Source organism: Nonomuraea sp. NPDC050643 (assembly GCF_040654715.1).
Lineage (GTDB): Bacteria > Actinomycetota > Actinomycetes > Streptosporangiales > Streptosporangiaceae > Nonomuraea.
Genome location: NZ_JBFAIM010000101.1, coordinates 1 through 43,306 on the forward strand (window position 1 = coordinate 1; position 43,306 = coordinate 43,306).

At 70.2% G+C, this 43,306-nt stretch carries 42 protein-coding genes and 1 riboswitch; of the genes, 16 read left to right on the top strand and 26 right to left on the bottom strand.

The features are described 5' to 3' along the window. Positions 1–657, bottom strand: a 657-nt coding sequence (locus AB0I15_RS62155; RefSeq protein WP_358118937.1) for a universal stress protein, incomplete at its 3' end; no start/stop codon positions are given. 12 nt (positions 658–669) lie between these two features. Continuing rightward, positions 670–1,017 carry a hypothetical protein gene (locus tag AB0I15_RS62160; protein ID WP_358118938.1) on the bottom strand — a complete coding sequence of 116 codons (348 nt, stop codon included), beginning with the start codon at positions 1,015–1,017 and terminating at the stop codon, positions 670–672. Between the two features lie 89 nt (positions 1,018–1,106). Then, positions 1,107–1,219, top strand: a riboswitch (TPP riboswitch). Here AB0I15_RS62160 and thiC point away from each other — a divergent pair. After that, entirely contained in the window at positions 1,212–2,756 is a 1,545-nt protein-coding gene (gene thiC / locus AB0I15_RS62165) for a phosphomethylpyrimidine synthase ThiC (protein WP_358118940.1), read from the top strand. Its footprint overlaps the riboswitch before it by 8 nt. On the opposite strand, the gene AB0I15_RS62170 is transcribed toward thiC, so the two are convergent. The 7 genes from AB0I15_RS62170 to AB0I15_RS62200 are packed head-to-tail and all read right to left on the bottom strand — an operon-like array spanning position 2,753 to position 8,851. Continuing rightward, entirely contained in the window at positions 2,753–3,592 is an 840-nt protein-coding gene (locus AB0I15_RS62170; RefSeq protein ID WP_358118942.1) for an SDR family oxidoreductase, read from the bottom strand. The two genes, thiC and AB0I15_RS62170, sit on opposite strands and share 4 nt — an antisense overlap. Before the next feature lie 54 nt (positions 3,593–3,646). Beyond that, the gene (locus AB0I15_RS62175) at positions 3,647–4,600 is read right to left on the bottom strand and encodes a glycine betaine ABC transporter substrate-binding protein (protein ID WP_358118943.1); all 954 of its coding nucleotides are present in this window, start codon (positions 4,598–4,600) and stop codon (positions 3,647–3,649) included. Next, positions 4,597–5,373 carry an ABC transporter permease gene (locus AB0I15_RS62180; protein ID WP_358118945.1) on the bottom strand — a complete coding sequence of 259 codons (777 nt, stop codon included), beginning with the start codon at positions 5,371–5,373 and terminating at the stop codon, positions 4,597–4,599. The genes AB0I15_RS62175 and AB0I15_RS62180 overlap by 4 nt, the downstream gene beginning before the upstream one ends. Next, the gene (locus AB0I15_RS62185; RefSeq protein WP_358118946.1) at positions 5,370–6,500 is read right to left on the bottom strand and encodes an ATP-binding cassette domain-containing protein; all 1,131 of its coding nucleotides are present in this window, start codon (positions 6,498–6,500) and stop codon (positions 5,370–5,372) included. The genes AB0I15_RS62180 and AB0I15_RS62185 overlap by 4 nt, the downstream gene beginning before the upstream one ends. Positions 6,501–6,537: 37 nt before the next feature. Next, positions 6,538–7,197: an ABC transporter permease gene (locus AB0I15_RS62190; RefSeq protein WP_358118948.1), complete on the bottom strand. Its 660-nt coding sequence runs from the start codon at positions 7,195–7,197 to the stop codon at positions 6,538–6,540. Positions 7,198–7,241: 44 nt separating this feature from the next. Beyond that, positions 7,242–8,066 carry a hypothetical protein gene (locus AB0I15_RS62195; protein ID WP_358118949.1) on the bottom strand — a complete coding sequence of 275 codons (825 nt, stop codon included), beginning with the start codon at positions 8,064–8,066 and terminating at the stop codon, positions 7,242–7,244. Positions 8,067–8,068: 2 nt separating this feature from the next. Continuing rightward, positions 8,069–8,851 (bottom strand): SDR family oxidoreductase, encoded by a 783-nt coding sequence (locus AB0I15_RS62200; RefSeq protein ID WP_358118950.1) that lies wholly within the window; start codon positions 8,849–8,851, stop codon positions 8,069–8,071. A 114-nt stretch (positions 8,852–8,965) separates the two neighbouring features. Between AB0I15_RS62200 and AB0I15_RS62205 the strand changes: the two genes are divergently transcribed. From AB0I15_RS62205 to AB0I15_RS62235, 7 genes are all read left to right on the top strand, one after another. Continuing rightward, the gene (locus tag AB0I15_RS62205) at positions 8,966–9,397 is read left to right on the top strand and encodes a hypothetical protein (protein WP_358118951.1); all 432 of its coding nucleotides are present in this window, start codon (positions 8,966–8,968) and stop codon (positions 9,395–9,397) included. Positions 9,398–9,409: 12 nt separating this feature from the next. Beyond that, on the top strand, positions 9,410–10,819 hold the full coding sequence (locus tag AB0I15_RS62210; protein ID WP_358118953.1) for an ATP-binding protein: 1,410 nt from the start codon (positions 9,410–9,412) through the stop codon (positions 10,817–10,819). Further along, positions 10,816–11,478, top strand: a complete 663-nt coding sequence (locus AB0I15_RS62215) for a response regulator transcription factor (protein ID WP_358118955.1) — start codon at positions 10,816–10,818, stop codon at positions 11,476–11,478. Before AB0I15_RS62210 ends, AB0I15_RS62215 begins: the two co-directional genes overlap by 4 nt. 88 nt (positions 11,479–11,566) lie before the next feature. Then, on the top strand, positions 11,567–12,106 hold the full coding sequence (locus tag AB0I15_RS62220) for a DUF4956 domain-containing protein (protein WP_358119000.1): 540 nt from the start codon (positions 11,567–11,569) through the stop codon (positions 12,104–12,106). A gap of 212 nt (positions 12,107–12,318) precedes the next feature. Further along, positions 12,319–13,140 (top strand): polyphosphate polymerase domain-containing protein, encoded by an 822-nt coding sequence (locus tag AB0I15_RS62225; protein ID WP_358118956.1) that lies wholly within the window; start codon positions 12,319–12,321, stop codon positions 13,138–13,140. Positions 13,141–13,711: 571 nt separating this feature from the next. Next, positions 13,712–14,449, top strand: a complete 738-nt coding sequence (locus AB0I15_RS62230) for a DUF6879 family protein (RefSeq protein WP_358118958.1) — start codon at positions 13,712–13,714, stop codon at positions 14,447–14,449. A gap of 194 nt (positions 14,450–14,643) precedes the next feature. Next, a complete protein-coding gene (locus AB0I15_RS62235; RefSeq protein ID WP_358118960.1) occupies positions 14,644–15,108 on the top strand; it encodes a S26 family signal peptidase in 465 nt (154 codons plus the stop codon). 172 nt (positions 15,109–15,280) lie between these two features. Here AB0I15_RS62235 and AB0I15_RS62240 read toward each other — a convergent pair whose 3' ends face one another. The 3 genes from AB0I15_RS62240 to AB0I15_RS62250 form a co-directional block, all read right to left on the bottom strand. After that, positions 15,281–17,161 carry an ABC transporter ATP-binding protein gene (locus AB0I15_RS62240; protein ID WP_358118961.1) on the bottom strand — a complete coding sequence of 627 codons (1,881 nt, stop codon included), beginning with the start codon at positions 17,159–17,161 and terminating at the stop codon, positions 15,281–15,283. Between the two features lie 5 nt (positions 17,162–17,166). Continuing rightward, positions 17,167–17,721, bottom strand: a complete 555-nt coding sequence (locus tag AB0I15_RS62245) for a redoxin domain-containing protein (protein ID WP_358118963.1) — start codon at positions 17,719–17,721, stop codon at positions 17,167–17,169. A gap of 531 nt (positions 17,722–18,252) precedes the next feature. Continuing rightward, positions 18,253–18,375 (bottom strand): hypothetical protein, encoded by a 123-nt coding sequence (locus AB0I15_RS62250; protein WP_358118965.1) that lies wholly within the window; start codon positions 18,373–18,375, stop codon positions 18,253–18,255. Positions 18,376–18,613: 238 nt separating this feature from the next. Between AB0I15_RS62250 and AB0I15_RS62255 the strand changes: the two genes are divergently transcribed. Then, positions 18,614–19,546 carry a LuxR C-terminal-related transcriptional regulator gene (locus AB0I15_RS62255; RefSeq protein WP_358118966.1) on the top strand — a complete coding sequence of 311 codons (933 nt, stop codon included), beginning with the start codon at positions 18,614–18,616 and terminating at the stop codon, positions 19,544–19,546. Positions 19,547–19,607: 61 nt separating this feature from the next. Here AB0I15_RS62255 and AB0I15_RS62260 read toward each other — a convergent pair whose 3' ends face one another. From AB0I15_RS62260 to AB0I15_RS62280, 5 genes are read right to left on the bottom strand one after another with little or no spacing between them, the layout of a single operon-like run. Continuing rightward, positions 19,608–20,831, bottom strand: coding sequence for an acyl-CoA dehydrogenase family protein (locus AB0I15_RS62260; protein WP_358118967.1), 1,224 nt, complete (start codon positions 20,829–20,831; stop codon positions 19,608–19,610). Positions 20,832–20,839: 8 nt separating this feature from the next. Continuing rightward, entirely contained in the window at positions 20,840–21,826 is a 987-nt protein-coding gene (locus AB0I15_RS62265; protein WP_358118969.1) for an oligopeptide/dipeptide ABC transporter ATP-binding protein, read from the bottom strand. A gap of 6 nt (positions 21,827–21,832) precedes the next feature. Next, positions 21,833–23,827 (bottom strand): dipeptide/oligopeptide/nickel ABC transporter permease/ATP-binding protein, encoded by a 1,995-nt coding sequence (locus tag AB0I15_RS62270; RefSeq protein WP_358118971.1) that lies wholly within the window; start codon positions 23,825–23,827, stop codon positions 21,833–21,835. After that, entirely contained in the window at positions 23,820–24,758 is a 939-nt protein-coding gene (locus AB0I15_RS62275; protein ID WP_358118973.1) for an ABC transporter permease, read from the bottom strand. The genes AB0I15_RS62270 and AB0I15_RS62275 overlap by 8 nt, the downstream gene beginning before the upstream one ends. Continuing rightward, on the bottom strand, positions 24,755–26,380 hold the full coding sequence (locus AB0I15_RS62280) for an ABC transporter substrate-binding protein (protein ID WP_358118975.1): 1,626 nt from the start codon (positions 26,378–26,380) through the stop codon (positions 24,755–24,757). Before AB0I15_RS62280 ends, AB0I15_RS62275 begins: the two co-directional genes overlap by 4 nt. A 110-nt stretch (positions 26,381–26,490) precedes the next feature. Between AB0I15_RS62280 and AB0I15_RS62285 the strand changes: the two genes are divergently transcribed. Then, complete coding sequence (locus AB0I15_RS62285; protein WP_358118976.1) at positions 26,491–27,141, top strand: TetR family transcriptional regulator; 651 nt, start codon at positions 26,491–26,493, stop codon at positions 27,139–27,141. A 34-nt stretch (positions 27,142–27,175) separates the two neighbouring features. On the opposite strand, the gene AB0I15_RS62290 is transcribed toward AB0I15_RS62285, so the two are convergent. Genes AB0I15_RS62290 through AB0I15_RS62305 form a run of 4 tightly spaced genes read right to left on the bottom strand, consistent with a single transcriptional unit; the run spans position 27,176 to position 31,912 of the window. Next, entirely contained in the window at positions 27,176–29,101 is a 1,926-nt protein-coding gene (locus tag AB0I15_RS62290; protein ID WP_358118977.1) for a DUF6807 family protein, read from the bottom strand. Next, positions 29,101–30,153 carry a mandelate racemase/muconate lactonizing enzyme family protein gene (locus AB0I15_RS62295; protein WP_358118979.1) on the bottom strand — a complete coding sequence of 351 codons (1,053 nt, stop codon included), beginning with the start codon at positions 30,151–30,153 and terminating at the stop codon, positions 29,101–29,103. Before AB0I15_RS62295 ends, AB0I15_RS62290 begins: the two co-directional genes overlap by 1 nt. Further along, the gene (locus AB0I15_RS62300) at positions 30,150–31,022 is read right to left on the bottom strand and encodes a 5-dehydro-4-deoxyglucarate dehydratase (protein WP_358118981.1); all 873 of its coding nucleotides are present in this window, start codon (positions 31,020–31,022) and stop codon (positions 30,150–30,152) included. The genes AB0I15_RS62295 and AB0I15_RS62300 overlap by 4 nt, the downstream gene beginning before the upstream one ends. Next, complete coding sequence (locus AB0I15_RS62305; protein ID WP_358118983.1) at positions 31,019–31,912, bottom strand: NAD(P)-dependent oxidoreductase; 894 nt, start codon at positions 31,910–31,912, stop codon at positions 31,019–31,021. Before AB0I15_RS62305 ends, AB0I15_RS62300 begins: the two co-directional genes overlap by 4 nt. Before the next feature lie 192 nt (positions 31,913–32,104). Here AB0I15_RS62305 and AB0I15_RS62310 point away from each other — a divergent pair, with 192 nt between their 5' ends. From AB0I15_RS62310 to AB0I15_RS62335, 6 genes are all read left to right on the top strand, one after another. Then, positions 32,105–33,058: a LacI family DNA-binding transcriptional regulator gene (locus tag AB0I15_RS62310; protein WP_358118985.1), complete on the top strand. Its 954-nt coding sequence runs from the start codon at positions 32,105–32,107 to the stop codon at positions 33,056–33,058. A gap of 194 nt (positions 33,059–33,252) precedes the next feature. Next, positions 33,253–34,215, top strand: coding sequence for a sugar ABC transporter permease (locus tag AB0I15_RS62315; RefSeq protein ID WP_358118987.1), 963 nt, complete (start codon positions 33,253–33,255; stop codon positions 34,213–34,215). Further along, positions 34,199–35,065, top strand: coding sequence for a carbohydrate ABC transporter permease (locus AB0I15_RS62320; RefSeq protein ID WP_358118988.1), 867 nt, complete (start codon positions 34,199–34,201; stop codon positions 35,063–35,065). The genes AB0I15_RS62315 and AB0I15_RS62320 overlap by 17 nt, the downstream gene beginning before the upstream one ends. A gap of 42 nt (positions 35,066–35,107) precedes the next feature. Beyond that, positions 35,108–36,397, top strand: coding sequence for an extracellular solute-binding protein (locus AB0I15_RS62325; protein WP_358118989.1), 1,290 nt, complete (start codon positions 35,108–35,110; stop codon positions 36,395–36,397). Between the two features lie 8 nt (positions 36,398–36,405). Further along, a complete protein-coding gene (locus tag AB0I15_RS62330; RefSeq protein ID WP_358118991.1) occupies positions 36,406–37,686 on the top strand; it encodes a Gfo/Idh/MocA family oxidoreductase in 1,281 nt (426 codons plus the stop codon). Further along, positions 37,676–38,755, top strand: coding sequence for an alpha/beta hydrolase (locus AB0I15_RS62335; RefSeq protein ID WP_358118992.1), 1,080 nt, complete (start codon positions 37,676–37,678; stop codon positions 38,753–38,755). The genes AB0I15_RS62330 and AB0I15_RS62335 overlap by 11 nt, the downstream gene beginning before the upstream one ends. Positions 38,756–38,822: 67 nt before the next feature. Here AB0I15_RS62335 and AB0I15_RS62340 read toward each other — a convergent pair whose 3' ends face one another. From AB0I15_RS62340 to AB0I15_RS62360, 5 genes are all read right to left on the bottom strand, one after another. Then, positions 38,823–40,607 (bottom strand): ABC transporter substrate-binding protein, encoded by a 1,785-nt coding sequence (locus AB0I15_RS62340; RefSeq protein WP_358118993.1) that lies wholly within the window; start codon positions 40,605–40,607, stop codon positions 38,823–38,825. 18 nt (positions 40,608–40,625) lie between these two features. Continuing rightward, positions 40,626–40,901, bottom strand: coding sequence for a DUF2160 family membrane protein (locus tag AB0I15_RS62345; RefSeq protein WP_358118995.1), 276 nt, complete (start codon positions 40,899–40,901; stop codon positions 40,626–40,628). A 2-nt stretch (positions 40,902–40,903) separates the two neighbouring features. Beyond that, complete coding sequence (locus tag AB0I15_RS62350; protein WP_358119002.1) at positions 40,904–41,716, bottom strand: carbohydrate ABC transporter permease; 813 nt, start codon at positions 41,714–41,716, stop codon at positions 40,904–40,906. A gap of 13 nt (positions 41,717–41,729) precedes the next feature. Beyond that, entirely contained in the window at positions 41,730–42,683 is a 954-nt protein-coding gene (locus AB0I15_RS62355) for a sugar ABC transporter permease (RefSeq protein ID WP_358118997.1), read from the bottom strand. Then, positions 42,680–43,306, bottom strand: a 627-nt coding sequence (locus tag AB0I15_RS62360) for an ABC transporter ATP-binding protein (protein WP_358118998.1), incomplete at its 5' end; no start/stop codon positions are given. The genes AB0I15_RS62360 and AB0I15_RS62355, both read right to left, overlap by 4 nt.

Sequence of the window (43,306 nt, forward strand, 5' to 3'; positions counted from 1 at the left end):
CGCGTCCACGCCGGGATGCCGCTCGCGGTGCCCGGACAGCAGCTCGTCGAGCGACCGTAGCGCCTTCTGCTCGCTCTCCCGGTCGGCCGGCTCGAAGCCGGTGGGGTGGGGCCAGGCCCACGCCTGTACGGCACGTAGCCGCGCGCCCCGCAGCTCGGCCTCGGCGAAGGCGAACTCGAGCGCCCGGGCGGATCCGGCGGAGCCGTCGGTCCCGGCGACCACCTCGCCGCGCGGCGCGGAGGGCCGTTCGTGGACCAGGGCGAGGTTCGTCCGGGCATGCGCCGCCAGGCCGTACGCCACCGACCCCACCAGCAGACCGCGCACGCCGCCGATGCCGCGGCTGCCGACGACCAGCAGCTCGGCCGTCTCCGACGCCTTGATCAGCGCCTGACGCGGGTCGCCGGGCAGCAGGACCCGCTCCACGCGGATCCCCGGCCGCTCATCGCGCGCCCGTTCCTCGGCGTCGGTGAGCACGGTGTTCGCGCCGTCGCGCATCCACTGGGCCACCTCCGCGTAGTGGGCGGGGTGCTCCTCGCACACCCATTTGGGCACGGCGTGCGCCACGGTCAGCGGCGCGTCGCGTATTGCGGCCTCGGTGGCGGCCCAGGCGACGGCCTCCAGGCCGGTCCTGGAGCCGTCGACCCCGACGATGATCACAACTTCAGCTCCTCAGGACAGCGCGTAGCACTCCACCTCGGCCCGCCGGTAGGACAGGCCCTGGTCCGTGGAGTCGCGCGTGCAGGCGCGTTCGGCCTTGCTGAGCTTGAGCGTGCCGCACACGGACACGCCGGAGTAGGTGCGGCAGTCGAGCGTTCTGTCGGTTCTGCCGACGCGGTACATCTCTCTGACCGCCGAACGGCATTTCGCCTTGCCCGTGTCGGAGTAGCGGCACTGGGCGATCAGCGTGTCGTACTGCTCCTGGCCCACTTCGTGCTGCTCGATGCCGTCCCCAGCGGCGGCGGTCGCGCCCGATATGGCCAGCACCACGAGCGCGACTAGAGCGGCGATCTTTTTCATAGTCCCCCTGAAGGGTTCCGTACCGCTCAGGGGGATCGTCAAACATCATCGCCAGGTTTCGGCGGCGGGCACGCGTGGGTACGATCAGCGCCGACCAACGCGGGAGCCCGGTGCGGACCGGGCTGAGAGGACGGCTGACAGCCGCCGACCGCCAGAACCTGCTCCGGGTAATGCCGGCGAAGGGAGTTTGCGCGATGAGCGACGCGCGCTTTTCCAAGATCTACACCGGGGACCTCCGCGTGCCGATGCGTCAGGTGCGGCTGTCCGACGGCTCGGCGGTGACGCTGTACGACACCTCGGGCCCCTACACCGACCCCGCCTTCGAGCCCGACCTCGGTCGTGGCCTGCCGCGCCCGCGCGCCGCGTGGGTGCGCGAGCGTGACGCGGCAGGTCAGCCGGTCACCCAGGTCGGCTGCGCCAGGCGCGGGCTGGTCACCAAGGAGATGGAGTTCGTGGCCGTGCGTGAGGGGGTGAGTCCGGAGTTCGTCCGCGACGAGGTGGCCGCCGGGCGGGCCATCATCCCCGCCAACGTCAACCACCCCGAGTCCGAGCCGATGATCATCGGCTCGAACTTCCTGGTCAAGATAAACGCCAACATCGGTAACTCCGCCGTCAGCTCCTCCATCGAGGAGGAGGTCGAGAAGATGACCTGGGCGACCCGGTGGGGCGCGGACACGATCATGGACCTGTCCACCGGCGCCGACATCCACGAGACCCGCGAATGGATCCTGCGCAACTCGCCCGTACCGGTCGGAACGGTGCCCATCTACCAGGCGCTGGAGAAGGTCAAGGGCCGGCCGGAGGCGCTGTCGTGGGAGGTCTACCGCGACACGCTGATCGAGCAGTGCGAGCAGGGCGTCGACTACGTGACCGTGCACGCGGGGGTACGGCTGGCGTACGTGCCGCTCACCGCCCGCCGCAGGACCGGGATCGTCTCACGCGGGGGCTCGATCATGGCCGCCTGGTGCCTGGCGCACCACCGCGAGAGCTTCCTGTACGAGAACTTCGACGAGATGTGCCGGATCCTCGCCCGCTACGACGTGTCGTTCTCGCTCGGCGACGGGCTGCGTCCCGGCTCGATCGCGGACGCCAACGACGAGGCCCAGTTCGCCGAGCTGCGCACGCTGGGCGAGCTGACCGGGATCGCCCGCCGGCACGACGTCCAGGTCATGATCGAGGGCCCGGGGCACGTGCCCATGCACAAGATCAAGGAGAACGTGGACCTGCAGCGCGAGCTCTGCGACGACGCGCCCTTCTACACGCTCGGCCCGCTCGTGACCGACGTCGCCCCGGGCTACGACCACATCACCTCGGGCATCGGCGCCGCCATGATCGGCTGGTACGGCACCGCCATGCTCTGCTACGTCACCCCCAAGGAGCACCTCGGCCTGCCGGACCGAGACGACGTCAAGACCGGCGTGATCACGTACAAGATCGCGGCCCACGCCGCCGACCTGGCCAAGGGGCACCCGGGGGCGCAGGCGTGGGACGACGCGCTGTCGGACGCGCGGTTCGAGTTCCGCTGGGAGGACCAGTTCGACCTGTCGCTCGACCCCGACACGGCCCGCTCCTTCCACGACGAGACCCTGCCCGCCGCGCCTGCCAAGACCGCGCACTTCTGCTCGATGTGCGGCCCGAAGTTCTGCTCCATGCGGATCAGCCACGACATCCGGGAGGCGGGCTTCGCGGAGAAGGCGGCCGAGTTCAAGCGGCTCGGCGGCACCCTCTACGTCGACTAGCCCGGCAGCGTCTCCCCGCCGATCGGGGCCAGGACCTCGCCCGTGTAGTACGACGACAGCCGCCCGGCGGCGAAGAACACGTACGACGGGGCGATCTCGTCCGGGTCGGCGGGGCGCCCCATGGGCACGTGCTCGCCGAACTTCTCGACCTTCTCCTCGGGCATCGTCGCCGGGATCAGCGGCGTCCACACCGGCCCCGGCGCCACGGCGTTGACCCTGATCCCGCGTTCGACCAGGTTCTGGGCCATGGAGTAGGTGAAGGCGTTGATGGCGCCCTTCGTGGCGGCGTAGTCGATGAGCGACCTGTTGCCGCGCAGACCGTTGATGGAGGAGGTGTTGATGATCGCTGAGCCCTCGTGCATGTGGGGGAGGGCGGCCTTGGTGACGCGGAAGTAGCTGTGGATGTTGACCGCGAACGTCTGCTCCCACTGCTCGTCGGACAATTCCTCCAGGCCGTTCACCGGCTGCTGGTAGGCCACGTTGTTGACCAGGACGTCCAGGCCGCCGAGCTCCGACACGGCCTGCTCGACGACCGAGTAGCAGTGGGCGCGGTCGGCGAGGTCGCCGGGCAGCAGCTCGCAGCGCCGCCCGGCGGCCTCCACCAGCTTGCGCGTGTGCGCGGCGTCCTCGTGCTCGCTCAGGTACGCGATCGCGACGTCGGCCCCCTCCTTGGCGAAGGCGACGGCGACCGCCCTGCCGATGCCCGAGTCGCCCCCGGTGATGAGGGCCTTCTTGTCCTTCAGCAGGTCCCTGCCCTGGTAGTCGCGCATCTCGTCACGCGGCTCGGGGCTCATCCGCCCGGTGTGCCCGGGGTAGGGCTGTGGTGTCTCCGACATGACCGGCGCTCTGCCCTCGATCAGGTACGGCTAACGCCACGGGCCGGCGGTGGCCTACTTGACGAAGCCCCGCGCCCTCAGCCAGTCGCGGGCGACCAGCACCGGCACGCCGCCGTCCACGTCCACCTGCGCGTTGAGCCCGCGGATCACGTCGTCGGTGAGCCTGGCGCTGATGGGGGCGAAGATCCCGGCGATCTCCGGATGGGCGTCGGCGAGCTGCCGCCGCATGGTCACCGCCGCGTTGTAGACGGGGAAGAACTTCCGGTCGTCCTCGAGCAGCACCAGGTCGAGCGCCTCGACGCGGCCGTCCGTCGTGGTCACCATGCCGAGCGTGCACTGCCCGCCGGCGATCGCGCTGTACAGGACGCCGACCGACAGCCGCCGCACGTTGCCCCTGGGGACGTCCTTGCCGTACTCCAGGCCGTAGGCCCTGAGCATGCCGAGGAAGCCGTCGTCCCGGCCGAAGGTCTCGTGGTCGACGCAGAACGTACGGTGCTCGATGGGGATCTTCCTTATGTCGTCGATCGTCTTCAGGCCCCATCTGCCGGCCGTGGCGCGGGTGACGCCGATCGAGTAGCTGTTGTTCAGCGGCGCGGGCGGGAGCCAGACGATGCCGTTCCTGCGCAGGTCGAGGTCGCGTACGGCTTCGTACTGACGTTTCGGGTCGGGGATCGGGCGCGGCTGCCCGAGGTAGGTGATCCAGCCGGTGCCGGTGTACTCCCACATCAGGTCGGCGTCGCCGCGGATCAGGGAGGCGCGGGCGTTCACGCTGCCCTGGACGTTCGTCTGGTCGGACACGTCGGCGCCCGCCGCGGTGAGGGCCAGGACGGCGATCTTGCCGAGGACGAGCTGCTCGGTGAACTCCTTCGACGTCACGCGCACCGTCGTCCCCTTGAGCGAGGGGATGGGACGGATGCTGCCCGGCCCCACGGGCGGCACGAACGACGACGCCGGCCGCAGCCCGCACCCGGCCACCGCCAGCAGCGCGACGAGCAGCACCGCCCTCACGACAGCCCCCTGGGGGCGAGGACGCGCTGCGCGAGCCCGCCCATCCAGTCGATGAGCAGCGCCAGCACCGCGATCAGCACGCACCCGGTGACCAGCACCAGGTTGCGCTGGGTGCTCACGCCCGTGGTGATCAGGTCGCCGAGCCCGCCCGCCCCGATGAACGCCGCGATGCCGGCCGTGCCCACGTTCAGCACCAGCGTGGTCCTGACGCCCGACAGGATGACCGGCGCGGCCATCGGCAGCTCGACCCTGAACAGCACCCCGGCCGCCGACATGCCGATGCCCCGCCCGGCGTCGACCAGCCGCTGGTCGACCTGTTCGAGCCCGACCATCGTGTTGCGCAGCGTGGGCAGCAGGCTGTAGGCGAACAGCGCCAGCACCGCCGTCCAGAACCCGATCTGGAGCAGCACCGCGAGCAGCACGACCATGCCGACCGCCGGGGTCGCCTGGCCCAGGTTCGCCAGGGCCAGCACGAACGGCGTGGCCCTGAGCAGCGCGCGCCGGGTGAGCAGGATGCCGAGCGGCACCGCCACCGCCAGCACCAGGACGGTGGAGAAGAACACGAGCTGGATGTGCTCCCATGTGCGTCTGAGGATGAACGTCAGGTTGAGCGAGCCGCTCTCGATGCCGTCGAGCGGCACGGACTGCGTGTAGACCACCATCGCCACGGCCACGGTCAGGTAGCACAGGGGCGGCAGCACGACGTGCCACGACCGCCCGATCCGCGGCTCCGGGTGGGTGGCCTCCTGGGCGGCGGCGCTCTCGACCGTCATCCGCTCTCGCCCCGCCTCAGCCGGCGGCGGCGCTCGCGGTCCTTGATGGCCTGGATCGCGTTCTGCACCGAGCTCAGCGACAGCGCGCCCACGTACACCTGCCGTCGGCCGATCACGGGCACGAGGTCGGTGTCGGCGTTGAGCAGCGCCTCCATGGCCTCCTGCAGCGTCTTCCGGTGCCCGATGGAGGCGGTGACCGGGTCTCCGGCGGCGCCGACCGGGCCGTGCCGCCCTTCGAGGGTCTCGGGGGTGACCCATCTGAGCGGCCGCCGCATGCCGTCGGCGATCACGGCGTACCCGTGGCCGTCGCGTTCGAGCCGGGCGAGCAGGTCCTGGGCGTCGGTGTCCTCGGACGCGTACGGGATCGGGTCGAGGTCGATGTCGCCCACCTTGGTGAGCCGCAGCAGCCGCATCGAGGAGCCGGCGCCCAGGAACTGCTCGACGTACTCGCTGGCGGGGTTCGTCAGGATCTCGGCCGGCTGGGCGTACTGCACGATGTGCCCGGGGCGCTGCATGATCGCGATGTGGTCGCCGATCTTGAGCGCCTCGTCCACGTCGTGGGTGACGAAGACGATCGTCTTGGCCAGGTCGTCCTGGAGGCGGAGCAGCTCGTCCTGGAGGCGTTCGCGGGTGATGGGGTCGAGGGCGCCGAAGGGCTCGTCCATGAGCAGCACGGGTGGGTCGGCGGCCAGCGCCCTGGCCACGCCGACGCGTTGCTGCTGCCCGCCGGAGAGCCGGCGCGGGTAGGCGCCGCGGTACGTCTCCGGCTCCAGGCCCACCAGCGTGAGCAGCTCGTCCACGCGTCCGGCGATCCGGTCGCGGTCCCAGCCGAGCATCTTGGGGACCTGGGCGATGTTCGCGGCCACCGTCATGTGGGGGAAGAGCCCGGCCTGCTGGATGACGTAGCCGATGTGGCGTCTGAGCCGGTCGGGGTCGATGTCGTGGGAGTTGCGGCCACCGATGAGAATGTCGCCGGAGGTGGGCTCGTCCAGCCGGTTGATCATGCGCATGGTGGTGGTCTTGCCGCAGCCCGAGGGCCCGAGCAGCACGACGATCTCGCCGGCGGGGATGTTCAGGTCCAGCTCCTGTACGGCCGGGTCGCCGCCGCCCGGGAACCGTTTGGTCACCTTCCGCAGCTCGATCGGTACGCCGCCGGTGGCCGGCTCAGCCACGGCCGGCCGCCGGTCGTGCGCCGGGGGTGGTGAACCTGCCGAGCAGGACGAAGAAGCCGTCGAAGACGAGCGCGAGCAGCGCCACCCCGATCGTCCCGGTGAGCGTGGCGTTGATCGCGTTCGCGCCGCCCAGCCGGGCCAGCCCGGAGAAGATCTGCTCACCCAGGCCGGGGCCGGAGACGTACGCGGCCACGGCCCCGATGCCCATGGCGAGCTGGGTGGAGACCCTGATCCCCGTGAGGATGACGGGCCAGGCCAGCGGCAGCTCGACCCTGGTCAGCGACCTGCTCCGGCTCATCCCGATGCCGCGGGCGGCGTCCACCAGCGTCGCGTCCACGCCGCGCAGGCCGACGACGGTGTTGCGGATGATGGGGAGCAGGGCGTACAGGACGATGGCGGTCACGCTCGGGGCGACCCCGAGGCCGAGCGGCGGGATCAGCAGGCCGAGCATGGCCAGCGACGGGATCGTGAACAGCACCCCGGCGGCGGACGTGGCGAGCGCGGCCGGTCGCGGGTGGCGGTAGGTGGCCATGCCGACCAGCACGCCGAGCACCGCGGCCACCAGGACACACTGGGCCACCATGCTGGCGTGCTGGACGGTCTCGAAGATGATGAGGTCCCATCGATCCTCGACGTACTCCCACAGGTTCATCACCTGTGGGCATAACCATGCTCGCCAAAAGCAAAACGCCCTGGTCAGCCCAGGTTGAGCAGGCCGGCGTCGACCACGCGCCGGCCGAAGGGGCGGGCCAGCTCGGCCAGGCGCTCACACCCGTCCTCGCCCAGCGCCCGGTACGCCGGCAGGGCCAGCTCGTCGGTGCGGTCCTCCATGCGCTGGCGCAGGGCCTTGCCCTCCGGGCTGAGCGTGTCCCCGTCGAGGAGGCCGCGGCCGCGCAGGCGTTCCTCCGCGGCGGCCCACTCGTCCTCCGGCCAGGCTCGGCTGATCTTGAGGAACGGGGTCGGCACGTCGCCGCCGGCCGCGTGCAGGACCAGGGCCTCCGGCCCGCCGACGCCCTCCGTGAGCAGGGTGGCCACGTGGCCGTCGCCTCTGAACTCGCGCAGCAGGGTCTGGGCGTGCCACAGGCACAGGAGGGGGTCGTCCGGCCAGGGGAGCGTGGCGTGGGCGGCGAACAGCGGGCGGCCCTGCGGGTGCTCGCAGGCGGACTCGGCCGCGCGGCGGGCCAGGTCGAGGGTGGCGTCAAAGTCGGGCAACTCGTGGATCCCGGCCCGGCGCAGGGCCTCGGCGGCGGCGTCGTGGCGGGCCTGGAGGACCTGCTCGGGGGTGACGGTGTCCCAGACGGCGTTCATCGAGCGGCGTACGAGGTCGGGGCAGAAGTTGTAGAACGTGGCGATGACCACGTCGGCGGAGGCGCGGCCGAGAGGGGCGCTACGGGAGGCGAAATATCCGGACCTGCCGGTCAGGCCCAGCTCGGAGTAGCGTCTGGTGGCCTCGGGGACGAAATAGATCATGCCGTGCAGGGGCTCCAGGCGGCGCCAGGCTCGGCGGGCTGCGGCTTTCATGGTCACGCCTCCAGGGAGTCGACGAAGTGGGACATTCCGGCGAGCCATCGGTCGGGGTCCTCGGCCTTGCGGCGCGCGTACTCCGCCACCTCCGGGTGCGGGAAGATGTGGAACCGCTCCGCGGCCAGGCCCTCGATGACGGACGTGGCCACGTCGGCCGGGTCGAGGATTGCTCCCGAGGCGTTGACGGCCCTGGCGGTCAGGTGGTCCTCCTCGACGCCGCGCTCCAGCATGGCCGTCCGGACGCCCTGCGGGCACAGGACGCTGACCTTGACGCCCTTGCCGGCGTAGTGGATGGCCAGCCACTCGGCGAACGCGACCGCCGCGGCCTTGGTGACCGCGTACGGGGCGTCGCCGGGGCAGCTGATGAGGCCGGCGGCGGAGCAGGTGTTGAGGAGGTAGCCGCCGCCTCGGGCGACCATGGAGGGGACGACGGCGCGGGCGGCGTACACGTGGGCCATGACGTTGACGGCGTACAGGCTGCTCCACTCCTGGTCGGAGGCGTCGAGGCCGTGGCCGCCGATGATGCCGGCGTTGGAGCAGAACAGGTCGACGGGGCCGAACGGGGTGTCGGCGAGCGCCGCCACCTGCGCCTCCGACGCGACGTCCACCTGTACGTGCACCGCGCGGTCGCCGATCTCCTTGGCCACCGCGGCGGCGCCCGCCTCGTCGAGGTCGGCGACGACCACTCCGGCCGCGCCCTCCGCGGCGAACCTGAGGGCGAGCGCGCGTCCGATTCCGCCGGCCGCGCCCGTGACGACGACGACCTTGTCCTGTATCCGCATGGGCGTCCCTCCTGGAATTAGAACGTTATTCTACTGCGGAGGGACGAGATCAGATGAGAGGTTTCTCATCTGTGCTTCAGCGTGGTCTCCTCGAAAGGCGTCAGGGTCTACCTCATGAAACATCGGGGAACGGTGATCCTCCTCGTCCTTGGGGCGGCAGTGGCGGGGTTCCTGTCGGTGGGCCTGGTGCGGGCGGCCGAGGAGGAGCCCGATCTGGGCGGGCCGGTCGTGGTGTCGTCGTCTCCCGAGCCGAGCGGGCGGGCCGCGTCCGAGCCGGTGCGCTCGGGAGAGCCCACCGCGGGGCGGCCGGAGGCCGGGGCCGGTTCACCCGGCGGGAGCGGCGAGCCCACCAGGCGTGGTGAGCCCGCGCAGAGCAGTGAGCCCGCCCAGAGCAGTGAGCCCGTCCAGAGTGGTGAGCCCGTCCAGAGCGTGCGGCCGACGCCGCGCAAGACGAAGGCCGAGCCGGTCAAGCCGCCCTCCCCGCGGCCCGGCGGCGCCGGTGACGATGACGACGACGATGATGGTGGCGGAGATGACGATGACTGATGGGGAGGTCGCATGAGGGTGAGCGCCCGTGCCCGGATCGTGGGCTGGATGCTCGCCGTCGTCGGTCTCGCCCTGTCCGTCTCGATCTTCGCGACCTGGACCATCCTGCTCACCCGGCTCGACGACCGGATGCAGTCCGAGCGCGCCAACGAGGTGCAGAAGCTGCGGCGCTACGCCGCGACCGCGCTCGATCCGCAGACCGGGCGCCCGGTCACCGACGTCCAGGAGCTGATGACCGGATACCTCGCGCTCAACCTGCCCGACCGATGGGAGACCTTCCTCACCATCGTCGGGGGCGAGGTGGACAAGATCCCCGGGGTTCCGCCGCCCGTGCCCATCGACACCGACCACGCGCTGATCGCCCGGATGGCCGCGGCCACCCGGGTGGAGCGCGCCGAGTTCGAGACCGCCAAGGGAACGGTCCACTACACGGTGATCCCGGTCACCGTGGCCGGCGACGCCCGTCCCGGGCATTTCGTCGTGGCCCACTTCTACGACCTGCACCGTGACGAGATCGTCGACGCGGTGCGGGTCCTCGGGCTGTCCGCGCTGGCGGCGATGGGGCTGGCAGGCACGGCCGGCTGGTTCGTGGCGGGGCAGGTGCTGGCGCCGGTCCGGCTGGTCCGCCAGACCGCCGAGCAGATCAGCGACTCCACCGACCTGACGCGCCGGCTCGACGTGCCGGGCGACGACGACGTGGCGGCGCTCGCGGCGACGTTCAACCACATGCTCGACCGGCTCGAGCAGGCCTTCGTCGTGCAGCGGCACTTCATGGACGACGCCGGGCACGAGCTGCGCACACCGATCACGGTCATCCGCGGCCACCTCGAGCTGATGGGCGACGATCCTGACGAGCGCGCCGACACCCTCGCCCTGGTCACCGACGAGCTCGACCGAATGAACCGCATCGTCGACGACCTGCTCACCCTGGCCAAGTCCGAGCAGCCCGGGTTCCTGGCGCTCGACCACGTCGAGCTGGCCGACCTCACGGTCAGCGTGGTCGCCAAGGCGCGCGCCCTCGGTGAGCGGCGGTGGCGGGTCGACGAGGTGGCCGAGGCCCGGCTGCCGGCCGACCGCCAGCGGCTCACGCAGGCGCTCATGCAACTCGTGGCCAACGCCGTGCGCCACACCACCGACGACGACCTGATCGCCGTCGGCTCCGCCGTCCGCGACGGGCGGGTCGAGCTGTGGGTGCGCGACAGCGGGCCCGGGGTCGCGCCCGCGGAGCGCGAGCGGATCTTCGGGCGGTTCGTCCGGGGCGCCGGCCGTACGGGCTCCCACGACGGAGCCGGGCTCGGGCTGGCCATCGTCAGATCCATCGCCCAAGCCCATGGAGGCACTGTGCAGGTGACGGAGGCTCCGGGGGGCGGGGCCTGCTTTGTCATGTCTCTTCCGCTGTGGGAGCTGTGGAGGGTGAGTTGAACCGGATTCTGATCGCCGAAGACGAGGCCAGGATCGCTTCGTTCGTGGAGAAGGGGCTGCGGGCCAACGGGTTCGTGACCGCCGTGGTGGGAGACGGGGTCGCGGCCTACGACCTGGCCAGCGCGGGCGGGTTCGACCTGCTCATCCTGGACATCGGGCTGCCGCTGAGCGACGGCTTCACGGTGCTGCGGCGGTTGCGCGGGTCCATGGTGTCCATCCCGGTGATCATCCTGACCGCGCGCGACAGCGTGAGCGACACCGTGGCCGGGCTGGAGGGTGGCGCCGACGACTACATCGCCAAGCCCTTCGCCTTCGAGGAGCTCCTGGCCCGGGTGCGGCTGCGGCTGCGGGCCGACCGCACGCCCGAGGTCACCGTGCTGCGGGTGTCGGACCTGTCGCTCGACCTGCGCACCCGGCGCGCCTATGTCGGAGATCGGGCGGTCGACCTGTCCACCAGGGAGTTCGCCCTGGCGGAGATCTTCTGCCGCCATCCCGACCAGGTCCTGACGCGCGAGCAGCTGCTCAGCCACGTGTGGGGGTTCGACTTCGACCCCGGCTCCAACGTGGTCGACGTCTACGTCCGCTACCTGCGGCGCAAGATCGGCGCCGACCGGATCGAGACCGTCAGGGGCACCGGCTATCGCATGAGAGTCGCCTAATCATCAGCTCACCGTCGCTTCACTCCGTTCCTGGAGGCTGTTCATCAAGAACACTACGGAAGGAACGGTCTTGGTAACCGGACTGGTGATGGATCTCGTGGCGATCATCGTGCTCGCCTACGGCCTCTACTATCGGCGGCATCATCGGCGCGACCTGCTGTTCGCCTATGTCGCGCTCAACGTGGGGATCTTCGCGGTGGTGTCGCTGCTGCTGGTGCAGCGGGTCGACATCGCCGTGGGCTTCGGGCTGTTCGGCGTGTTGTCGATCATCCGGCTCCGCTCCAGTGAGATCACCCAGCAGGAGATCGCCTACTACTTCGTCGCCATCGTGCTGGGGCTGGTCAACGGCATCGCGGGGGCGTGGCCGATGACCGCACTGCTGCTGAACGGGGTGCTGCTGGGCGTGATGTTCATCGCCGACCACCCCGGCCTGCTCGGCCGCACCCGGCACCAGCTCGTGACACTGGACGTCGTGCACGCCGACCCAGACCTGCTGCGGGTGGACCTGGAGAGCCGGTTGCGGGCCCGGGTGCTGCACTGCGTGGTCACCCAGATCGACTACGTACGCGACGTGACCGTGGTCGACGTGCGCTATGTGGTGCCGAACCCGCGCGTGGGGGTGCGATGAACACCGGTCCCGCCAATGACGGCACGACCCGGCCTTATGCGGTCGACCGGGGCGTCGACCGGGGCGTCGACTGGGGCGGAGGCGGAAACGAGCCCTGTGGGGGTGGCAGGAGAGGCGAGGTCTATGCGGGCGGCAGGGGAAGCGAGTCCTCCGCGGCTGGCGGGAGAGGTGAGTCCCACGCGGATGGCAGGGGTGGGGCCTATGCGGACGCGTTGCTCGCCGGGGTGGCTGCGGCGGCGCCGGCGATCGGGTTGGAGGACGTGCCGGAGTTGATGAGCCGGGTCGACTGCAAATACCTCGTCACGGCCTCGACCATGGCCAGGCTGGCGGCGGAGCTCGGTGATCGGTTCTGCGCGTTGCGGATCGGGGGGCTGCGGCAGTTCCGCTACAGCTCCACCTACTTCGACACGCCTGAGCTGCTCACCTTCCATCAGCATCGGCAGGATCGGCGGCGCAGGTTCAAGGTGCGGACCCGTACTTACCTGGACGGGGGCGGGCGGTGGCTCGAGCTCAAGCTCAGCGGCGCACGCGGCCTCACCGACAAACACCGCATCCCCTACGACGACGCCCCCGGCCACACGCTCACCCCGTCGGCGCTCGACTTCGTCCGCGACACCTTGCTCGGCGAGCTGCGCCTCATCGCCCCCGAGACGCTGGGGCCGGTGCTGTCCACGGACTACAAACGGGTGACGCTCATCGACCACTCCGGCGGGGCCCGGCTCACCTGCGACACCGGCCTGCTGTTCCGCGACGATCGGCGCAGCACTCCCGCCCGTGGCGATCTGGTGCTGCTGGAGTCGAAGTCGGTCGACGGCCGGGCCGAGGTCGACAAGGTGCTGCGCCGCCTGGGTGTGCGACCGGTCAACGTGAGCAAATACTGCCTCGCGGTGGCCGCCCTGCACGCCCTGCCCGCCAATCGCTGGCACCCGGTCCTGCAACGCTACCTGACCCACCAGCCGACGCCCCGGCATCGCCAGACCCGGCCAGGACGCTCAGGGCCTGTCGTTCCCGGTTGCTGGGGAGGGCGGTCGTAGGCGTGGCGGAGCGCGTTCCGGTTGCCGAGAGGGTCGTCGTTTCCAGCGGCGGAACGCTCTGGTGGTTGGAGGGTCGTCGTTTCCGGTGGCGGAACGCTCTGGTTGCTGGAGCGGTGGTCGCTTCCAGTGACGGGAGGCTTGCGGTTGCCGGGGTCGGAGGCGGGGCGTCGTGGCCGCTGGGAGGGGAGGGGGTTCGGTGGTGGAGTGGTTTGGCCGTGGGGTGGGAGGGCGTTTTGGTGAACGTTCCGGTTGCGGGGAGGCGGATCGGTTGGGTGGGGCGTTCCGGTTGAGGGGAGGGAGGTTGGTTTGGTGGAGGGTTGCGGTTGCTGGGGTCGGAGGTGGCGCCTTCCGGTTGTGGGGTGAGTGGATCGCCGTTGGGTGGCCGGGGCGGTCGGGCTTGCTCGGGGGCGTGGGGGCGGGCGAACCACCCGGTTGAGCTGCGGGAACTCGACATGGGGGCGGTGTGGTGATAGTCAGGGAATTGACCTGCGAATATGGGTGGTGATTTCTTTGGGAGCCTTTGGGGGGTTTTCTGAGACGCGCCGCTTGCGGCTAAAAGGGATAATTCCTCATGCTTGAGCGCATTCATGAGATAACAGGCGACTTGCTGAGTGCGGATGAGTATCTCGACGACTTTTGGCCGAACTTTCGGAATATCGATGATGTGTTCTGGAAGCTTGAGCGGATTCAGAGCTTTCGGGAGGCCGGCGAGGCGAGCTGGGTCGCGATGATGGAGGGAGACTGGGAGCGGTCTCTCAAGCTGATCGGCGACGGGCGGGGTGCGTCGAACGAGAGGGAGGGCTTCGTTCGCCGGCGGATTCGGGTGGTGGAGGAGCCCGTCACGCCCTACCTGCAGTGGGAGATGCACGTGCTGGCCCTGCGGGTGGTGACCGCTGAGCAGGTGCGGGTGCTCGACGCCGGTGAGGTGGCCGAGCTCGAGGTCGGCCGGCGTCTGCCTGAGCTGGTGGTGCTGGGCACTTCGGTCATGTACGAGGTGACGTACGACGCCTCGGGCACGCACAACGGGGCGCGGCGGATCGACGACCGGGACGTGATCGCGGCCTGCCGGGGTGAGCTGGACAAGCTGTTCTCTGTCGGGGAGGACTTCCAGGCTTACTACGAGCGTGAGATCGTGCCGTTGCCCTCTCCGAGGTGGCCCGCCGCGCCCACGGGTTCACCAGCACCGATCGCGCTGACTTCAGATGATCGAGGTCCGGCTTCCGGGCGGCGTGCCTCCACCGCGTACCAGGGGCGAACCGGTTCACCGTCTTCCGACCCGGCAGCCCCTCCGAGCGCTGCGGGATCATGATCGCCGCCACGGTCAGCGGGGCGCCGACCTGCGGCCGTTCGCGGGGAGCAGCTCATCGGGGGAAGGGTTACGGCACCTGCGGTGCGGCGTGGCGTAGAACGCGTTCGGTTGCGGTCGGTTCCTGGCGAAACTCGCGGTGGGGATGGTGTTCCGTGAGATGGATCAAGAAGCGCCCCGTCGCCTAGGGTGGACACGTGTGGTATGCGCTTGTCCTCGTTGCCGCGTTCGTCCTTGTCGCGACCGCCGTGGTGGTCGTCGCCCGGCGTAGGTTCGTCGTGGTTCAGGTGAGCGGTGTGAGCATGTGGCCGACGTACGGGCCGGGTGACCGGGTGCTGGTTCGCCGGACCGCCGCGGGTCAGGTGCGGCGCGGCGAAGTGGTGGTGTTCGCGTCGGCGGGACCTTCGGGGTGGGGCACGGGCCCGCTGTCGCCGCCTTGGGCGATCAAGCGGGTGACGGCGCTGGCGGGCGATCCCGTGCCGGCCGACGTGGCGGCGGCGGTGGCGGCGGAGCACGGAGCGGCCGTGCCTGAGGACGCGCTCGTGGTCGTGGGAGACGGCACTTCAAGCGCCGACTCCCGGATATGGGGCTACCTGCCGGCGGACCGGGTGCTCGGCGTGGCCGTACGAAGACTGTCGTCCGGCCCGTCCTCCGCGATGTAGGCCCGGGGTGTCGGCTGGGCCATAGTCCGGGGTGTCGGCCGAGGTGCTGGCTGGGCCGTTGGGTGGGCCGCCGGTTGAAGAGTTGGTTGAGGTGTCGGTGGGGTTGTCGGGCGCAAGGTTGGCTGGGGTGTTGGCGCGTGATGGTGGCTGGGGTGTTGGTTGGGTTGTTTGGTTAAGTGGTGGTTGTTTTGTCTGGGGGGTTGGGTGGGGATTCGTTTGAGTTGGTGGATGGGCCGTTCTCTATACCGTTGGTTGGGGTGGTGGGTTCGTAGCCGCTGGCTTGCAGGGTGAAGAGGCGGGCGTACTCGCCGCCCGACGCCATGAGTTCCTTGTGGGTGCCGCGTTCGGTGATGTGCCCGTCGCTCAGCACCACGATGAGGTCGGCGTCCCGTACGGTGCCGAGCCGGTGTGAGATGAGCACGCTTGTCCGGTCGCCCCGGTAGCGGCGCAGGCTGGTGTGCACCTCGTGTTCCGCCTCGGCGTCGAGGCCCGAGCTGGGCTCGTCCAGGATGAGCAGGTCCTGGCGTCGCCGCATGAACGCGCGGGCCAGGGCCAGGCGTTGCCACTGCCCGCCGGAAAGGGCGACGCCCGCCTGCTCGTCGCGGTCGCCGAAGATGCGGCTCAGCATGGTGTCGTATCCGCGCGGCAGCGCGGCGACCGCATCGTGGATGCCCGCCTGGCGGGCTGATTCGTGGACGCGCTCCTGGTCGCCGGCGGTCGTCAGGTCGCCGAGCACGATGTTCTCGGCGGCGGTGAGGTCGTACTCCATGTAGTCCTGGAACACCGCGCCGATCCGGCCGCGCAGGTCGGCCGGGCTCGTGTCGCGCAGGTCCACGCCGTCCCAGGTGATCTGCCCGCGTGGCGGGTCGTACATTCGGCACAGCAGTTTGACCAGCGTGCTCTTGCCCGCGCCGTTCACCCCGACGAGGGCCACCGTGCGGCCGTACGGGATGAACAGATCCACCCCGCGCAGGATCCACGGGTGCTCCTCGCTGTAGCGGAACCACACGTCGCGTAGTTCGATCCCGTCGCGCAGCGCGGGCAGTTGGGTGGGTTCGGCCGGGACGGGCAGGTCGGGCTCGGCCTCGACGACGGCCGTGTAGTGCCCGAACATCAGCAGCGCGTTGTGCGCGCCCGCCCACTGGCTGACGATCATGGTCAGTGCCGCCTGCACGCCCGCGACGGCGGCGACGAACACCGTCACGTCGCCCACGCTGATGGCTCCGGAGGCCGCGCTCAGGATGGCCCACAGCAGCCCGCCGGCCGCCACGACACTGCCGAGCAGCGCCATCACGCCCTGGCTGCGCAGGGTCCGGCGGTCGATGTCCCGTTCGGCGCCGTTGATGCCGCGCACCTCGTCGAGCATCCGGGTACGCAGGTAGTCGCCCAGGCCGAACAACCGCACCTCCTTGGCCGCCTCCGGCCTGGTGAGCAGGTCGCCGAAGAACACCTGGCGGCGCATGGCGGGGGTGACGTCCCACATCACCTCGGCCCGCTCCCGGCTGAGCATGAGCTCGATGCGGACCGAGGGCAGGGCGGCGATGACGATGACGGCCACCATGACCGGGTTGACGGCGAACAGTGTGACGACGAAACCCACGAAGGTGATGATCGCCTGACCGATCGCCAGCGCGCCGACGACCAGGCGGTCCGGGGCGTTATGGCTCGACTCGTACGCCAGCCGGAGCGTGTCGTGGAAACCCGGGTTCTCGAAGCGGCTGAGCCCCGGATGGGCGTTGACGGCCCGGAACAGCCGGTCGTAGATCAGCAGGCGGAGCGACCTGCGCAACTGCGCCTGCACGTACGCCGACACGTGCGGCAGCACGATGACCGCCAGGCCGGCGGCGGCGAGCCCGCCGGCCAGCGGTACCAGGGCGGCGAACCCGTCACCCCTGGTGAGCGCGTCGAGGACCAGCTTCATCAGCCAGGCGGTCGCGACCGGTGCCACACCGGTGAAGAGGCCGAGGACGGTCGCGCCGACGGCGGCCATCGGATGAGCCGTCCAGGCGAGGGCCGCGGCGACCCGGACCCGCCCGAGAGTGGAGTTCGCCATGCCGGTCAGACGTTCGCGGAGATCGGGAGCTCGTCCAGGGACTGCGCCGACACGGTCACGACGCCCTCGCCGTCCACGAGGTAGAAGCCGGGGAACGGCGGGCGCCGGAAGGCCGCGTACACGGGGCCGTCGCGGTCCTCGACGACCACGGTCGCGATGGGGGCGAGCGCGGTCGTGAACGTCTCCCGCTTCGGCCCGTCGCCCACGACCAGCGCCATGACGCGCTCACGGCCCAGGTGGCGGACCCGCGCGGCGAACTCGGGCAGGTGCTCGTCGCAGGCCGAGCAGTCGGTGGAGAACATCCCGACGACGATCGCTCCGTCGCTGTCGCTGTCGCCGGTGCCGACGCTGAACGTGGCGCGGGTGACGGCGGTGCCGGTGGTGTCCGTGGCGGTGAACTCCGGCAGCTTCGTGCCCGGTGGGGTGAAGGGGGGCGGCATGGCCACGTTCCGCAGGGCGTTCGCGTGCTCGCGGAGGCGGCGGATCACGGCCAGCAGCAGGAACAGGTTGACGACGCTCAGCAGGCCGACGAAGACGACGGCGGCCACGAGAAAGGACATCGGCGTCCCTAACGGTTCAGCAGGCGGGAGGCGGAGGACGGGGGGATGGGGGCGGAGGATGCGCTGGGGCTGCGGCGCACGGGTCAGGGACGGTGGGGTGGGGCTGCGGCATCCAGGTCAGGGGGTGGACGGTGAGGTGGGGCGCGGGACACGGGTCAGCAGCCGGGGGTGGAAGGTGGGGCGGGGCCGCGCGTTTGTGGACCTCCCGGCGAGGTCGCCACGTCTGTGGCGGTTGCCGCGATCAGGCCGGGAATCCGTACGAGGTGCCGGTGGTCCGGTCGCGCCGGCGGTGTGCTGAAGCGGACGTGCAGAAGCGGTTCGGGAGCACGAGGCGGTTCGGGAGCACGAGCGCGGCGCGTACAGGGGCCAGGGGTACGGCAAGCGGCCGGGACCAGCCCGGCCGCTTGCCGTGCGCTTCACCGTCAGCAGCACATCGGCGGCCCACCCCACGGCGACCAGGGAGGCGATTCCCAGGGTGCGGCGGGTGGCCGGCGCGACGTGCTCCATGCGGCCTGGCCGCTCAGTTCAGGCTCAGATGCCGCAGTACGTCTTGCCGGCGATGATGCAGCACCTGGTGCCCCACTGGTTCCAGAAGCACACGTCGGCCTCGGCCGTGGCGCTGGGCAGGAGCCTGTTGAGCAGTCGGTCACTCATCTTGTTGAGGGCACGGAACATAGGGGTCCTCCTCTATCGTGCGAACCGGCGATGGGGGGTGCCGGTGAAGCCGACATGCGCGATTTGGGTGATCATCGCTGCCGACACGTGGACAATAACCGCTGACGATCAACGGGTGTAAGCCTGCGGGACTGGCATCAAGCTGCATGACCGTGCAGTTTGATGCCAGTTCGCGTACCTGCACTGCGTTGGCCCCCTTCGCTACGTTCGGAGCCATATGAGCTTCAACAGCCTCGGACTCACGGCACTCGACGAGACCGTGTACCGTGACCTCCTGCGCGGCTGCGAGACGACCGCGGGCGACCCTGACCGGTTGCGAGCGGCGATGGAGCGGCTCGCGGCGCTCGACCTCGTACAACTCGATCCGGACGGTCGGCCCGTCGCCGTCGAGCCGGAGATCGGGATCAGCCGCCTGATCAGGCGGCGGCTGCTGGAGACGTGCGCCGAGCAGCGCCGCATCTCGGCCGCCTGGGAGACGCTGCACCTGCTGAGCACGCAGCACTGCGAGCCCGACCACACGGTCACGATCGAGCGGATCGACGGCAGCGACCGGATCAGCGAACGGATCTGGTCCCTGACGCTCGACGCGCGCGAGGTGCTGGCCGTGCAGTCCGAACGGCCACGCCCGCGCCCCAACCCCGAACGGCTGTCCGCCTACCTGCAGCGGCTCAGCGAGGGCGTCCGATGGCGCACCATCATCTCCAGGAAGAGCGTGCTCGACCCGGTGCACATGGAGTTCTGCCTCACGCTGCACCGCGCCGGCGACCTGCACCGTCTCGTCGACGACCCTCCTCGGCAGATGGTCATCGTGGACCGTTCGGTGGCCTTCATCCGCAGCACATCGGAGGAGGGCGACCAGAGCGCCCTGATGATCTGCCAGGTGGGGGTCGTCGCGACGATGGTGGACCTGTTCGAGCGGGTGTGGGCGCAGGCGGCCGACCTCGAACCCCGCCCCACGCCCGGCCTGACCCCCCGGGAGCGGCAGGTGCTGCACCTGCTGTCCAGCAGCGACAAGGACGAGATCGCGGCCAGGGAGATGGGGGTGAGCCTGCGGACCTACCGGCGGCACGTGGCGGAGCTGCTCGACCGGCTCGGCGCCGCGAACCGCTTCCAGGGGGCGCTGCTCGCCAAGCGGCAGGGCTGGCTCTGAGCCCCCGGCACCGCCCCACTCGCCGCGGCCGGCCCTGACGCAGGCGGAGTGGATCGACCGCCTACAGGGGCAGGCCGCCGGTGGCGGAGCTGGTCGAGCCGGTGGCCTGGTAGGCGGCGATGGTGCGTTCGGCGATGCGCATCTGGTGGATCTCGTCGGCGCCGTCGGCGAAGCGGGCCCAGCGGGCGTGCTGGAACATGTCGGCCAGCGGCGTGTCCGTCGAGTAGCCGAGGGCGCCGTGCACCTGGATGGCCCGGTCCACGATGCGGTTGAGGCTGTTGGCGACGAAGTGCTTGGCCATGGATACTTCCGTACGGAAATCTTCGCCCTTGTCGATTTTCGAGGCGGCGTGGAGGACCATCAGCTTGCACTGATAGAGCTCCATGGCCGAGTCGGCGATCATCCACTGGATGCCCTGCTTCTCGGCCAGCAGGGAGCCGTGGCTGTAGCGGTTGAGCGCGCGGTCGACCATCATGTCCAGGGCCGTCTCCGCCTGCGAGATCCAGCGCATGCAGTGGGCCAGGCGGGCCGGGCCCAGGCGGTACTGGCCCAGGCGGTGGCCGTTGCCGCGGCCGCCGAGGATCTGGTCGTCGCTCAGGCGCAGGTTCTTGATGACGATCTCGCTGTGGCCCGTGGAGCCGTGCATCGTCTCCACCTCTCGCACGTCGATCCAGCCCGGGTTGGGCAGGTCCACGAGGAACGCGGTGTTGGCGCCGCGCGAGCCTTCCGGGACGTCCTGCTCGGTCCTGGCGATGAGGATGGCGAAGTTGGCGCGGCGGGCGTTGGAGATGAACCACTTGTGCCCGTTGACCACCCATTCGTCCCCGTCGCGGACGGCCTCGGTGCGGATCAAGGTGGGGTCGGAGCCCGCCACTTCAGGCTCTGTCATGGCGAAGCAGGACATCTGGTGGCCATCGAGGAGAGGACGCAGGTATTTCTCCTTCTGCTCGTCCGTCGCCCAATGCAGGAGGGTGTGCATGTTGCCCTCGTCGGGCGCGCTGCAGTTCAGCACCCACGGTCCGACGCGGGTCTTCGCCGCCTCCGACTGCACCATGGCCAGCTCCACGTGGCCCAAGCCCATGCCGCCCCATTCCTTCGGCATGTGGGGCAGCCACAGGCCCTCCGCCCTGGCCTCCGAACGGAGCCGGAAGATCGTGCGGAGGTATTCGTCGCGGTCGTCCTCCTTCAGCTTCTCCATGGCCGGGATGACCGTGCCCTGGATGAAGGCCCGGACCCGCTTGCGGATCTCCTCGTGCTCCGGGGCGAGGGTGAAATCGATGGCCATGGTTCTCCTTAGATCGAATCGGTGACGGACGGGTAGTGGCAGGCCAGCCAGTGGTCCGCGCCCACGCGCCTGATCTGGGGCTCTTCCTCGGCGCAGCGGGCCGCCGCCCTCGGGCAGCGGGTACGGAAGCGGCACCCCGTGGGCGGGTCGACCGGCGAAGGGGGCTCGCCGCTGATCAACGTGTCGGCCGGGGGAAGGTCGAGGCCGCCGCCCGGGATCGAGGCGATCAGAGCCCGCGTGTACGGGTGCGCCGGCCGGCCGATCAGCTCCGCACTCGGCGCCAGCTCGCACACCTTGCCCAGGTACATGACCAGGATGCGGTCACTGACGTTCTTGACCACGGCCAGGTCGTGGGCGATGAAGACGAGCGTGAGCCGGTAGCGGGCCTTGAGGTCCTCCAGCAGGCCGAGGATCTGGGCCTGTACGGAGACGTCCAGCGCCGACACCGGCTCGTCGCAGATCACCACCTCCGGATCCAGGATCAGCGCCCTGGCGATGGAGATGCGCTGGCACTGCCCGCCGGAGAACTCGTGCGGGCGCCGTACCGCCGCCGTCGCCGGGTCGAGCCCGACCGCCTCCAGGACCTCGTCCACGCGGTCGCCGGGAAGGTTCCACACGCGGGGGCCCTCGCCGACGATGTCGCGGACGCGGCGGCGCGGGTTGAGGGAGGAGATGGGATCCTGGAAGATCATTTGGAGGCGGCGGCGGGTCTTGCGCAGGGGCTCGCCGCTCAGGGCGGTCAGCTCCATGCCGTCGAGCCGGACCGAGCCCGAGCGCGGCGGCGGGAGCTGGACGAGGGCCCGGGCGGCGCTCGACTTGCCGCAGCCGGACTCGCCGACGATGCCGAGCGTCTCGCCGCGCGCCAGGTCGAAGCTCACCCCGGACACCGCCCTCACGGTACGGCCGCGGCCTGCGGGGAACTCCACGACCAGATCCTCCACCCTGAGCAGCACCTCGTCACGGTCCCGCAGGTGGGCACTTCCGCTACCGGCCACTTGTCCTCAGCCACCCTTCCCGTCACGGTTCCGGAGGTTCGTGCTACTGGTGCCGCGGCCGTCGGGGAGATCGTCGGCCGTGGTGAAGGGGTGCGGGATCCCGCCGCCGCCGGTCAAGGCCGTCGGGGACAGGTGGCCGGGGTCCATCGCGGCGACGGGCGCGGAGAGCCGGGCCGGGCGGGGGTGCCAGCAGGCGTAGTGGTGGCCGTCCTCGAACAGGGGCGGGGCCTCCGTCTCGCAGCGGTCCTGCGCGTACGCGCACCGCGGACGGAACGCGCACCCCGGCGGCAGGTCCACCAGATCCGGGGGACGGCCGGGGATGACCGTCAGGCGGTGGTGCACGGGGTCCGTCAGTTTGGGGGCCGCCTGCAGCAGCGCCTCCGTGTACGGCATCCGCGGCCGCTCGAACACCTCGGCGGCGGGCCCCCGCTCCACCACCTTGCCCGCGTACATGACGATCACCTCGTCCGCCCAGCGGGCCACCACGGACAGGTCGTGGCTGACCAGCACCACCGCCATGTCGCGCTCTTCGCGCAACTGGTGCAGCAGCCGCAGCACCTGGTCCTGGATGGTCACGTCGAGCGCGGTCGTGGGCTCGTCCGCGAACAGCACGTCGGGCCCGCACGACAGCGCCATCGCGATCGTCACCCGCTGCCGCATCCCGCCCGAGAGCTGGTGCGGGTAGCGGCGCAGCATCCGTACGGGGTCGGGGATCCCCACCGAGGCCAGCAGCCGTACGGCCTCCGCGCGCGCCTGCGCCCGCCCCATGCCGAGGTGCACCCGCAGCGGCTCCGTCACCTGCGTGCCGATCGTCCTGACCGGGTTCAGGGCGGTCATCGGGTCCTGGAAGACGGTGCCGAGCCGGGGCCCGAGCACCGAGCGCATCTCCTCGGGGGTGTAGCCGGTCAGGTCGTCGCCCGACAGGTACACGTTCCCGGACCGGACCGAGGTGCCGGGCAGCAGGCCCAGGATCGAGCGGATCAGCATGGACTTGCCCGATCCCGACTCGCCGACGATGGCCAGCGTCTTCCCGCGTTCCAGGGCGAAGGAGACCCCGTCCACGGCCTTGACGAGGCCGCGCGGGGTGACGAAGTGCGTCCGCAGGTCCTCGACCTGCAGCAGGCAGTCGCGGATGGGGTGGGTGCCGGCGGGCATCGGGGCGGGGGCGGCCTGGCGTACCGGCTCCAGGCCGCTCTCGCGCACGTCGGTGAGGGACCTGAGCCGGTCGCCGACCAGGTTGAACGACAGCACGGTCAGGAACATGACCACCGAGGGGGCCAGCACCACGTGCGGCGCGTTCTCCATGAGCGTGCGGCCCTCGTTGATCAGGCCGCCCCAGGTGGGCGTGGGCGCCTGGACGGACAGGCCGAGGAAGGCCAGGCTGCCCTCGGCGACCACGACCACGGCCATGCCGACGAACGCGTACGACGCCGCCGGAACCGCGACGTTGGGCACGATCTCCCGCCACAGGATGCGCCGGTCGCGGGTGCCCAGCACGCGGGCGGCCAGCACGAACTCGCGCTCGGCGAAGGTGAGCGTGGCGCCCCGGATGAGCCGGACCCAGGAGGGCACGCCCAGCACGCCGAGGACGATGAGCACGTTACGCAGGTTCGCCCCGGCGAAGGCCACCACGGCCAGCGCGAACACCAGCGCCGGGAACGCCTGCGCCACGTCGTTGACCGCCATGATGACCGCGTCCGTGGCCCGGCGCCGGTACCCGGCCAGGATGCCGAGCGGGGCGCCGATGCCCAGGCCGAGCAGGACGGCGCCGACGCCGACGCCGAGGGAGACGCGGGCGCCGTACACGACCCTGCTGAGCACGTCGCGGCCGAGGCCGTCGGTGCCGAACGGGTGCGCGGCGCTGGGCCCCGACTGCGGCGGCCCGGCGAGCGTCTCGTCGTAGCGGGCGAACGGCAGCAGGTCGGCCAGGAGGGCGGCGAGCAGCACCAGCCCGATCCAGCCGGTCGCGAGCCAGAAGGTGAGCCCGAGGCGCCTACGCACGACGGATCCTGGGGTCGACGGCGGCGTACACGAGGTCGACCGCGAAGTTGACCACCACGTAGCCCACGGAGATCAGCACGACGCCTCCCTGAACGGTCAGGTAGTCGCGGGAGAAGATGGAGTCGACGATCAGCCGCCCGACGCCGGGCAGGCCGAAGAGGGTCTCGATGATGACCGTGCCGCCGATGAGCGCGCCCAGGTTGAGGCCGATGGCGGTGATCAGGGTGATCACCGAGGGGCGCAGCGCGTGCCGCCACATGATGCGGCGCGGGGACAGGCCGCGGGCGCGCGCCAGCGTGATGTAGTCCTCCTGGAGGGTGGCGATCAGGTCGGTACGCAGCAGCCGCGCGTAGACCGCGAGCTGCCCGCAGCCGAGCGTGACCGCGGGCAGGATGACGGAGGTCAGGTTCCAGCCCAGGTCGAGCGAGATGGGGGTCCAGCCGGTCGCGGGCAGCACCTGCCAGGTGACCGCGAAGAGGAGGATCAGCAGCACGCCGAGGACGAAGACCGGCGTGGACAGCAGCGCGAAGCTGAGCGCGGTGAGCGCCTGGTCCAGGGCCCGGCCGGCTCGGCGGGCGGCGGCCACGCCCACCGGGATCGCCAGCCCCAGCGCGATGATCTGCGCCGCGACCAGCAGTTCCAGGGTGACGGGCAGCCGCTCGGCCAGCTCGTCGGCCACGGGCACCCTGGTGATGTAGGAGTTGCCGAAGTCGCCGGTGACGAGCCCGCCGAGCCAGTCGAGATAGCGCACCAGCAGTGGCTGGTCCAGCCCGAGCTCCTGCCGGAGCTGCGCGCGGGCCTCCTCCGTCGCCGACAGCCCCAGGATCTGCGTGAGAGGGTCGCCGGGCAGCAGGTTCAGCAGGACGTACGACAGGAACGTCACCACGAGCAGCACCACGACGAACCGGACCAGCCGGTAGACGATGATCACCGCTGGCTGACCCAGAGGTGCGCGAACGGGTGGTACGGAATCGGCGACCCGGTCAGCGGCAGCCCCTGCTCGCCGTCGGGCAGCTTGTGCTCCCCGATGCCGCGCACCTTGGTCCTGGCCACGATGGCCCCGGTGTTGAGGTGGTCGACGAACACGTACGGCACCAGTTCCCGCAACCGCTCCTGCACGGTGCCGTACGCCTGCTTGCGCGTGGCCTCGTCCGGGTCGGTACGCCCCACGTCCAGGGCGGCGCTCAGCTTGGCGTCCTTGAGCCGGGTCATGTTGAGCGAGATGGCGCCGACGGGCTTGGCGTAGGCCTGGTGCATCCAGATGTACTCGCCGTCGGGGTCCGGCGCGGAGAACTGCGTCCACACGGTGGCCGAGAAGTTGCCGGTGACGGCCCGGTTGATCAGGTCGGCCTGGTCGGCCTGCTTGATCGACGCCTCGATGCCGGCCTTGCGCCACATGTCCTGGGCCAGCTCGACGCCCTGCATGGTGTTGGGGTCGGGGGTGGAGATCAGCTCGAAGCGGATCGGGCCCTTCTCCGCCTCGACCTCCTTGACCAGGGCGGCCGCCTTGGCCGGGTCGTAGTCGGGGTAGGCGCTCGCGGCGTACCACTTGGAGTCCTGCGACCAGGGGCCGTCGGCGGGTTTGGTGAGGCCGCCGCGCAGGGTCGAGATCACGGTCTTGCGGTCGGTGGCGTAGGCCATGGCCTGGCGCACCCGTACGTCGTCGAGGGGGGCGACCGCGGTGTTGAGCAGGAACATGTACTCCGGCACCGCCATGCCCTGCGCCCGGTGCACGGTGTAGGCGTCCTTCAGGGCGCCGAACTTGGTCAGGTCCTCGTCGCGGGAGGTGCCGATGGCGTCGACCCCGCCGGCTTCGAGCGTCTGGGCCCGGGTCTGGCTGTCGGGCAGGATCCGGAACTCGACCTCGTCCAGGTACGGCAGGCCCTGCCGCCAGTAACGCGGGTTGCGGGTGACGACCATGCGGTTGTCCGGCACGTACTCCTTGAACAGGAACGGCCCGGTGCCCACCGGCTTGAGGCTGGCCGCCTTGGGGTCGTTCAGCGAGGCGGGCGGGATGATCATGCCCGTCTGCGTGGTCAGGTAGTAGGGGAAGGCCACCCACGGCTGGTTCAGCTCGACCGTGACCGTCATCGCGTCCGCCAGCTCGAACGACTTGATCGGCACGAACACGGCCGCGGTCAGCGGCGAGACCTTCTGCGCCTCGAGGTTCGCCTTGACGATGTCACCGGTCAGCGCCATGCCGTCGGAGAACGAGATGCCGGACCTGACCTTGATCGTCCACTCGTCGTACGTCTTGTTGGGGGTGAGCGACTCGGCCAGGTACGGCTTCCAGTCGCCGTTGGCGTCCACGCTCACCAGCGCTTCGATGATCGTGCCCGCCATGCTGTAGCTCTGCGCCGCGAACTGGTCGGTCACCGGGTTGAACCCGTTGGCGTCCGCGCTGAGCGCGTACACCAGGCGTCCGCCCTGAACCGGGCCCGTCGCCGCCGCCGCGTCAGGCTGCTGCGGTTGTGCGACCGGTCGCTGGCCGCTGCAGGCCAGCATCACCATCGAGGCCAGCAACAGCGTGGCCGGAGTGGTCCAGCGTTTCATCCACGCCTCCTCCCGGTAGATCCCCCGAGAGCAATTTCACCGATAGTACTATCGGTGAAAAACTGCACAAGAGCCGCGGGAGAATCGTTACGGGAGGGGGAGGGGCATCGATGACGAGCACGCCGCTCACCAGGAGCGAGGCCAAAGACCTGACCAGGCGCAAGCTCATCCGCGCCGCGCTGGCGATTCTCGACGAGGAGGGTGAGGCCGGGCTGACCACGGTCAGGGTGGCCAAGGCCGCCGGCATCGCGCAGTCCAGCTTCTACGTGCACTTCAAGGACCGGCAGGAGCTGCTGCGGGTGCTCGCGGAGGAGGGCGGCGCGCGGCTCCTCAAGTCGATGCGGGAGGCGCGGCGCAAGGCCCGCGAGGCACCCGACGACCTCGAACGGCACCGGGAGACCTTCCGCATCCCGCTTGAGGCGATCTGCCGCCATCCCGAGCTACTGCGGATCCAGCTCAGGGCGCGGCACGACCCGTCGTCCTCGCTGCGCGACTTCGCCACCGAGACGGCGGCGGCCTATCGCGACCATCACGCCGCCGACCTGGCGGCGCTGGGCTACACGGCGGACAACGAGCGCGATCGGCGGCGGCTGGAGATGATCGCCGAAGGGATCAACGCGGCCACCAACGCGCTGGCGATGGGGCACCTGGAGGGGCGCTACCCCGACCTCGACGAGGCCGCCGACATCCTGACGGCCCTGTCCCGGGGCGCGCTGCGGCTGCTGCGCGCCACCTCCGCCAAACCGGCGGGCGACGTCTAGCCGTCACCCGCCGGATTCCGGCCGCTGGGCGCGGTCACCAGAGGGTCACGTCGGCGGCCAGCGTGGAGACCTGCCCTTCGGTCAGCCTCCCGTCCGCCACCACCGTGACCACCCGCCTGGTCAGCGTCGTGTCGACGACCAGCGGGGTGTCCCAGGCCAGCGCCTGCCCCACCCCCGGATAGTCGGCCACCCGCACGAACCACGGATCCCCGTCCGCCTGCACGAAGACCAGCGTCCAGTCCCGGCCCTGCGGGGTGGTGCCCGACAGGGCCACCCACGGGCCGCGGCTGCCGTGGACGGCCTGCTCGTCGCCCGGCATCGTGATCCGGGCCGTCGAGGTGCCGGGCGCGCGCCAGAAGAAGCCGCCGTAGCCCGCGCCCGCCCGGCCCTTGGTGGCCGAGCTCTGGATCGCCAGCGGCTCCCCGGTCAGGTTGGTGAGCGTGAACGCGAAGTCCAGCGCCCAGGCGTCCCCGACCGGCCGGGCCGTGACCGCCCGCTCCTCGCGGGCCATCAGCCGGCCGCCGGGCCCGATCCACTCCAGACGCTCGGTGAAGCCGTCGTCGCCGAGCCGGTCGAAGGACACGTGCCGCTGCGTGCCGTGGTCCTCCAGCCAGGTGGGCCCCTGGTGCTTGACGTAGGTGCGGCCGCCCCAGAAGTTCGCGCCGCCCAGGTCGGAGATGGCCACGCCGACGCCGAGGTGGTGCACGTGGTCCTCGGGGCGGACCTCGGTGACCTCGGTGCCGCCGAGGGTGCGTACCCGGTGCAGGTAGGGGCGGGGCGAGTCGGCGGCGGGCAGGTCGGGGCGCAGCTCGTACGCGGCCACCTCCGTGCCCGACACCAGCAGCTCCACCGTGGCCCACGGGGCGCCGAGCTCGGAGTAGAGCGCCAGCTCCCGCGCGCTGCGGTCCGTCAGCGCGGCCACGCCCGGCAGGACGCGCCCCACGACCTCGCCGTCCGCGTCGCGCGCCACGATCTGGTGCCGGTCGGGGATCGGCATCGGCTCCGGCGCCAGCCGCACCGCGTCCAGCACCCGCGTGAACGTCTCCGTGCGATCCAGCGGCACGAGCAGCTCCGCGCCCGTCCGCACGTGGTCGATGAGGTTCTCCAGCAGGTCGGTACGCTCGTGCACGGTCGTCGTGACCGAGCCGTCGGAGAGCTCGACCTTGAGCCGGTCCTGGGTGTAGGTGAGCGTGGCCCGGCCCCGGTCGCCGTGCACGACCAGGTACGGCTCGTGCCGCTCCGGCGCGCACAACGTCACCGCGATCGTGATCACCAGCCCGTCCTCCAGCCGCACGCGCACGCAGGACGTGTCGTCCGACTCGATCGGGTTGGCGTGGTACAGCTCGGTCTCGATCTCCGCGATCGGGCCGTCGGCCAGCGCGAGCGCGGTCGCCACGGCGTGCGCGAACGGGTTGGTCAGCGCGCCGTCCACCACGTCCACGCCGTTCAGCCGGCGCCGCCCCGACCAGGCGGAGCGGGTGAAGTAGGCCGGGGGCCGCTCCCAGGCGCCCGCGCCGCCGATGCCGCGCACCCGCCCGAGCGCCCCGCTCGCGATCAGCTCGCGCAACGCCGGCACGGCCTCCGAGCCCAGTGACTGGAACCCGACCTGGCAGGCCCGCCCGGTCTCGGCCACCGCCGCGGCGATCTCGCGATGCGCCTCGGGGCTGGCCGCGGGCGGCTTCTCCAGCAGCACGTGCGAGCCGGCGCGCAGCGCGGTCACCGCCAGACCGGCGTGCGTCTGGATCGGCGTGCAGATCACGGTGATCTCCGCGCCGGTCTTCTCGAGCAGCTCGCCCAGGTCGGACGACTGCAACGGCGTGGCGAAGTCCACCTCGACCGGCCGCAGGTCGCAGATCCCGGCCAGCTCGACCAGGCCGGCCTCGCTCAGCCGGCGCAGGTTGAGCAGGTGGTGGCGGCCGTGCCCCTGGGCTCCGGCCAGGACGACCTTGATCGGCGCCATCACGACCACCTCAGCCCGAGCCCGGCGTGCCCGCCCGCGCGCAGCACGCCACCGGAGATCTCCACCGGGTACGGCTCCACCAGCAGCCCCAGCCGCGCGAACGAGGCGTCCTCGACGTCCTCCACCATGACCGGCAGCGGCAGCGTGAGGGCGAGCTGGCCGGACATCTCGCTCAGCAGATGCGGATAGACCGGTACGTCGTACGTCCTGGCCAGTTCCACGATCCGCAGGAACGGCGTGATCCCGCCCACCCGCACCACGTTCGGCTGCACCACGTCGCACGCGCCCGCGGCCAGCAGGTCGCGGAAGCCGTAGGTGGTGTAGACGTTCTCGCCGACGGCGACGGGCACATCGGTGGAGCGGCGCAGCTCCACGTGCGCGGCCACGTCGTCGGCGGGCAGCGGCTCCTCGATCCAGTGCAGGTCGAACTCCCGCAGCGCGGCCAGGGCGCGCCTGGCCCGGTGCAGGTCCCAGCGCTGGTTCGCGTCGATCATCAGCAGCCGGTCGGGCCCGATGACCTCGCGGACCGCGGCCACCCGCGCCACGTCCTCGGCCAGGTCGGGGCGGCCGACCTTCATCTTGACGCCACGGAAGCCCGCCGCCACCCAGCGCCTCGCCTGCTCGACCAGCTCGTCCAGCGGGTAGTGCAGGTTGACGCCGCTGCCGTAGACCGGGACCTCGTCGCGCCGCCGCCCCAGCACGTCGGCCAGTCCCTCGCCGCCGCAGCGCAGGTCCCACAGGGCCAGGTCGATCCCGGCCAGCGCGACCGTGGTGATCCCGCCGGGGCCCGCCTCGCGCAGGTGCCGCCACAGCCGGTCCCACACCACCTCGGGGTGCGCGGGCAGCCCGATGAGCGCCTCGCGCAGGTCGTGGTCGAGCAGTGCCCGTACGGCGTGCGCGCCGATCTGCGGCGTCCACGAGAACCCGGTCCCCGTGCGGCCGTCCTTCAGCGTGACGTGGGTGACGATCACGTGGTTGGCGGGCACGTCGGCGCCCCAGGGGCGGGGCAGGGGCGCGGTGCGCAGCTCGGTGCGCAGGTCCGCGATCGTCATGACGCCGCCAGCTCCAGGCCGGTCTTGATCAGCGCCTCCAGCTCCTCGAGGTGCTCGCCGGTCACCTCCACCAGCGGCGGGCGGACGGTGCCCACGTCGAGGCCGCGCAGCCGTACGCCGGCCTTGACCAGGGCGACCGGGTAGCCGGGGACCTTGCCGCGCAGGCGTACGAGCGGGGCGTAGAACTCGGTGAGCAGCCGCTCGTCGCCGCGCAGGTACGCCAGCGCGATCTCCGGCGCGAACGCGAACACCGCGCTGGAGTACAGCTCCACCCCGATGCCCCGGTAGGCCGGCATGGTCAGCTCGGCCGTCGGCAGCCCGTTGAAGAACAGGAAGTCCGGGTAGCTCTCCCGCACCTCCAGCACCGTCCGCTGCATCCGGTCGATGTCGCCCACGCCGTCCTTGAGCCCGATCACGCCCGGCACGCCGGCCAGCCCGACCACGGCCTCCGGCTCCAGCACCACCGATCCGCGCTGGTAGACGATCACCGGCAGCACCTCGGCGACCGCCCGCACGTACGCCTCGAACCCGTGCCCCGGCCCCTGCGCCAGGTACGGCGGCATCAGCAGCAACCCGTCGGCGCCCGCCTCCCGCGCGGCCCGCGCCTGGTTCAGCGCCGCGCCCAGCGGCCCGCCCGCCCCCGCGAACACCGGCACCCGGCCGTCCACCACCTTGGCCGCCACCTGTACGGCCCGAGCGTGCTCGGACTCGGAAAGGGCCGAGAACTCGCCGGTGCCGCAGGCCACGAACACACCCCCGGGGCCGTGCTCCATACCCTGCCGGACGTGCTCGGCCAGCACCTCCTCGGCGAGCGTGCCGTCGGCGTCGAAGGGGGTCACGGGGAAGAACAGCACACCGCTGAGATTCATTCGGTTTCATCCTTGAGTTCGGTTCGCCAGCTACGCTTGGGCTGCCAGCCGAGCAGGCGCGTCGCCTTGGCGGTCGAGAAGGCCGGGGTGGTGCCGGTGAGCCCGGCCGCGAACGGCTCGGTGCCGGGCACGACCTGGGGGAGCAGGTCGGCCAGCGGTTTCCTGGCCAGCGCGTCGGCCGCGCCGGCGAAGAAGACCTCGCCGTTCGGCAGCTCGGGCAGCGCCTCGGAGAGCACGGTGATCATGTCGGCGGCGTCGCGGGAGTCGATGTAGTTGAACAGCGACACCCCGCCCAGCTCGGGCCGGTCGAGCCGCTCGCGCACGGTGTGGCCGGACTGCGTGGGCGCGCCCGCCCACTCCTCCGGCGGGATCACGAAGCAGGGCCGTACGGCGGCCAGCCTCGTGCTCCCGGCCAGCGCGAACGCCTTCATGGTCTGCTCGGCCGCCACTTTGGACAGGTTGTAGGCGTTCCAGGGGCGGACCGGGTGCTCTTCGTCGATCGGCAGGTACACGGGCGCCCAGCCGCCTGGGGCGCCGTATCCCATGACGGTGGGGCTGCTGGCCACCACCACGCCCGCCACGCCCAGGGCCACCGACGCCTCGCACACGTTGAACGCGAGCTGCGTGTTGACCTTGTAGATCACCGATTCGGGGAAGCTGAACGGGGTCGCGATCGCGGCCAGGTGGATCACCGACTCCGGCCGGAATCGGGCGATCACCTCGAACGTCTCTCCCGTGTCGGTGAGGTCCGCCGGTAAGGCGACCGCGGCCTCCGGCGGGGTTCCCGGCGCGCGATCCACGCCTATGACCTCGTGCCCGGCCGCCGCGAGCGTGCTGACCACGCTGCGGCCGAGGCGTCCTGCGCTTCCGGTGACGAGGACTCTGCTCACCGTGAGGGGCTCCTTCAAGACTGCAAACAGTTGCACTAAACCTTTGTGTCCGGAAGGGTGAGGCGTCAAGAGGTGATTTGGTTACCGCCTCTCTAGCTGCGGGTTCCCGGTGCCTTCCGGAGCGGGGCCATGCGGCAAGCGCTTTCATACTACTCATGGGTTCTGCAAGCGGTTGCGTTAGGGTGAGCGACTGTGACAGTGACGATTCGTGATGTGGCCCGGGCCTCCGGAGTGCATGTATCCACCGTGTCGCGGACGTTCTCCGCGCCGCACATGGTGAACGCCGCCACGCGCACCAGGGTCCTGACGGTGGCCGAAGAGCTGGGCTACCGGCCCAACCGGGCGGCCAGGGCCCTCACGACCGGGCGTACCCACAATCTCGGCCTGATCGTGGCCGACATCGCCAACCCGTTCTTCCCCCCGCTGATCAAGGCGGCGCACGCGGCCGCCCGGCAGCGCGACTACCACCTGTTCGTGGCCGACACCGACGAGGAGCCGGCCGCCGAGGAGGAGCTGGTGCAGGCCTTCTCGAAACAGGTGGACGGCGTGGTGCTGTGCAGCCCGCGCTCGTCCAACAAGGCGCTCGAACGGCTGGCCGAGCGGGTGCCGTTCGTGGTGATCAACCGGCGGCTGCGCGGCGCGGCCACCGTGCTGATGGACGTCGGCCACGGGGCCAAGCTGGCGGTCGAGCACCTGGCCGGGCTGGGGCACCGCCGAGTGGCGCTGGTGTCGGGACCGGCGGGCTCGTGGACGAGCTCCGAGATCCGTACGGCCGCCGAGCAGGTGCCGGGCGTGGACCTCGTCGTCGTCGGGCCCAACGCGCCCACCGAGCGGGGCGGTTTCGCCGCCGCGGCCCGGGTGCGCGACGCCGGCGTGACCGGCGTGCTCGCCTACAACGACCTGGTGGCCATCGGGCTCATCGAGGGGCTCGGCGACCTCGGGCTGAGCGTGCCCGAAGATGTCAGCGTCGTGGGGATCGACGATATCGTTTCCGGGCGGCTGAACCGTCCGAAGCTCACCACGGTCGCCATGCCGACGGCCGCGGCCGGGCGCCTGGCGGTCGATCTGCTCATCCAGGAGGTGACCGCCACCACCACGCTGGAGACCCGGCTCGTGATCAGGGACTCCACCGCTGCTCCGCGATAGCCCTGGTTCTGCAAACGGTTGTAACAAATGCGGCGAAAATTCGTCTGACTTCTGTGGCGGGCACGTCCGTTAGCTGGGAAAACGTCGTGGCGATATATCGGTAACGGCTATGTAACGCCTGCAAAGGGTTGACGTAACTTTCCGCTCAGCTATAGGAAAGCGCTATCCATTCACTTCTTGCCGGAAGGTCCGTGATGACTGAAGTTTCGGTGGCGGTGAAACCCCGGCGTGCGGAGACCCAGCCCGTACGTGGCGGCCACCGATCGACGAAACGGTCCCGCCGAGAGGCACGGGCCGCGTACCTCTTCCTGGCACCCTGGTTCGCCGGCCTGCTCGTCATCACGATCGGCCCGATCCTCGCCTCCCTCTACCTGTCGTTCACCGACTACAGCCTCCTCGAAGAGGCCAAGTGGGTCGGCTTCGGCAACTACGTCAAGATGTTCACCGAGGATCCGAGGTTCCTGTCCTCGCTGAAGGTGACCACGATCTACGTGGTCGTCTCGGTCCCGCTGCAACTGGCGTTCGCGCTCGCGCTGGCCCTGGTGCTCGACCGCGGGCTGCGCGGCCTGTCGTTCTATCGCTCGATCTTCTACCTGCCCTCCCTGCTCGGCGGCAGCGTCGCGATCGCGATCCTGTGGCGCAAGGTCTTCGGCGCCGATGGCCTGGTCAACGCGGTGCTCGGGGTCTTCGGGATCGAGGGGCAGGGCTGGGTCGGCCACCCCGACTACGCGCTGGGCACGCTGATCCTGCTCCACGTGTGGACGTTCGGCGCCCCGATGATCATCTTCCTCGCGGGGCTGCGGCAGATCCCGGCCAGCTACTACGAGGCGGCCGCGGTGGACGGGGCCGGCGCGCTGCGCCAGTTCCGCTCGATCACGCTGCCGCTGCTGACGCCGATCATCTTCTTCAACCTGGTGCTCGAGATCATCAAGTCGTTCCAGTCGTTCACGCAGTCGTTCATCGTGAGCAGCGGAACCGGTGGTCCGGCCGACTCCACGCTCTTCTACACGCTCTACCTCTACCTGAAGGGGTTCAAGAGCTACGACATGGGCTACGCAGCCGCGATGGCCTGGGTACTGCTGCTGATCATCGCCGGGCTGACCGGGGTGAACTTCCTCGCTTCCAAGTATTGGGTCTTCTATGGCGACACCAAGTAGGCCGATCCCGGTGCTGTTCCGCCCGCTCAACGGCGGACCGGTGGTCAAGCACATCCTGCTGATCGGCTTCGGCCTGATCATGCTCTATCCGCTGTTCTGGATGATCTCCAGCTCGCTCAAGCCGGAGGAGCTCATCTTCCGCCAGCCGGGCCTGTGGCCCAGCGAGGTCACGCTGGACAACTACACCGAGGGCTGGACCGCGCTCAAGCATCCCTTCGGCTACTACCTGTGGAACTCCGCGGTGGTCACAGGGCTGTCGGTGGTGGCGAACCTGGTGGCCTGCTCGCTGGCGGCCTACGCCTTCGCGCGGCTGAACTTCCCGCTGAAGAAGTTCTGGTTCGCGATCATGCTGGGCACCATCATGCTGCCGCACCACGTGACGATCGTGCCGCAGTACATCATGTTCTCGAAGCTCGACCTGATCAACACGATCTGGCCGCTGGTCATGCCCAAGGTGCTGGCCACCGACGCGTTCTTCATCTTCCTCATGGTGCAGTTCATCCGCACCCTGCCGAGAGAACTGGACGAGGCCGCGGAGATCGACGGCGCCGGTTACTGGCGCATCTTCATCAGGGTCGTCATGCCGCTGTGCATGCCGGCGCTGGCGACGACCGCGATCTTCACGTTCATCTGGACGTGGAACGACTTTCTCAGTCAGCTCCTCTATCTCAACAATCCCGACAACTTCACCGTACCGGTAGCGTTGCGCACGTTCCTCGACGCCAGTAGCGATTCGTCGTGGGGCCCGATGTTCGCCATGTCGATCATCGCGCTCGGTCCCATCTTCGGATTCTTCCTGGCCGGCCAGAAATACCTGATCCGTGGTGTGGCCACCACGGGCCTGAAGTAGATCCTCCACCCCCCAACAGAAGACCCAATAGGAGGTAGAGCCGTGAGCTCTGGCAAGAAGATGTGGTCGGCGGCCTTGCTCGCCACCGCTGTGCTGGCGGTCACCGCGGCCTGCGGCAGCGGAAGTGGCGGCGGCAGCGACAGCGCCGACGGCAAGATCAAGCTGCGCTTCTCCTACTGGGGTAGCGACGCGCGGCAGAAGATGACCGAAGAGGCGATCAAGAAGTTCGAGGCCAAGAACCCGACGGTCGACGTCGAGGGCGAGTTCTCCGACTTCGCCAGCTACTACGAGACCCTGTCCACGAAGGTCGCCGGCAGCGACGCGCCCGACGTCATCAGCCTCGAGATCCGCGGCCTGCGCGAGTACGCCGACCGCGGCACGCTGGCCGACCTGGCCAGCAAGGTCAACACCGCCGACATCGACGCCAAGGTGCTGTCCACCGGCGCCATCGACGGCAAGCAGTTCGCGATCCCGACCGGCGTCAACGCCTTCTCCCTGGTCGTCAACCCGTCCCTGGTCGAGGCCAACGGGCAGAAGCTGCCCGACGACACCAAGTGGACCTGGGACCAGTACGTCGAGCTGGCCTCGGGGATCTCCACCCAGAGCGGCGGCAAGGTCACCGGCACGCAACTGAGCTGGAACCCGGCCTACCTGCAGATCTACGCCGCGCAGAAGGGTGAGCCGTTCTACAGCGGCAACAAGCTCGGCGTGACGCCCGAGACCGTCAAGGGCTGGTGGTCGATCATGCAGAACCTGGTCAAGACCAAGGGCGCGCCCGACGCTGCCAAGAGCGCCGAGATCGGCGCGACCAGCGTCGACCAGTCGCTGCTCGCCACCAACACCGGCGCCATGGGCATGTGGTGGAGCAACCAGCTCGGCGCGGTCACGAAGGCGTCGGGCCAGGACATGGACCTGCTGCGGATGCCGAAGATCGACGGTGCCACGAGCGGCGGCATGTTCCTGCAGCCGGCCATGTTCTACACCGCCTCCTCGAAGTCGGAGCACGCGGCCGAGGCCGCCAAGTTCATCGACTTCATGATCAACGACCCGGAGGCGGGCCAGATCATCCTCAGCGACCGCGGCCTGCCGGCCAGCTCCAAGGTGCTGGCGGCGGTCAAGGACAAGCTGCCCGACGCGGACAAGAAGACGCTGGCCTTCATCGATGAGGTCCGCAGCGAGCTGGCCGACCCGCCCGCCGCCCCGCCGAAGGGCGCCAGCGCCATGGAGGACATCCTCACGCGGTACTCCGAGGAGGTCATGTTCGGCCGGATGACCCCTGACGACGCCGCCCAGAAGTTCATCACGGAGGCGAACGCCTCCATCGCAGGCTAAGGAGACACATGAGGTACGCGTTCGTCGGGCTCGGGCACCGCGCGCAAATGTACGTCGACGCGCTGCTCGGAGAATGGAGTGACGCCGGCACCATCGTCGCCCTGTGCGACACGAACCGGACCCGCATGGACTACTACGTCGAGCGGATCGGTCAAGAGGTGCCGTGTTTCGCCCCGGCGGAGTTCGACAAGGTGCTCGAGCTCGCCGACGCGGTCATCGTCACCACCGTCGACGCCACGCACGCGAGATACGTGTGCGCGGCGCTCGACGCGGGCCGTGACGTCATCGTGGAGAAGCCCCTCACGATCGACGCCGACGGCTGCGCGGCCATCGCCGAGGCCGCGGAGCGCAGCACCGGCAAGCTGGTCGTGACCTTCAACTACCGCTACTCGCCGCGCAACTCGGCCGTCCGCCGCCTGCTGCAGGAGGGCGCCATCGGCGAGGTGACGTCCGTGCACTTCGAGTGGACGCTCGACACCATCCACGGCGCCGACTACTTCCGCCGCTGGCACCGCGACCGGGCCAACTCCGGCGGGCTGCTGGTGCACAAGTCGACCCACCACTTCGACCTGGTCAACTGGTGGCTCGGCGCGGCCCCGCAGACCGTCTTCGCCCAGGCCGACCTGCGTTTCTACGGTGCCGACAACGCCAGGAAGCGCGGCCTTGAGGGGCGCCCCGAGCGAGGGCAGGGCGCCCCCGGGCTGGGCACCGACCCGTTCATCCTGGACATCTCCACCGACCCCCGGCTCAAGCGGCTCTACCTGGACGCCGAACACGAGGACGGCTACATCCGCGACCAGGACGTCTTCGGTGAGGGCGTCAACATCGACGACAACATGTCCGTCCTGGTGCGCTACACGAACCGGACCATCCTCACCTACTCGCTGCACGCCCACTCTCCGTGGGAGGGCTACCGGGTGGCCTTCAACGGCACCGCGGGCCGGCTCGAGCTGGACGTGGTGGAGCGCGACTGGACGCCCGAGCACGCCGCCATCGACCCGAGCGCGGCCGCCAAGAAGCACACGACCGGCTCCTGGGAGCGGCTCACACTGCAGCGGCACTGGAGCAGGCCGGAGGAGGTGCCCATCGAGACGGGCGCCGGCGGGCACGGCGGCGGCGACCGCCTGCTGCTCGACGACGTCTTCCGCGGCCCCGGCGACGACCCGCTGGCCCGTCAGGCCGGCTACCGCGACGGCATCCGGAGCGTGCTGACCGGCCACGCGGCCAACGTCTCGGCCCGGACCGGCGCTCCCGTGCACCTGGAGGACGACGGCACGCGTGTTCGCTGAGCTGGCCGGGATCGCCGCGGCGCAGCGCGGGCTCTACCCCGTCCTCGGAGGGCCCGAGCTGCGCGCGGCGGCGCGCGACGCCATCGGCGTGCTCGACCTGACCGCCCATGACGTGCGGGTCGAGCGGACCTGGGCCGACGGCGACCTCCACGGCGAGGAGCTGTCCTGGTCGGTGGGGTTCGGGCCGCGGACGCGGGCCTACCTGCTGCGGCCCCGTGAGGCGGACGGGCCGCTGCCCGGGGTCGTGGCGCTGCACTGCCACGCCGGGATGAAGTGGGCCGGCAAGGAGAAGATCGCCGACACGCCCGAAGGGCCGTCGCCCGAGGTGCGGCGGCTGCGGGAGGCCATCTACGGCGGCCGGGCCTTCGCCAACGCGCTGGCCCGGCGCGGCTTCGCCGTGCTGGCGCACGACGCGTTCGTGTGGGGCAGCCGCCGCTTCCCCCTGGAGACGGCGGAGCCGGACCCGGGAGCGGAACCTGGGGCAGGGCCTGGGCCGGAGGCGCTCAGCGAGGCCGACCGGTACGACCTCGCCGCCCGCGACCACGAGCACGTGGTGGCCAAGCACTGCGCGGTGCTCGGCACCTCGTTCACCGGCGTGGTGGCGGGAGAGGACCTGGCGGCGGCGGCCTACCTGCGCTCACGCCCTGACGTCGGCGCGGTCGGCTGCGCCGGTCTGTCCGGTGGCGGCCTGCGGGCCGCGCTGCTCGGCGCGTTCGACCCCGGCATGCGCGCGGTCGTCGTGGCCGCGATGGTCTCCTCCTACCGGGACATGCTGGGCGAGCACGTGCCCAGGCACACCTGGATGCTGTGGCCGCCCGGCCTGCCGCGGCTGGGCGACTGGCCCGACCTGGTCGCCGCGCGGGCGCCCGAGCCGCTCATGGTCCAGTACGCCCTGCGCGACGAGCTGTTCCCCGAGCAGGGCATGCGCCGCGCCCACGCCATGATCGGCGAACGGTACCGCGACGCCCCCGGCGGCTACGAGGCCGTCTTCGCCGACGTGCCGCACAGCTTCGACGTGCCGATGCAGGAGCGGGCCTTCGACTGGCTCGCGGCACACCTGAAGGGGTGAAGCCCGCCGCCGCCCGAACCTGCCACGGGCGGCGGCGCCCCTTGCCCGCCGGTCGAGCCGGGCTCGGCTAGTTGCCCTGCTTCCAGGTCGCGATCAGCTTGTCGTAGTCGAGGGTCTGGGGCTTGCCCCGCTCGTCGGCCAGCTTCGGCGCGGGGGCGCCGGGCTGGTCGTACCAGTACTGGGCGTCGCGCTCAGGGTTGAGCTTGGGCGCGCACTGGCCGGCGAACCCCTGGCGCTCGCGCGAGAGCCGCTCCAGCCGGGACAGGATGTCGTCCTGCTGCTTGGCCAGGTTGTCCATCGACTGCTGCGGGGTGGTCTCGCCGGTCACGGCGGTGGCCACGTTCTGCCACCAGAGCTGGGCCAGCTTCGGGTAGTCGGGCACGTTCGTGCCGGTCGGGGTCCACTGCACGCGGGCCGGTGAGCCGTAGAACTCGATGAGACCGCCGTACTTCTTCGCGTTGTCGGCGAAGTACTGGCTCTTGATGTCCGATTCGCGGATGAAGGTCAGGCCGACGATCGACTTCTTCAGCGAGACCGACTTCGACGTGACGAACTGCGCGTACAGCCAGGCGGCGGCCCTGCGGTCCTGGGGCGTGCTCTTCAGCAGCGTCCACGAGCCGGCGTCCTGGTAGCCCAGCTTGTTGCCGTCCTTCCAGTACGCGCCGTGCGGGCTCGGCGCGATGCGCCACTTCGGCGTGCCGTCGCTGTTGACGACCGGCAGGCCCTCCTTGGTCATGTCGGCGGTGAACGAGGTGTACCAGAAGATCTGCTGGGCGATGTTGCCCTGCGCGGGGACCGGGCCGGCCTCGCTGAAGTTCATGCCCGCCGCCTCCCTGGGGGCGTACTTCTTCAGCCAGTCCACGTACTTGGTGAGCGCGTAGACCGCGGCCGGGCCGTTGGTGTCGCCGCCGCGGGTGACCGACGAGCCGACCGGGCGGCAGTTCTCCACCCGGATGCCCCAGTCGTCCACCGGCAGGCCGTTGGGGATGCCGGGGTCGCCGTTGCCCGCCATGGACAGCCAGGCGTCGGTGAAACGCCAGCCCAGCGACGGGTCCTTGCGGCCGTAGTCCATGTGGCCGTAGGTCTTCTTGCCGTCGATGGTGCCGTTGCCGTTGACCTTGCTGGTGAAGAACTCGGCGATGTCCTCGTACGCGGCCCAGTTGACCGGGACGCCGAGGTCGTAGCCGTAGGCGTCCTTGAACTGCTTCTTGATCTTCTCGTCGGTGAACCAGTCGTAGCGGAACCAGTAGAGGTTCGCGAACTGCTGGTCGGGGAGCTGGTAGATCTTCTTGTCTGGGCCGGTCGTGAAGCTGATCCCGATGAAGTCGCTGAGGTCCAGCGTGGGCGAGGTGACGCTCTTGCCCTCGCCCGCCATGTAGTCCGACAGCGGGACCACGTAGTCGCCGCGCGAGTGGGTGCCGATCAGGTCGGAGTCGTTGACGTAGGCGTCGTAGATGTTCTGGTTGCCCTGGATCTGGGTCTGGAGCTTCTCGACGACGTCACCCTCCTGGATCAGGTCGTGCTTGATCCTGATCCCGGTGATCTCGGTGAACGCCTTGGCGAGCTGCTGGGACTCGTACTCGTGTGTGGTGATCGTCTCGGACACCACGTTGATCTGCATGCCCCGGTACGGCGCCGCGGCCTTGATGAACCAGTCCATCTCCGCGATCTGCTGGTCCTTGGACAGGGTGCTCGGCGTGAACTCCTCCGACACCCATCGCTGGGCCGCCGCCTTGCCGTCGGCCTCCTTGAAGTCGCTCGCGGGCTTCTCCGCGCTCTGTGTGCAGCCTCCTGCTATCAGGACGACCGCGGCCAGGCCTACGGCCGCGGACCTGCCTGCTCGATGCCTCATCGCTTGGCTCCTCTTCTGTTAGCCCCATATCCCGATCACGACCGCCACGAGCAGCGCGCACCCGAGGGCGAGCCACATGGACAGGTCGGTGATGGCGATCCAGCCGGCCAGCACGACGGCGGCGCTGATCAGGCCGATGTAGAGCCGGTCCCCCCGGTCGGTCTCGATGCGCAGGAAGCCTCGCCTGGCCACGGGAGGGGAGATGCGGGCCCAGACCGCCATGACGACCAGCAGCAGGGCGAGCCCGGCGAAGACCAGGGCTGTGGGGGTGGTCCACACCATCCACTCGAGCATGGTCAGACCCTTCCCATGGTGAAGCCCTTAGCAATGTAATTCCGTACGAACCAGATGACGATGGCGCCGGGGACGATGGTGAGCACCCCGGCCGCCGCCAGTAATCCCCAATCGATTCCCGCCGCGCTCACCGTTCTCGTCATGGTCGCGGCTATCGGTTTGGCGTCGACCGACGTGATGGTCCTGGCGATCAGCAATTCGACCCAGCTGAACATGAAACAGAAGAAAAGCGTGACGCCGATCGCGGAGCGGATCATCGGCAGGAATATCTTGACGAAGAAACGCGGCAGTGAATAGCCGTCGATCGCCGCGGTCTCATCTATTTCCCGGGGAATTCCGGACATGAATCCCTCGAGGATCCACACGGCCAGCGGCACGTTGAACAGCATGTGCGCGATGGCCACGCCGAGATGCGTGTCGAAGAGGCCGACCGCCTGATAAATCTGGAAGAACGGCAGCAGGAACACCGCGGGCGGCGCCATGCGATTCGTCAGCAGCCAGAAGAACAGATGCTTGTCCCCGGCGAAGCGGAACCGCGAGAACGCGTAGGCCGCCGGCAGTGCCACGATGAGCGACATCACGGCGTTCATCGAGGTGTAGATGATCGAGTTGAGGTAGCTGGAGTACCACGCGGAGTCGGTGAAGAAGGTGGCGTAGTTGTCGAAGGTCACCCGCTGCGGGATGAGCGAGAAGGAGCCGAGGATGTCCTCGTTCGGCCGGATAGACATGCCGAACATCCACAGCAGCGGCAGCAGGAGCGTGGCCACGTAGAGCCAGAAGACCGTACGTGCCCAGGGCAGCCGCCGCCCGGTCATGCGCGCCATCGGGTCACCTCCCCGACCTGGTCAGCACGGTGAAGAAGACGTAGCAGAGGATCTGCACGATCAGGAAGTAGAGCAGCGAGAACGCGCCCGCCGGGCCCAGGTCGAACTGGCCGACCGCGATCTTCGACAGCAGGATGCTGAGGAAGGAGGTGGCGTTGCCGGGCCCGCCGCCGGTCACCACGAACGGCTCGGTGAAGATCATGAAGCTGTCCATGAACCGGAGCAGGATCGCGATCGTCAGCACCCCGCGCAGCCTGGGCAACTGGATGTGGCGGAACGTGGCCCACGCCGAGGCGCCGTCGATCTGCGCGGCCTGGAAGTACGGCTCCGGGATCGAGCGCAGCCCCGCGTACGCCAGCAGCGCCACCAGCGGCGTCCAGTGCCACACGTCCATGACCAGCACCGTGATCCAGGCGTCGGTCGAGTCCAGCGTGTAGTTGAAGTTGATCCCCAGCACGTTGTTGATCGTCCAGCCGCCCAGCCCGATGTCGCCGCGGGCGAAGATCTGCCAGATCGTGCCCACCACGTTCCAGGGGATGAGCAGCGGCAGGGCGACCAGCACCAGCGACACCGACACCCACACGCCCCTGCGCGGCATCGACACCGCCAGCAGCACGCCGAGGGGGATCTCCAGCAGCAGCACCTGCGCCGAGAAGAGCAGGGTGCGCACCAGCGCCGCCCGCACCTCGGGGTCGCGGGAGATCGAGCGGAACCATTCCAGGCCGACGAAGACCCGCTCGGTGGGGCTGAAGACGTCCTGGACGGAGTAGTTGACCACGGTCATCAGCGGGATCACCGCGGTGAACGCCACCGACACGACCACGGGCAGCACCAGCAGCCAGGCCCGGTTGTCCTTGCGCTTGAGGTTGGGACGGCTCTCCTCGGCCGCCTCGGCCGGCGGGGGAGTGACGACCTCGCCGCTCACCTGCGTACCCGCCACGGTGGTCTGGTCGCTCACGCCTGACCCCTTTCGTTCAGGGGTGCGAGGGAGCCGCACCTGACCTCGTCCCTGAACAGGAACGTGCGGTCGGCGGGGAAGTGCAGGAACTCGACCTCGTCCAGCCGGTAGGAGGAACCGGCCTCGGTCTTGGCGATCACCGGGTGCTCGCCGACCCGGGTGTGGACCAGGTCGTACGCGCCCATCCGGTCGATCCCGGTCACCTTCGCCGGCACCCCCGGGAAGGTGTTGTGGCCGGTGATCCGCACGAACTCCGGTCGTACCCCGATGCGCACGGGGCCCGGAGGCAGGTCCGCCACGGCCCCCACCTCCGCCTGCCCGACGCGTACGACGTCGCCGACGATCTCGGCGGGCAGCATGTTCATGCCGGGCGAGCCGATGAAGTGCCCGACGAACTCGTGCGCCGGCGACAGGAACAGCTCCGCCGGCTCGCCGGCCTGCACGATCGCCCCGTCGTTGAGCACCACGACCTCGTCGGCGAAGGTCAGCGCCTCCGTCTGGTCGTGGGTGACGTAGATCAGCGTGTGCCCGGTGTCGCGGTGGATCTCCTTGAGCTTGCTGCGCAGCGTCCACTTCAGCGCCGGGTCCACGACTGTGAGCGGCTCGTCCAGCAGCACGGCGGC

What these genes read in the sequence shown, in the direction of transcription:
- AB0I15_RS62180 (WP_358118945.1), bottom strand. Translation starts at nt 5,373, where the DNA reads ATGACGGTCGAGAGCGCCGCCGCCCAGGAGGCCACCCACCCGGAGCCG.
- AB0I15_RS62195 (WP_358118949.1), bottom strand. Translation starts at nt 8,066, where the DNA reads ATGAAAGCCGCAGCCCGCCGAGCCTGGCGCCGCCTGGAGCCCCTGCAC.
- AB0I15_RS62290 (WP_358118977.1), bottom strand. Translation starts at nt 29,101, where the DNA reads ATGGCGCCGATCAAGGTCGTCCTGGCCGGAGCCCAGGGGCACGGCCGC.
- AB0I15_RS62240 (WP_358118961.1), bottom strand. Translation starts at nt 17,161, where the DNA reads ATGGCGAACTCCACTCTCGGGCGGGTCCGGGTCGCCGCGGCCCTCGCC.
- AB0I15_RS62255 (WP_358118966.1), top strand. Translation starts at nt 18,614, where the DNA reads ATGAGCTTCAACAGCCTCGGACTCACGGCACTCGACGAGACCGTGTAC.
- AB0I15_RS62250 (WP_358118965.1), bottom strand. Translation starts at nt 18,375, where the DNA reads ATGAGTGACCGACTGCTCAACAGGCTCCTGCCCAGCGCCACGGCCGAG.
- thiC (WP_358118940.1), top strand. Translation starts at nt 1,212, where the DNA reads ATGAGCGACGCGCGCTTTTCCAAGATCTACACCGGGGACCTCCGCGTG.
- AB0I15_RS62295 (WP_358118979.1), bottom strand. Translation starts at nt 30,153, where the DNA reads ATGACGATCGCGGACCTGCGCACCGAGCTGCGCACCGCGCCCCTGCCC.
- AB0I15_RS62300 (WP_358118981.1), bottom strand. Translation starts at nt 31,022, where the DNA reads ATGAATCTCAGCGGTGTGCTGTTCTTCCCCGTGACCCCCTTCGACGCC.
- AB0I15_RS62205 (WP_358118951.1), top strand. Translation starts at nt 8,966, where the DNA reads ATGAAACATCGGGGAACGGTGATCCTCCTCGTCCTTGGGGCGGCAGTG.
- AB0I15_RS62220 (WP_358119000.1), top strand. Translation starts at nt 11,567, where the DNA reads ATGGATCTCGTGGCGATCATCGTGCTCGCCTACGGCCTCTACTATCGG.
- AB0I15_RS62285 (WP_358118976.1), top strand. Translation starts at nt 26,491, where the DNA reads ATGACGAGCACGCCGCTCACCAGGAGCGAGGCCAAAGACCTGACCAGG.
- AB0I15_RS62210 (WP_358118953.1), top strand. Translation starts at nt 9,410, where the DNA reads ATGAGGGTGAGCGCCCGTGCCCGGATCGTGGGCTGGATGCTCGCCGTC.
- AB0I15_RS62350 (WP_358119002.1), bottom strand. Translation starts at nt 41,716, where the DNA reads ATGACCGGGCGGCGGCTGCCCTGGGCACGTACGGTCTTCTGGCTCTAC.
- AB0I15_RS62170 (WP_358118942.1), bottom strand. Translation starts at nt 3,592, where the DNA reads ATGTCGGAGACACCACAGCCCTACCCCGGGCACACCGGGCGGATGAGC.
- AB0I15_RS62345 (WP_358118995.1), bottom strand. Translation starts at nt 40,901, where the DNA reads ATGCTCGAGTGGATGGTGTGGACCACCCCCACAGCCCTGGTCTTCGCC.
- AB0I15_RS62340 (WP_358118993.1), bottom strand. Translation starts at nt 40,607, where the DNA reads ATGAGGCATCGAGCAGGCAGGTCCGCGGCCGTAGGCCTGGCCGCGGTC.
- AB0I15_RS62230 (WP_358118958.1), top strand. Translation starts at nt 13,712, where the DNA reads ATGCTTGAGCGCATTCATGAGATAACAGGCGACTTGCTGAGTGCGGAT.
- AB0I15_RS62200 (WP_358118950.1), bottom strand. Translation starts at nt 8,851, where the DNA reads ATGCGGATACAGGACAAGGTCGTCGTCGTCACGGGCGCGGCCGGCGGA.
- AB0I15_RS62245 (WP_358118963.1), bottom strand. Translation starts at nt 17,721, where the DNA reads ATGTCCTTTCTCGTGGCCGCCGTCGTCTTCGTCGGCCTGCTGAGCGTC.
- AB0I15_RS62260 (WP_358118967.1), bottom strand. Translation starts at nt 20,831, where the DNA reads ATGGCCATCGATTTCACCCTCGCCCCGGAGCACGAGGAGATCCGCAAG.
- AB0I15_RS62320 (WP_358118988.1), top strand. Translation starts at nt 34,199, where the DNA reads ATGGCGACACCAAGTAGGCCGATCCCGGTGCTGTTCCGCCCGCTCAAC.
- AB0I15_RS62160 (WP_358118938.1), bottom strand. Translation starts at nt 1,017, where the DNA reads ATGAAAAAGATCGCCGCTCTAGTCGCGCTCGTGGTGCTGGCCATATCG.
- AB0I15_RS62190 (WP_358118948.1), bottom strand. Translation starts at nt 7,197, where the DNA reads ATGAACCTGTGGGAGTACGTCGAGGATCGATGGGACCTCATCATCTTC.
- AB0I15_RS62280 (WP_358118975.1), bottom strand. Translation starts at nt 26,380, where the DNA reads ATGAAACGCTGGACCACTCCGGCCACGCTGTTGCTGGCCTCGATGGTG.
- AB0I15_RS62315 (WP_358118987.1), top strand. Translation starts at nt 33,253, where the DNA reads ATGACTGAAGTTTCGGTGGCGGTGAAACCCCGGCGTGCGGAGACCCAG.
- AB0I15_RS62330 (WP_358118991.1), top strand. Translation starts at nt 36,406, where the DNA reads ATGAGGTACGCGTTCGTCGGGCTCGGGCACCGCGCGCAAATGTACGTC.